The 57,671-nt window shown below is 42.7% G+C and carries 48 protein-coding genes and 4 pseudogenes (2 of these 52 cut by a window edge); 23 read left to right on the top strand and 29 right to left on the bottom strand.

The genetic code is table 11. The features are described from left to right. The 3 genes from QR40_RS13805 to QR40_RS13795 all read left to right on the top strand — a co-directional run. Positions 1-3,328 carry the 3' end of an NPCBM/NEW2 domain-containing protein gene (locus tag QR40_RS13805; protein WP_081998905.1) on the top strand. Its footprint begins 6,296 nt before the window's first position, so only the last 3,328 of its 9,624 coding nucleotides appear in the window; the start codon falls outside the window, past its left edge; it ends in the stop codon at positions 3,326-3,328. 336 nt (positions 3,329-3,664) lie between these two features. Beyond that, positions 3,665-4,324, top strand: coding sequence for a TetR/AcrR family transcriptional regulator (locus QR40_RS13800; protein ID WP_044288894.1), 660 nt, complete (start codon positions 3,665-3,667; stop codon positions 4,322-4,324). After that, positions 4,325-5,014, top strand: coding sequence for a M23 family metallopeptidase (locus tag QR40_RS13795; RefSeq protein ID WP_044295536.1), 690 nt, complete (start codon positions 4,325-4,327; stop codon positions 5,012-5,014). Positions 5,015-5,193: 179 nt separating this feature from the next. Here QR40_RS13795 and QR40_RS32595 read toward each other — a convergent pair whose 3' ends face one another. Further along, the gene (locus QR40_RS32595) at positions 5,194-5,322 is read right to left on the bottom strand and encodes a hypothetical protein (protein ID WP_276325437.1); all 129 of its coding nucleotides are present in this window, start codon (positions 5,320-5,322) and stop codon (positions 5,194-5,196) included. Positions 5,323-5,548: 226 nt separating this feature from the next. On the opposite strand from QR40_RS32595, the gene QR40_RS29860 reads away from it, so the two are divergent. From QR40_RS29860 to QR40_RS30900, 7 genes and pseudogenes are all read left to right on the top strand, one after another. Then, positions 5,549-6,097 carry a TetR/AcrR family transcriptional regulator gene (locus QR40_RS29860; protein WP_052377657.1) on the top strand — a complete coding sequence of 183 codons (549 nt, stop codon included), beginning with the start codon at positions 5,549-5,551 and terminating at the stop codon, positions 6,095-6,097. Positions 6,098-6,305: 208 nt separating this feature from the next. Next, complete coding sequence (locus tag QR40_RS13785; protein WP_044295532.1) at positions 6,306-8,585, top strand: bifunctional diguanylate cyclase/phosphodiesterase; 2,280 nt, start codon at positions 6,306-6,308, stop codon at positions 8,583-8,585. A gap of 12 nt (positions 8,586-8,597) precedes the next feature. Beyond that, positions 8,598-10,499, top strand: a complete 1,902-nt coding sequence (locus tag QR40_RS13780; RefSeq protein WP_044295531.1) for an extracellular solute-binding protein — start codon at positions 8,598-8,600, stop codon at positions 10,497-10,499. A gap of 145 nt (positions 10,500-10,644) precedes the next feature. After that, positions 10,645-11,913 (top strand): Y-family DNA polymerase, encoded by a 1,269-nt coding sequence (locus QR40_RS13775; protein ID WP_044295529.1) that lies wholly within the window; start codon positions 10,645-10,647, stop codon positions 11,911-11,913. A 1-nt stretch (position 11,914) separates the two neighbouring features. Continuing rightward, positions 11,915-12,235, top strand: coding sequence for a YolD-like family protein (locus tag QR40_RS13770; protein ID WP_027292553.1), 321 nt, complete (start codon positions 11,915-11,917; stop codon positions 12,233-12,235). A gap of 20 nt (positions 12,236-12,255) precedes the next feature. Continuing rightward, positions 12,256-12,471, top strand: a complete 216-nt coding sequence (locus QR40_RS33215; RefSeq protein ID WP_081998904.1) for a DUF6783 domain-containing protein — start codon at positions 12,256-12,258, stop codon at positions 12,469-12,471. A gap of 24 nt (positions 12,472-12,495) precedes the next feature. Then, a pseudogene (locus QR40_RS30900) lies at positions 12,496-13,259 on the top strand (IS5 family transposase). Between the two features lie 435 nt (positions 13,260-13,694). On the opposite strand, the gene QR40_RS32590 reads toward QR40_RS30900, so the two are convergent. From QR40_RS32590 to QR40_RS13730, 7 genes are all read right to left on the bottom strand, one after another. Next, positions 13,695-13,817, bottom strand: coding sequence for a hypothetical protein (locus tag QR40_RS32590; RefSeq protein ID WP_276325436.1), 123 nt, complete (start codon positions 13,815-13,817; stop codon positions 13,695-13,697). 63 nt (positions 13,818-13,880) lie between these two features. Continuing rightward, positions 13,881-16,037: a 1,3-beta-galactosyl-N-acetylhexosamine phosphorylase gene (gene gnpA / locus QR40_RS13755; RefSeq protein ID WP_044295527.1), complete on the bottom strand. Its 2,157-nt coding sequence runs from the start codon at positions 16,035-16,037 to the stop codon at positions 13,881-13,883. Between the two features lie 16 nt (positions 16,038-16,053). Next, positions 16,054-17,892 (bottom strand): rhamnogalacturonan acetylesterase, encoded by a 1,839-nt coding sequence (locus tag QR40_RS29855; RefSeq protein WP_052430850.1) that lies wholly within the window; start codon positions 17,890-17,892, stop codon positions 16,054-16,056. Next, positions 17,861-18,910, bottom strand: coding sequence for a glycoside hydrolase family 88/105 protein (locus tag QR40_RS13745; protein ID WP_044295811.1), 1,050 nt, complete (start codon positions 18,908-18,910; stop codon positions 17,861-17,863). Before QR40_RS13745 ends, QR40_RS29855 begins: the two co-directional genes overlap by 32 nt. Before the next feature lie 76 nt (positions 18,911-18,986). Next, positions 18,987-20,705: a type 2 periplasmic-binding domain-containing protein gene (locus QR40_RS13740; protein WP_044295526.1), complete on the bottom strand. Its 1,719-nt coding sequence runs from the start codon at positions 20,703-20,705 to the stop codon at positions 18,987-18,989. A 61-nt stretch (positions 20,706-20,766) separates the two neighbouring features. Then, positions 20,767-21,684 (bottom strand): carbohydrate ABC transporter permease, encoded by a 918-nt coding sequence (locus tag QR40_RS13735; protein ID WP_044289740.1) that lies wholly within the window; start codon positions 21,682-21,684, stop codon positions 20,767-20,769. Between the two features lie 14 nt (positions 21,685-21,698). After that, on the bottom strand, positions 21,699-22,661 hold the full coding sequence (locus QR40_RS13730; protein WP_044295525.1) for an ABC transporter permease: 963 nt from the start codon (positions 22,659-22,661) through the stop codon (positions 21,699-21,701). A 329-nt stretch (positions 22,662-22,990) separates the two neighbouring features. Between QR40_RS13730 and QR40_RS13725 the strand changes: the two genes are divergently transcribed. After that, positions 22,991-23,917, top strand: coding sequence for a helix-turn-helix domain-containing protein (locus QR40_RS13725; protein ID WP_027296580.1), 927 nt, complete (start codon positions 22,991-22,993; stop codon positions 23,915-23,917). 11 nt (positions 23,918-23,928) lie between these two features. Here QR40_RS13725 and QR40_RS29850 read toward each other — a convergent pair whose 3' ends face one another. Then, positions 23,929-29,718, bottom strand: coding sequence for a rhamnogalacturonan lyase family protein (locus QR40_RS29850; RefSeq protein WP_052430849.1), 5,790 nt, complete (start codon positions 29,716-29,718; stop codon positions 23,929-23,931). A gap of 294 nt (positions 29,719-30,012) precedes the next feature. Here QR40_RS29850 and QR40_RS13715 point away from each other — a divergent pair, with 294 nt between their 5' ends. Genes QR40_RS13715 through QR40_RS13700 form a run of 4 tightly spaced genes read left to right on the top strand, consistent with a single transcriptional unit; the run spans position 30,013 to position 32,578 of the window. Beyond that, entirely contained in the window at positions 30,013-30,387 is a 375-nt protein-coding gene (locus QR40_RS13715; RefSeq protein ID WP_027296579.1) for a GntR family transcriptional regulator, read from the top strand. Positions 30,388-30,403: 16 nt separating this feature from the next. After that, complete coding sequence (locus QR40_RS13710; RefSeq protein WP_027296578.1) at positions 30,404-31,267, top strand: ABC transporter ATP-binding protein; 864 nt, start codon at positions 30,404-30,406, stop codon at positions 31,265-31,267. Next, on the top strand, positions 31,264-31,899 hold the full coding sequence (locus QR40_RS13705) for an ABC-2 transporter permease (protein ID WP_027296577.1): 636 nt from the start codon (positions 31,264-31,266) through the stop codon (positions 31,897-31,899). The genes QR40_RS13710 and QR40_RS13705 overlap by 4 nt, the downstream gene beginning before the upstream one ends. A gap of 37 nt (positions 31,900-31,936) precedes the next feature. After that, positions 31,937-32,578 carry an ABC-2 transporter permease gene (locus QR40_RS13700; RefSeq protein WP_044295523.1) on the top strand — a complete coding sequence of 214 codons (642 nt, stop codon included), beginning with the start codon at positions 31,937-31,939 and terminating at the stop codon, positions 32,576-32,578. 108 nt (positions 32,579-32,686) lie between these two features. Here QR40_RS13700 and QR40_RS13695 read toward each other — a convergent pair whose 3' ends face one another. The 6 genes from QR40_RS13695 to QR40_RS13670 all read right to left on the bottom strand — a co-directional run bounded on the left by QR40_RS13695 (position 32,687) and on the right by QR40_RS13670 (position 39,108). Beyond that, positions 32,687-33,766 carry a branched-chain amino acid aminotransferase gene (locus QR40_RS13695; RefSeq protein ID WP_044295521.1) on the bottom strand — a complete coding sequence of 360 codons (1,080 nt, stop codon included), beginning with the start codon at positions 33,764-33,766 and terminating at the stop codon, positions 32,687-32,689. A 215-nt stretch (positions 33,767-33,981) separates the two neighbouring features. Continuing rightward, positions 33,982-34,476 (bottom strand): dihydrofolate reductase, encoded by a 495-nt coding sequence (locus QR40_RS13690; protein WP_027296574.1) that lies wholly within the window; start codon positions 34,474-34,476, stop codon positions 33,982-33,984. Positions 34,477-34,539: 63 nt separating this feature from the next. Continuing rightward, positions 34,540-35,388 carry a thymidylate synthase gene (thyA, locus tag QR40_RS13685; protein ID WP_027296573.1) on the bottom strand — a complete coding sequence of 283 codons (849 nt, stop codon included), beginning with the start codon at positions 35,386-35,388 and terminating at the stop codon, positions 34,540-34,542. A 12-nt stretch (positions 35,389-35,400) separates the two neighbouring features. Continuing rightward, positions 35,401-36,369: a Gfo/Idh/MocA family protein gene (locus QR40_RS13680; protein WP_027296572.1), complete on the bottom strand. Its 969-nt coding sequence runs from the start codon at positions 36,367-36,369 to the stop codon at positions 35,401-35,403. Between the two features lie 61 nt (positions 36,370-36,430). Continuing rightward, positions 36,431-37,570, bottom strand: coding sequence for a DHHW family protein (locus QR40_RS13675; RefSeq protein WP_027296571.1), 1,140 nt, complete (start codon positions 37,568-37,570; stop codon positions 36,431-36,433). 116 nt (positions 37,571-37,686) lie between these two features. Further along, positions 37,687-39,108 (bottom strand): MBOAT family O-acyltransferase, encoded by a 1,422-nt coding sequence (locus tag QR40_RS13670; protein WP_044295520.1) that lies wholly within the window; start codon positions 39,106-39,108, stop codon positions 37,687-37,689. 145 nt (positions 39,109-39,253) lie between these two features. Between QR40_RS13670 and QR40_RS13665 the strand changes: the two genes are divergently transcribed. From QR40_RS13665 to QR40_RS33705, 3 genes and pseudogenes are all read left to right on the top strand, one after another. Continuing rightward, positions 39,254-40,279 carry a GDSL-type esterase/lipase family protein gene (locus QR40_RS13665; protein WP_044295518.1) on the top strand — a complete coding sequence of 342 codons (1,026 nt, stop codon included), beginning with the start codon at positions 39,254-39,256 and terminating at the stop codon, positions 40,277-40,279. An 11-nt stretch (positions 40,280-40,290) separates the two neighbouring features. After that, the gene (locus tag QR40_RS13660) at positions 40,291-40,761 is read left to right on the top strand and encodes a DUF4358 domain-containing protein (RefSeq protein ID WP_027296568.1); all 471 of its coding nucleotides are present in this window, start codon (positions 40,291-40,293) and stop codon (positions 40,759-40,761) included. A gap of 123 nt (positions 40,762-40,884) precedes the next feature. Continuing rightward, positions 40,885-40,974 (top strand): annotated as a pseudogene (locus QR40_RS33705) (hypothetical protein); the annotation flags it as partial. Here the strand turns inward: QR40_RS33705 and QR40_RS33700 are convergent. Beyond that, positions 40,960-41,031: pseudogene (locus QR40_RS33700) on the bottom strand (DUF6783 domain-containing protein); the annotation flags it as partial. The pseudogenes QR40_RS33705 and QR40_RS33700 sit on opposite strands and share 15 nt — an antisense overlap. 15 nt (positions 41,032-41,046) lie before the next feature. Between QR40_RS33700 and QR40_RS33695 the strand changes: the two are divergent. Further along, on the top strand, positions 41,047-41,103 hold the full coding sequence (locus QR40_RS33695; protein ID WP_416389847.1) for a DUF6783 domain-containing protein: 57 nt from the start codon (positions 41,047-41,049) through the stop codon (positions 41,101-41,103). Positions 41,104-41,153: 50 nt separating this feature from the next. On the opposite strand, the pseudogene QR40_RS33690 reads toward QR40_RS33695, so the two are convergent. Beyond that, positions 41,154-41,216: pseudogene (locus QR40_RS33690) on the bottom strand (hypothetical protein); the annotation flags it as partial. Between QR40_RS33690 and QR40_RS33685 the strand changes: the two are divergent. After that, positions 41,196-41,270 carry a DUF6783 domain-containing protein gene (locus QR40_RS33685; RefSeq protein WP_416389846.1) on the top strand — a complete coding sequence of 25 codons (75 nt, stop codon included), beginning with the start codon at positions 41,196-41,198 and terminating at the stop codon, positions 41,268-41,270. The pseudogene QR40_RS33690 and the gene QR40_RS33685 overlap by 21 nt on opposite strands. An 83-nt stretch (positions 41,271-41,353) precedes the next feature. Here the strand turns inward: QR40_RS33685 and QR40_RS13655 are convergent, their stop codons facing one another. From QR40_RS13655 to QR40_RS13630, 6 genes are all read right to left on the bottom strand, one after another. Continuing rightward, positions 41,354-42,304 carry an Rpn family recombination-promoting nuclease/putative transposase gene (locus QR40_RS13655; RefSeq protein WP_052430847.1) on the bottom strand — a complete coding sequence of 317 codons (951 nt, stop codon included), beginning with the start codon at positions 42,302-42,304 and terminating at the stop codon, positions 41,354-41,356. A 469-nt stretch (positions 42,305-42,773) separates the two neighbouring features. Beyond that, on the bottom strand, positions 42,774-43,382 hold the full coding sequence (locus tag QR40_RS13650) for an ABC transporter ATP-binding protein (RefSeq protein ID WP_027296567.1): 609 nt from the start codon (positions 43,380-43,382) through the stop codon (positions 42,774-42,776). Positions 43,383-43,384: 2 nt separating this feature from the next. Continuing rightward, entirely contained in the window at positions 43,385-44,374 is a 990-nt protein-coding gene (locus QR40_RS13645) for an oligopeptide/dipeptide ABC transporter ATP-binding protein (protein WP_044290457.1), read from the bottom strand. 140 nt (positions 44,375-44,514) lie between these two features. Then, positions 44,515-45,366: an ABC transporter permease gene (locus QR40_RS13640; RefSeq protein ID WP_044295516.1), complete on the bottom strand. Its 852-nt coding sequence runs from the start codon at positions 45,364-45,366 to the stop codon at positions 44,515-44,517. Continuing rightward, a complete protein-coding gene (locus QR40_RS13635; protein WP_156043089.1) occupies positions 45,366-46,313 on the bottom strand; it encodes an ABC transporter permease in 948 nt (315 codons plus the stop codon). The genes QR40_RS13640 and QR40_RS13635 overlap by 1 nt, the downstream gene beginning before the upstream one ends. 145 nt (positions 46,314-46,458) lie before the next feature. Next, positions 46,459-48,180 (bottom strand): ABC transporter substrate-binding protein, encoded by a 1,722-nt coding sequence (locus QR40_RS13630; protein WP_044295515.1) that lies wholly within the window; start codon positions 48,178-48,180, stop codon positions 46,459-46,461. A gap of 273 nt (positions 48,181-48,453) precedes the next feature. On the opposite strand from QR40_RS13630, the gene QR40_RS13625 reads away from it, so the two are divergent. The 3 genes from QR40_RS13625 (at position 48,454) to QR40_RS31795 (ending at position 50,676) form a co-directional block, all read left to right on the top strand. Next, positions 48,454-49,827: an RHS repeat domain-containing protein gene (locus tag QR40_RS13625; RefSeq protein WP_465231369.1), complete on the top strand. Its 1,374-nt coding sequence runs from the start codon at positions 48,454-48,456 to the stop codon at positions 49,825-49,827. Between the two features lie 12 nt (positions 49,828-49,839). Then, complete coding sequence (locus QR40_RS13620) at positions 49,840-50,187, top strand: hypothetical protein (RefSeq protein ID WP_044295512.1); 348 nt, start codon at positions 49,840-49,842, stop codon at positions 50,185-50,187. A gap of 324 nt (positions 50,188-50,511) precedes the next feature. Beyond that, on the top strand, positions 50,512-50,676 hold the full coding sequence (locus QR40_RS31795) for a hypothetical protein (protein WP_160295811.1): 165 nt from the start codon (positions 50,512-50,514) through the stop codon (positions 50,674-50,676). Positions 50,677-51,156: 480 nt separating this feature from the next. Here QR40_RS31795 and QR40_RS13615 read toward each other — a convergent pair whose 3' ends face one another. The 6 genes from QR40_RS13615 to hydE form a co-directional block, all read right to left on the bottom strand. Then, on the bottom strand, positions 51,157-52,080 hold the full coding sequence (locus QR40_RS13615; protein WP_044295510.1) for an AEC family transporter: 924 nt from the start codon (positions 52,078-52,080) through the stop codon (positions 51,157-51,159). Between the two features lie 21 nt (positions 52,081-52,101). Further along, positions 52,102-53,508 carry a Sapep family Mn(2+)-dependent dipeptidase gene (locus QR40_RS13610; protein WP_044295509.1) on the bottom strand — a complete coding sequence of 469 codons (1,407 nt, stop codon included), beginning with the start codon at positions 53,506-53,508 and terminating at the stop codon, positions 52,102-52,104. 892 nt (positions 53,509-54,400) lie between these two features. Beyond that, positions 54,401-54,523, bottom strand: a complete 123-nt coding sequence (locus QR40_RS32585; protein ID WP_255348072.1) for a hypothetical protein — start codon at positions 54,521-54,523, stop codon at positions 54,401-54,403. 52 nt (positions 54,524-54,575) lie between these two features. Beyond that, the gene (gene hydF / locus QR40_RS13605) at positions 54,576-55,793 is read right to left on the bottom strand and encodes a [FeFe] hydrogenase H-cluster maturation GTPase HydF (RefSeq protein ID WP_044295508.1); all 1,218 of its coding nucleotides are present in this window, start codon (positions 55,791-55,793) and stop codon (positions 54,576-54,578) included. 64 nt (positions 55,794-55,857) lie between these two features. Then, a complete protein-coding gene (gene hydG, locus QR40_RS13600) occupies positions 55,858-57,276 on the bottom strand; it encodes a [FeFe] hydrogenase H-cluster radical SAM maturase HydG (RefSeq protein WP_044289739.1) in 1,419 nt (472 codons plus the stop codon). 51 nt (positions 57,277-57,327) lie between these two features. Beyond that, a protein-coding gene (gene hydE / locus QR40_RS13595; protein ID WP_044295506.1) for a [FeFe] hydrogenase H-cluster radical SAM maturase HydE crosses the window boundary here: on the bottom strand, positions 57,328-57,671 show its 3' end. It continues 718 nt past the right edge of the window; only the last 344 of its 1,062 coding nucleotides appear in the window; its start codon lies off the right edge, out of view; it ends in the stop codon at positions 57,328-57,330.

Here is a 57,671-nt window from a genome sequence, read left to right as displayed (position 1 = left end):
GGAGATTCGCAGAAATACATTTAAGCAGATCCCAACCAGAGGAATACTGGTTACAACACGCAAACCGGTGCTGATTGAGGAAAATGTGTTTGAGGGCACGTCCATGGCGGCAATCTATATTTCCTGTGATGCACAGAGCTGGTATGAGTCTGGAAGAGTGGAAGATGTAACGATACAGAATAATAAGTTTTACCGCTGCCAGGGAAATGGTGTGATCTTTATTGAACCCACAAATCCCAATGTCTCGGTAGACAGTACCGTTCATAAAAACATTCAGATTACAGGAAATGAATTTTACCAGTCGGGCAGCAAGGTAGTAGATGCCAAGAGTGTGGACGGAATAACGATAGAAGGCAACCGTATATTCCGATTTGAACCAAATGTGGATCTGGCGTTGACTTTAAACGGCGAAACGGCACAAGAATGTACGATAAGTGTTGGAGAAGGTCTGCAGGCAGAAGTGAAATCTTCAGCAAGCCAGCTGGATAATGATCTGTATTCCTTTAACGGATGCAAGAATGTCTCGATACAAAATAATGAATATGATGCAGGAATGAAAATGAATGTGTCCATAAATAATATGGACGTTAGTGATATTAATTTGTCAGATAAGGAAGGGATATCCATAGGAGAGGGGGAAAAAGCTGCTGCTCTGGGAGAAGTTTATTATGAAAGCAGCTCACCGGATATTGCAAAAGTTTCAGCAGATGGAAAGATATTGGGAATTTCCAAAGGAGAGGCATTGATCCGGGCATATAGTGTTATAAATGACCGAAAATATGCTTCCGCCCCGCTGCAGGTAAATGTGGGAGCCCAGACAGAAATAATCTACCCCCAGTCTGTAAAGCTAATTTCCGAAAGTGATGTGCTGGATGGGGCAGGAAGTACCCTGCAGATTACCGCTGCCCTATATCCGGAAAATGCGCAGATGAAAGATGTGGTTTATACGGTGGAGGATATCAGGACAGGAGCGGCTTCTGACGCAGCAGCTATCAGCCAGGACGGTCTTCTTACCGCCAAAAAAGCAGGTGCGGTACTTGTGAAGGGAACTGCTTCCAACGGTATATCAGCAGCAAAGCTGGTAGTGATCAGGGAGAATACCAAGGTTCTTTCCAATGCACTTACGATTCTAAATCCGGTAAAAGGAACCTGGGGACTGGATCAGGAGGATCTTTATATATGTCCATCGGGAGCGGGAGATTGGGAGTCAGGCAATGGCGCTACGAATATTGTACTTGCGGAACTGGCTGATTCCAGTCAGGCTGTCATAACTGTAGAAATGGAAGGAAAGACACATCAGGGATACGAAGAAACGGGGCTTGTCTTCTACCGTGATGCAGATAATTATACTGCGATTCAGAGAAAACATGCCAATGGAAATCCAAAGCTGAATGTAATTACAGAAAAAGAAGGAAACCCATCCGAATCAGGGATTGATGATATCTTTGGAGAAATCATATATCTGAAACTGGAAAAAACAGAGTCTGTTATCCGGGGCTATTACAGTACGGACGGCAGCACCTGGAATCTGGTACAGGAAGTGGAAAATACAGGGCTTGATGATTCCTTAAAGGCGGGCATTCTTTGTACCTGCGGTGACGGAACATCGGTTATCCGGTTCCGGGATTTTATGGTAAATGAAGAAGCGGTTCCGTTTGGAGAAGAAGCGGTGATTCAGGAAGTCAGCAGTGTGGAGGCGGCCTATGATGAAAATAGCCGGAGTCTGACTGCAGATTATCTGACAAGTGCAGAAAAAGTAAACGATGTAATCCGCTGGATGGTTTCGGATGCCCCCGATGGTAATTATGAGATTCTGGATGGATATCAGGGAACTGAAATCAGGGTGCCCTACAGTTTGAACGGATTTTACTTTAAACCGGTCGTGATACCAATGCTTTCCAATGGGGCGGCAGGTGTGCCGGTGGTGGCAGCAGAGCCTGTTCAGACAAATATGAAGATACCGGAAGCAGCTTCCAACAGCAATCTGGAGACTGTGTTATGTGAAGAGACGGATTTTAGAGAATTTGATAAAAATCATAAGTATTATATTGCAGCTGAATATGAGAATAAGGCAGTTCGTTTCCAGGTAGTTCCAACAGAGGGTGCGTCGGTGCAGGTACTTTTAAATGGTAATGAATTAGGCAATATTCAAACAGATACCATAACGGTTCCGCTGCTTAGAGGAATTAATGCGGTTGAGATGTTTGTCACTGCAGAGGACGGCATCACCCAGAGCGTATACCGATACGTAATACTTCACTATGTGGAGAAAGGAAGCGAGGCACCGGATGCAGATCTGACGAGCCTGAATCTGGCAATTTCCATGGCAGAGGCAATGGAAAAGGAACAGGAAGAAAACCAGTGTTATACGGAAGAAACCTGGGCAGCAGTGGCGAAAGCTTTAAATGCAGCAAGAGCGATTCTAAAAGACCCGTCTGTCACTCAGGAGCAGGCAGATGAAGCTTTTATAAATCTGATTACAGCATGCTTTCTTGTAGAAAACGGCCCACAGAAGACAGGCCTGAAGGCAGCCATAGAAGGGACAGAGGCAATTCTTGCAGATACAGCAGGCCTGTCTCAGTACACAGAGGAAAGCGTGGCAGAAGTCAGAAAAGCACTTTTGCAGGCACAGCAGGTATTTGACAGCAATCTTGCAGATCAGGGAACAATCAACGAAGCAACTACAAGACTGCTGACGGCAGTGACATCTATGATGGTAGAAAAAGCAGACACAAGGCTGGATATCCTGATTCAGAAGGCAGAAGAAATATTGAAAATGCAAGATCAGTATACAGCTATAAGCGTACAGAACCTGAAGGATATACTGGCTCAGGCAAAAGAAACAGCAGAAAACAGCCAGGCATCCCCGGAGGAGATGAATACGGCTTATGAAAAACTGGCAGATGCCATGGTATCACTTGTAAGAAAAGGCAACAAAGAAGAATTGAAAAACGCACTGGATAAAGCAAATGAAATCCTTAAAGATGCCAAAAAATATCTCGAAGCCAGTATGGAGGGGCTGTCGGAGATGACTGCAGAAGCGCAGACAGTTTATGATAACCAGAATGCAGATCAGGATATGACAGGAGAAGCCCTGAAGAAGCTGATTATAGAAATCCTGGAGGTACGGTTGTTGGGAGATGTTGATTTAAACGGTGTGGTAGATACGAAAGATGCTGCTAAGCTGTTGAAATATAATGCAGAGAAGGAAGAACTGTCAGAGGAACAGCTGCAGATCGCAGACATGAATGGAGATAATCTGGCAGATAGCAGGGATGCGGTTACTATACTTCGGTACGCAGCAGAATTAACAGTTTTTGAACCATAATAAAGCGGGAATCATTGTATTTACGAATGATTTTGCCTTATTGGTAATAAGGATATAACAGATTATAAACCGGGCTTTCTATGATCAACAATGAATCATAGAAAGCCCGGTTTCTGACTACGTTTGTAAATAAATGTATTATTTAATTATTACTATATACCAAAAAGTTCGTCTATGCATTATTTTTCTAATCTAATAGTCCATAAAGTTTGAATAGATGCCGAAAAATCCATTGACCTGTCAGGTAAAAAGATGTACAATGGCATTAACCTATAAGGTCAATATCATCGCATATATATGAACCTATATAAAAGCCAGCAGATGAGGAGGAAATACATGCCAGCCAAATTATCAGATTTAGATACAAGCCGCCGCAATGCTATTTTGAATGCCGCACTAAAAGAATTTGCACTACGGGGATTTGACAACGCTTCAACAAATGTGATTGCGAAGGAAGCCGGATTTTCCAAAGCCTTAATGTTTCATTATATAGGAAGTAAACAAGAACTTTTTCTATTTGTTTTTGACTACTTTTCGGAACTGCTTAATAAAGAATATTACCAGTTAATCAATTATGATGAATTGGATTTATTAAAGAGGCTGCATCAATCTTATTTACTGCAGATTAAATTATTAAAAGAATATCCCTGGATATTTGAATTTAATAAACTTTCTGCGGTTACCAATTCCAGTGAAATAAATAATGAATTAAAGGAGAGAAGCAGCAAGAAGGATGCAGATTGCTATCCAACAATATTTGATACCATAGACAAATCCAAATTCAGACCGGATTTAGAGATCGAAAAAAGTAAACATATAATTTTATGGTCGTGTACTGGATTTGCCAATCAGATGTTAGAAGACATCAGAAATTCCGAGTATTCGCATTTAGACTATACAGCTATGGAAAAAGCATTGGATGATTTATTTACAGAATTGAGGCATGTTTTTTATAAGCCGGAAGCTTATAATCCGGAAGCTCAAATGGAGGTGTAAATGGAAGAACTCATGAAACCAATTGTTGTTGATTTTCCTCTACGGGGTGAATGGTCCGTCCCGAATACGCCGGGGACACGTATTCCCAGCCACGGAACAAATATATTAGGAGCGCGATATGCCTACGACTTTCTTCAGGTGGATTGGATGCAAAAGGGGAATCCCTGTTATAGCGTCACTCCCTTACACTATCTTCTGTCCGGTGTACCTGTGAACAAGTGTTATTGTTATGGAAAGGATATCTATGCTCCATGTGAGGGTACCATTGTAGAAATAGAAGAGCATTGCCTCGAAAGAGAAAAGGCACGATTGTTTTCAGATTTCAAACGTGCCAGAGCTAACAGTAAATTTAATCCTGGGAGCGATGATATAAAAAATTTAACCGGTAATTACATCATTCTGAAACATGGTAATGGTGTCTATGCAGCATTCTGCCATCTGCAACCTGATTCTATCAGAGTGTCAGTCGGGCAAACGGTGAAAAGAGGAGATGTTCTGGGGAACATTGGCCATACTGGAAACTCCATGTTTCCCCATCTGCATTTTCAGCTTATGGACAGTTCTGATATCACCGCTGCAAATGGCCTGCCCTGTTCCTTTGCACAATATGAACTGTTCCATAATGGAAAGTGGGAAAAAATTTATGGGGGTATTCCAAAATCTACGCAGAGAATACGGTTTTCGGGATAAATCCAGATAAAAACAATTTAAGACAGGCTTTTATTTAACCGGACGCTTGCTGCAGCAGAGAACACTGTTCAGTCTTCGTTTCATACCTCCGGAAAATTTATCTGATCTTTTTTTCTTATGTTCTTCAAGCCCTACTAATTTCAATGCTTCATTTACATGTAGTTTCAGAACTTTCCCTTTTAGCCCATATAGAGAAGCAAAAAAGGACACGTTTTCTTCGGCCCTTTCCCTATCTGAAAGCTGATGTTATTAACAGCCAGCAGATCGTCATATTTTTTTGTCAGATGAATTGCATTTACGATGTTCATATAGTCCTCCTAATCAGTGCACGTTATTATAAAAAAGTTAGAAATGACTAACTGACGGGTAAAATAGTTGCCGCCTGGTTAAACAGGCAGCAAAATGAAACAACAAATAACGTGGCACACTTGTGCATTTATTTATGCACTAGTATAATACGATTATCAGGGCAATACAATATGATCCCACGAAGTGATACATATTTTTAATTTTGTGCCAATAAGGAGTAGATCGATGAATTTGAAGGAAGAAAACAAAACTAAAAAATGGATTATAGATGCACTATTTGATTTATTGAGGCGTAAAGATTATCAGGATATTACAATTTCCCAGATAGTCAATAAAGCCGGATTGGGAAGAAGAACCTTTTACCGCTATTTTAAAACAAAAAACGAAGTGATCGAATATACTACGAAGCTTCTCATGAATGAATTTGCAAATACAATTATAATTAATCATGCAGAAACACAGGAAAGTATTGCGAAATCATATTTTGAGTTCTGGGAAAATCATGTTGATATACTGATGTTAATGAACAAAGCACATCTGCTTTATTTTATAGAAGATCATCTGCTTTCACTTATATATGAGGTTGCCAAAAAAGTGGGACATGTGCCGGACCATCTGGATGAAGAAGAACTGGCGGAATATTACAAAAGATATAAATTTGCTTTTGCAGTGAAACTTGCAGGGTTCTGGAAAGCAACGGTTCTGTGGTCTGAGGAAGAACCACGCAGGTCGCCGGAAGAAATGAGCCGACTTATTAACGATATTTTAAAATAAAAATATGCTCCGGCATGCCTTTTGGGCTGAAAACAGTCTGTGCTTATGTTAATTGCGAATTTTACGACAATTAAGGTATATATAAAGAAATTTTTTTCAAAAAAATTGATTATATATTCACTATACACATATCGACAGATTTTAAAATTGTGTTATAATAATACTATAAAATCAACTGTTCTCATAAAAGAAAGTGGGAGGAAGCAAAATGATCCGGAAGGAAAAGAAAAATCCTTTTTTTAGTTTAAGGATGTATCACAGAGTATTTTTGATATTTTTTATTATATGTATCCTTATTACTATATTTAGCTTTCAATATTACAGTCGGTTATCTTCCACAATACGGGAGGAGAGTGAAGCATATCTCCAGGAGATCTCAAGACGTATAGGAGAAAATGTGGATCGTATTGTTAATGACAATTACGATGTCCTTCATACAATGGCGGCTTCCCTGGAATATGCAGACATCAGTCGAATGGATGAAGCTAAGAAAATGCTGCAGAAGCAAAAGGAAGGCTTGAGTTATGAGAGCATTTTTCTTATCGATACGGATGGCACGGCATATGATTTAAGCAATACACAGACCTTTCTCACACTTGATAAATCGGTTCGGAAGGATCTGCTCAGTGGAAAGGACTCGATGTCAACCACTCAGATAATCCAAAATAAGGAGTACATACTGTTTTCCGTTCCACTGGACAACATGAGCATTGACGGAAAAAACATAGTTGCACTGGCTGTGAGCTACGCTCCGTCTTCTTTTGACCAGGTGCTGTCAATGTCATCATTCAACGATCAGGCATATTCCCAGATTGTAACCATGAAGGGGGCTGTTGTGGTACGTTCATCTTCCACTTATGCCTTTAAGAGCGGATACAATATCTTTTCTACCCTGGAAGGATTAATCATCGGGGAAAAGGAACTGGACGATGTGATGCAGGAAATGTCTGTCAATGCATCCGGGCAGATCCGTTTTAAATTGGATGGTCAGGAGACTTATATGGTCTATACTCCGGTAGCTCCGGATGACTGGTACCTGCTTTCCTTTGTTCCGGTAGAGGTTGTAAACGAAAAGTCAAATTTACTGCTGCAATCTACGCTGATAATATGTGGATTGATCACCATTACTTTTGCCGGACTGGCGGCGGCACTGGTGTATATTTTTAACAATCATAAACGCAAGCTGGAACAGATTGCTTATGTGGATGATATAACCGGTGGACATACGATACAGCGTTTTTATGAGTTGGCAGAGGAGCTGCTTACTTCGGATCATAATATGCAATATGCACTGGTTTACACCAATATTGTCAAGTTCAAAGTGCTTAATGATGAAATTGGACGTATTAACTGTGATGCCATTTTGCGGTTTTTCAGCGAATTTATGAACAAAAAGATATCGGAAAGAGAGTGTATGGGAAGGCAGTCAGCAGATAATTTCTGTATACTAATGGAGTTTTCCAATGAATCGGAATTACTGGAGAAATTCGGCAGATGGCACACAGATGCGGAGCAGAATGTTCTGGATATGAATGTGGCATGGAGCCTGCCGATTATGGAATTTGGCATTTATGTGATTGAGAACAGTACTCTGACATTCCCGCAAATGATTGACAGGGCAAAGCTGGCTTTACGTGAAACACACCGTACAGTTGACAGTAAGTTGCGATGTGCTTTTTATGACGATGGGGTGCGCCGTCAGCTTCTCCGTGAAAAACAGCTGGAAGACAGAATGGAAACAGCGCTTAATAACGGAGAGTTTGTGGTATTTTTACAACCCAAGTACCGTTTGCCGGAGGAACGAATTGGCGGTGCGGAGGCTCTTGTCCGCTGGAAGAGTGTCACGGAGGGTATGATATATCCGGATGAGTTTATTCCACTCTTTGAAAAAAACGGTTTTATCATCCAACTGGATTTATTTGTGTTTGAAACGGTTTGCCGCACATTACGCAGATGGATTGATCAGGGAATGACACAGGTAAGAATATCAGTGAACTGTTCCCGTCTGCATTTCAGAGATAACAATTTCCTTTTTGAATACATCCGGATCGCCGATAAGTATAACATGGATAGGTCACTGATTGAAATTGAGGTAACAGAAAGTATGGTGCTGGAAAATAGCAGCCGTCTGATTCATATTATCCGGAATATTAAGGCAGCAGGATTTGAATGCTCAATGGACGACTTTGGCAGCGGATATTCTTCACTGAATCTGATACAGACGATTCCGGTTGATGTACTTAAACTGGATAAAATATTTTTCCATGGAGAAGGTGTTGATTTGAGCCGCACAGAGGCTGTGGTAACAAATATTATAAGCATGGCAAAAGCGTTGTCAATGGAAACAGTTGCCGAAGGCGTGGAAGAACGGGAGCAGGTAGACATGCTCAAACGCGCGGGCTGCGACTACATACAGGGGTACGTTTTTGCAAGGCCAATGGATATCCCAGCGTTTGAAAAATTAGTGACAGATAACGTTTCTTGTTAAGAGGGGGAACTGATGAGAGTGCTTAAACGATCTGAGAAGATTCAGAGGCGAGTGTTAATGATCATAATTATGATGACACTTCTGCTATGTTTGCCGGGCTGTGGGGCAAAGGTTTCGGACAATGAAGATATTTTAACCCAGAAGGCTATCGCTAAGGGTAAGACACCAATAACAGTTCTGGTTAAGTATGCATTTTCCATTAATGAGTTTGAAAAGGCGGTAGAGGAAAAGTTTCCTGAAATTGATATCGTACAGGTTGGAAATTTTACACGTAATATGGGAATAGAGGAATATGCTGCACGATTGGAACATGACGATCTTCCGGATATCGTCATGACCTGGCCTTTAGATGTGGGCAAGGAGTATTGGAGTGACCGGCTGCTGGATCTTTCCGGAATGGAATTCTCCAGCCGCTATAATACATCCATGTTAAATGATATTTCCACAGATGGAAAGCTCTATTATCTGCCCGGACCGGCTCAGGTAAGGGGGATTGTATATAATAAAACGCTGTTTCAGGAAAATGGCTGGGAAATACCCGAGGACTTTGAAGGCTTTCTGAAATTGTGTCAGACAATTGAAGCCAGTGGTATCCGTTCCATTCAATTGGGATTTGAGAATCCCGAAGTACTGGCTACTGCTTTTACGGGCTACAATTTTGGCAGTTACTTTAGCCGTCCACAGGATTTGGAATGGATGGATGATTACAATCAGGGAAAAGGCAGCTTCGGCAAGCACTTTGACGGGGCACTGGATGTGTTCCGGCAAATGATAGATGCCGGTGTATGGAAATCGTCTGATTTGGATATTAATTATTCGGAACGGGAGAAGATGCTTTTTACCCGTCAATGTGCAATGGTGGAGGATTCATCATTGATGGCAAAAATGGGATATGAACAAACCGGTACTACGGATGAATTTGCCCTTATGCCATTTTTTAATCCCGGTAGTAATAATGACTGGGCACGTCTCTATATGGTATGTTATATTGGGCTCAACAAGCATCTGGCAGAGTCGGACAACAAGGAGAAATATGAACTTGTTATGGAGCTGATGAATTATATATCTACAGTTGAAGGCCAGCAGACACTTGCGGCGGATACAGGCGCGATGTTCTCAAGCCTGATTGATGCAGCACCGCCGGATGTTCCTGAAATAGAAGAGCTGCTTCCGGCATTGAACCAGGGCCGCTATGCAGTATTTCCTACATTGGAGAATGCCCAGGATGCATTGCAGGAAGGTCTTGCCGGGATGTTGGAGGGGAAGCTTAGCAAGGCAGAGGTTATCAGCATGGTAGATGAACAGAATCTGTCACCGCCGGCGGCGGAGCCTTCAAAGGTACTGGGCAAAGCAAGCGAGAGTTTTACACTGACAGACACAGGCAGCTTTGTGGCTGATGCCATGCGTGCCTGGGGAGACTGTGAACTGGCACTTATTCTTGACAATGGCAAGGATGGATGCTACAACGGCAAGGGTATCAGCGGACGGATATATGCCGGGGATATTACTGCTGCAGATATAGACCGCATTATGCCGGATTTAAAAGCCAACGATAGTGGAGCATTATGGAAGGCATCCATAAGTGGTGAGGATTTACGGAAAGTACTTGAATATTCTGTGAGTGTGGAGAATAACCAGACCGGATGGTTTTATTATTTTTCCGGACTTAAAATAGAATTTGACCCTACGGCAGAGCCTGGCAGCAGAGTGAAAAAAATCACTGCGGCGGATGGGAAGGCAATTGATACTGCGCGCAGTTACACAATTGCTGTTACGGAAGGCTCCGTACCGGAAGAGTGTCTGCAAAATTGTTCAAAGACGGATATCTTATCATATGATATTGTAACTAAGGCGGTTACATCAGCAGGTACCATTACTCCGGCTAAAGATGGACGATTCATCGTGTATCAATAAAATGGAATTAAAAGATAAACAGGAATAGTGATTATGAAAATAGTTGCAGCAAGTAGTCCTGCCAGGTTAAATGGCAGGGCTTTTGCGTGCAGATGGATGAATATTCTGACACGGTCCGGATTAAAATAAGAGTGAGGTGAAATGGATGTCACAAAATAAAACCTATGTCTGTATTGATTTGAAATCATTCTACGCTTCGGTGGAGTGCGTAGAGCGCGGTCTTGATCCAATGACAACCAATCTTGTAGTAGCGGATCCGGAACGGACAGAGAAGACAATATGTCTGGCTGTTTCACCGTCCATGAAGGAGCAGGGGGTTCCGGGCAGATGCAGGGTATTCCAGATTCCGGCACATATAGATTATATAATGGCACCGCCCAGAATGCAGTTATATATGGAATATTCCGCAGAAATCTATGCCATCTATCTGAAATATATAGCAAAAGAAGATATCCATGTCTACTCGATTGATGAAGTATTTATGGACGTAACGGACTATTTAGCCATGTATCAGATGACGTCAAAAGAACTGAGTATGCAAATCATGAAGGATATCCTTGATACTACAGGAATTACGGCAACCTGTGGGATTGGAACAAACCTGTATCTTGCGAAGATTGCCCTTGATATAACGGCAAAACACGTGGAAGACCATATTGGTATTCTGGATGAAGAAGCTTACCGGAAGACGTTGAGCAGCCATAAGCCGCTCACAGATTTCTGGAGGGTAGGTGCAGGAATTGCAAAACGGCTGGAACGGATGGGCATATATACGATGAAGCAGGTTGCGGCAGCAGATGAGTCGATGCTGTACAAGCTGTTTGGTATTGATGCGGAATTACTGATTGATCATGCCTGGGGAAGAGAAACGACTACAATGGCAGATATCAAAGCATATAAGTCCAAGTCAAATTCCATATCCAGCGGTCAGGTATTGGGCTGCGATTATGACTATGAAAAAGGAAAGCTTATCGTAAAAGAAATGGCGGATTTACTCTGTCTGGAATTGGTGGATAAAGGTCTTGTTACGGATTCCATTACCCTCTATGTGGGCTATTCTAACCGCATTGAGAAGAAATCGTCACATGGGACAACATCCATGACCGTGACCACCAGCTCCGCAAAGCAGATCATCGCCTATACACAGAGGCTGTATGAAAAGATCGTGGACAGGCACACTCCTGTGCACAGAGTATATTTAACTTTTAATAACGTTGTGGATGAGATGTATCAGCAGTATGATTTATTTACGGATCCTGCAGAGCTGGAAAGGGAACATAAGATGCAGAAAGCAATGCTGGATATCAAAGAGAAGTTCGGAAAAAATGCAATTCTAAAGGGAATGAACCTGCAGGAAGGGGCAACTACAATGGAGCGGAACCGCCAGATAGGAGGGCATAAAAGTGGTGTCTAAAATGACCAGAGAAGAACGGGCAAAACAGTTTATGCCGTTCGCTGCATTAAAAGGGTATCCGGAAGTTTTACGGAAGAAAGAAAAAATTGTGGTCCCGAAGATTGAACTATTAGAAGAATATCAGGAAGAACTGAGCCGGAAACTTCGCCAGGTGCAGAAAAATGATATTGTAACAGTCGTATATTTCTGTAAAAATGAATACCTGAAGTTGACGGGTATGGTGTCCAGAATAGATGATACTGCAAGAATCCTGAAGATTGTGAATACTAAGATATCTTTTGAGGATTTGTATGATATTGTGGAGATGCGAAGGGAGAGATAGGGGCTGGTACTAGAGCGTGTTTGAAAATTCATTCCTGCCATCTGCACGCCCCACTTTGCGGCATATTTGCCCCGAATTCAGGTTACGTAGCCCGCTACGCGCCCTTCATCCGGGACAAATCTCCCACAAACTGTGACGCACAGCTGCCAGAAAGCAATTTTAAAACACGCTCTAGAGCGTGTTTTAAAATTAAAAGTTGCACAAAACAAATGTTTTGCATCCCCGTTTTATGGTAAAATAAAGAAAAAGGGGTGTTTTATATGTTGAGACGATATGAATTAACAGATGATGAATGGAATCATATAGTAACTTTACTTCCTCCTGAAAACACAGGAAAACCAGGTCGTCCCTCAAAAGAAAACCGTACCATGCTTAATGCAATGATTTGGCTGGCGCGAAGCGGAGCCCCATGGCGTGATCTTCCTGAGCGTTATGGGCCATGGGAAAGTGTATACAGCCGTTTTCGTAAGTGGATTGATGCTGGCGTACTGGATAATATTTTTCGCGTTCTAAGCCTTGAAGCCGCATTGGAAGAACTTTCGTTAGATGCATCTATCGTTCAGGCGCACCAACATAGTGCAGGTGCAAAAAAAGGGGGCCTTCTAGCGAAATAGGACACAGCCGGGGCGGAGCCAGTACAAAAATACACGCCATTGTGGATGCTTATGGAAATCCAGTGTATTTCATGATCAGTGAAGGACAACGCAACGATATTAATTTCGCGATTCCCTTATTGAAACATGTAAATTTAAAAGGAAGTAACATACTTGCTGATCGTGGATATGACAGTGATAAACTGATTGACTATATCTATGAGCAAGGTGGTGAACCAACAATTCCATCAAGAAAGGGAGCAAAGTTTGAACGTCATTGCGATTGGTGGCTATATAAAGAGCGGCATCTGATAGAAAAACTCTTTTTAAAGCTAAAGGCATTTCGTAGAATTGCCACCCGCTATGACAAACTTGCATTCACCTATCTGGGATTTTTGTGTATCGCTTCAATATTAATTTGGTTAAAATGACCAATGTGTAGCAATTTTCAAACACGCTCTAGAGCGCATAAAATCAGCTTAGATTTGGGTTTAGCTGAGGAAGGGGACGCTTTGTAGATATAGGTAGTGTTCGGAAAGAAAAGGGGACGGACCATGGCAGCTTGTTTCTTCATTCTACTACATATATTTTTGATTACAGCACTACAGCCAGTTAGGTCTATGAATAGGAAAGGCTGCATCTAAAAACGAACAGCCCGTCACAGCCCAAGGGTCTCCACCAGGCTGAGAAAACCAGCTTTGTGGCGACAACCTGGATCTCGGAAAGATGGGAGTGGGAAACTTGTATGGACGGAGGAAGCGTAGAGCAGAGCTGAGTATTTACTTACCTTTCCGGAGTGTTTTTTGGCGGATAGTATTCGACTGGCTCCCATCGGATACTAAGCGGGCACTGAACCGAGAAATGCATCAGGATTTCTCGGTGAATGCCCGCGTGCCGCCAAAAAGCGCTCCGGGAAGGTTAGAAAATACCAGTTCTGCGGCCAGCTGACGGAGTCCATACAAGTTTCCCACTCCCATCTTTCCGTACACACTCTCCAACTACAAAGCGTCCCTTACTCACCTACCCCCCAATTCAAGATGAAACTGTTCGCTCTAAAGCAGCACTTCCCTGGTCTCATACCCCTCCAGCTGCGCATTCACTACCCCAAACTCCGTGCTGATACTGGTAATCTGACTCTTCTCACTGTTATTGATGATTACCAGTACTTTGCTCTCCGGGTAATACGCACATTCTATATACGGATTGGCAGTGACATAATCCGGAAACAATTCCTGGTTTGTTCCATAAAGCAGAAGATTTAAGAACAGTCTCGTATTTTCCAGGCTGTAACGGAAGGATGACAGATAGATACCTTTTCCCTTGCCAAAATCACGTATGGTCAGCGCAGGTACTTTATTTTCTTCAGCCAGCACCCTGTTCTTGCCGTCGGTTAAATAAATCTGACTCTCGCCGGGGATATTAAAGCCAGCAGGAAGAAGACCTTCTATCTTTTCTATGTGATACTCACACTTTCCATGGCATACTCTTGCCCCCTTATCTTTATCCACTCCTAAGATTTCGGACATGCGGAAAAATGTATCGAAACCCTCCACTGCCGACGGTTCCCCGATTCCAATCAGGGTTCCGCCATGATAAACCCATTTTGTGATCTGTTCAACTACTCTTGCGTCTTTCCAGGCATCGCCGCCGCTCCATGCGCTCCCGGCTTTTCCGGCATTGATCAGAACCTGTACGTCGTCTAACGCTCCGTTTTTAATATCTTCAAAATCCAGGAAGGTTACTTCTACCGGCAAACCCGACAGTGCTTCAATCACATGTATGAGATCGTGTTGTTCTGTCTCATGGAAATGCCCGGAAAGTGTCCAGGACCGAAGCCTGCCCCAGCTATGAAGAACTGCCACTGTGCATTTTAAATGATATACCGGTCCTTCTTCATGTAGTTTTCGGATTCTGCGAAACTCTTTTGTTATCTGCTCTACATAGTCACAAAATTCCGGATAGCCTTCTGTTAAATGCAGATATCCGCCCAAACCGATTCTTTCAATTGGTACGCGAAGGAGGGCGCGCCGTATTTGATTCCAGTATTTTTTCGCTTCCAGGGCGGGATCCCCATCTCCGCTAAAAGTCGGAGCTCCCCCAAGCCCTACCGGAAACAGATATGGATGCAGCCGCAGTTCGTGGGTGACTGACTTTACCCCTGCACATAATCTGGCTTCATATCCAGAGAAGACACACTTAATCAATCCGTCAAATCCAAATTCATGAAATCTTTTCCCATAGGGCTCCAGGCCAACCCAGCTGTCATCGTAAAAAACATATGCCTGTTTGCCATGGCGGTGTACGATATCTACCAGTTCTTTTCCAAAGTGAATAACAAAATCATTGATGAAATTCATGTAATCCAGTTTTCTTGCATTTGGCGGCATATGGGTCACCTGATATGCACCTTTGTTCACAAAATCCTCTGCGCACAGTTGATAGCCGTACTTAGATGCAAACTGCTGCAATGCCAGAGGACTGACTGTAAAATCATAAGACCCCCAGTCTGTGAACAGCGAACGGTTTCTCTCACTGCTGCCCCAGATCCATGCAAAATTATAAAACAAAGAGGTAAACCGCACAACGGTAGTATCCGGATGAGCGGCACACCAGTCTTCCATCCATTGCAGCAGGTACTCCCGGGTTTCCACATACCGGGGATCTACAGGCATTAAATGTTCCTTATTCCAGCCATTGGTAACATGATTATACATGGATATTTCTTCCCAAATGCGGTATGCCAGAAAACTAACCGTATATTTATGATAGGGAACCGCATTTTGAATGGTGAGATTCCCGGCTTCTTTCTCGTAGGTCCACAGCCTTCTGGAGACTTCCATGTTGGAGGTACGGTCAAAGACCTGCCAAAACTGCATCGATTCCGGACTGTCATTCACCGAAAACTGTCCCTGGGAAAAATCACTCATGAGATGAAAGGTTACAAACGGTTCCACTGCCGTCTTGGGATTTGTGACTAAAAAGGACTGCTGCAGCTTATCCATATGATTTTTTGCCCACTCATTATGGTCACGAATGATACAAATAGTAGAATAGATTCCATAACCGGCATTTAAAATCGTATCCGACAAGGCGGTTCCGTCACTGTCCCTGATCACATCAGCCCCCCATTTCTTTGCCAGCTTCAATGTCAATTCTTCATACCCGGATTCTCCCGGTAAGGTGAAGCCCCCTGTTAATTCTGCTGTCATTATATGTCCTCCTATTCTAATTTCCATGATGATGCAATGACACGTAAAGCCTTTTACATATATCTGCAGCATTTTTTCTGGATATAAGATTATTAAAATCTGCTTCTTCTGCCGCAATTCCAATTTCACAGGCTGCCTGTATCTCTTCTTCTGCCCAGGATGCCACATTGATCCGGTACTTTTTCTGCACAACCGGCAGGTACTTCCTGCATTTATAACCGGTCATTGCGATGCACAGGAATTCCTGCAAGGTGATCTCTTTTGCGGGAAAAATTTTCTTCTCCATCACCATAGTGTTTGGAATCATTCCATTTTGGGCAGCACATTCCACCGTTCCCGCATACCACTCATGCCCCACTACATCCTCAAACATATCGTTATATACATTAATGGGAAAGAAATTCATTGTCTGAATGACCATATCCATTGCTTCAGCTCTTGTAAGCCACTCTTCCGGTCTTTTCAGATCCTGAAACATAATGGGACATGCGGTGGGATTATCCATTCCATCCATATTTGAGGGTGGAGCCGGCAGATTGGTTTTTCTTGATATCTTCCACTCATCCATATATTCCGGGATGGAATCATGAGCGCTTTGCTGCCCCGGAAGACAAAGCTGTTCCGATAATTCTGCTGCCACAAAACCAGCCATTTTATATGCCCCGTAATCATTGCTGTGGGTGAAATCACCGGGGAAATAATAAAATTTCGCTCCTTCCAGTCCCTGTCGGATTACAAACTCTTTACTTTTACCGTGTAAATCCAGAACCGGAACATTCAGCGTTTTTCCAATCTCTTTACAGACACACGCATAGGGAAGCAGCATATCATTATAAGTACCATCCGCACCTCTCCAGGAATTTCTTGCCAATGGAGTTACCAAAATGGGATATGCTTCTTTTTCTCTGATCTCTTTGATATACGTAATCAGATTTTCCCGGTATCCTTCCTCTGCCCTGAGGTGGTTCAGTTTCTGATCATTATGCCCAAACTGGAACAGGCAGTAATCCCCTTTTTGAATGTGATCTAAAATAATCTGATAATGGCCTTCGCTGCGAAAACTTTCTGTTGTCAGTCCGGAATGGGCATGATTGGAAACTGCTGCTTTACCATCTATAAAAGCCGGAAGCATCTGCCCCCATCCACAATAACTGGTACCCGGCGCATAGGGATACTCCGCGCTCTGGTCCGTTACAGTAGAATCCCCTGCTATATAAATAACCGGACTTTGTACCGGATATATAGCGACATTTGTCAGTCTTGGCTCTTTTCCTATAATGGTAATAGCTGCACTGTAATCCTGATAAGCCGCCACCTGGCCTCTTGGAATAATATCACTGATATTTAATAGAAATTCTGTTTCCAATACTTCACCCGCCGACAGTCTTACCCGATAAAAAAGCTTTCTTCTTCCGAGAAAAATAAGCAGTTCCTCTTCTTCCACTGCCGCTGTAAGTTTCAGCCGTACTTTGTAATTTCCGCTTAGGGGAACATCTGCTTTAAAGGAAAGCGGAATCCTTCTGCTGCCATCTGCACAAAGTTCATTTACGATGCATAACGAATCTGCATAACAGCCGGACACATCCTGCGTAATCCGGGTTATATCCTTATCCCGATACCAGGAAAATGTGTCAAATCCAGTATTTAATTCTGGAATCTGCAGCAAAGGATCCTCCCGCCTGTTTGCTTCTGTCAGAAATCCCCATGTTTTCTCCTTCGTATAGAGATCTTCCGGAGTTACCTGCTGTGCTCCCGCCCCGGCTGCTCCCGGTGCAAAGGTAAACTCATTGCACAAACAGTCTTTCTTATTATGATGTCCCGTCTTATAATGCCCCGTCGCTTCGACAATTTTCATAGTCTAACACCCCCGTCAGAAATGCCAGTGCAAGCCCCTGTCCCCAGCCTTGTATCCAGTCTCTGGATATATTGCAATAGCCGTCACGGTCTTTCATAACCGCAGTTCCTCCGGATACATTTAATACCCTTCCATCGGGACTGATATTATTTAATACGCCCTGCAGTGCTTTGTTAATATATTTCAGATGCAGTGGATTCCCCTTTTCCAGCATTGCCGATGCAATTCCGCAGGACGCTGAGATTTCTTCATAGGATTCTTCATCATCCAGTATCGTCCTCCACAGACCATTTTCGGTCTGCAAAAGCTTGATTGCTGCCAGCTGTTCATTCAATGAGCCCACAATATCCAGAAACTGCGGATACAGATAACATTCCGGCAGGTATTTTCCTACCTGGGACATGGTATATGCCGCCCATGCATTTGCTCTCCCCCAGTAAAAACCTGACATATGGTCTTTGGTAATATTGTTATATCCGTGATACCAGAGGCCTGTATCCATGTTCTGCAGATATTTAATATGCCAGTAATACTGGTTCAATGCATCTGCAATCGTCTCTTCTTCTTTTAATTTCACCCCTACCCGCAGCAGAAAAAATGCCGCCATAAACAGTGTATCTGCCCATGCCTGCTCCGGAAAATCATTATTTACAGAAACGGTATGCTGTAAAACCCGATCCGCAAACCGTCTGGCATCACTGCGCAGATATTCTGCTCCTCTCATCACCAGATCCCAGTATTTCTCTTCACCGGTTGCTTCATATAAAGTAATCAGGCAATGCCCCATTGCACAGGTATTGACCGTCCATTTAGGTACCCCAAGTTCTATGTATTCATCAATCCGTTCCTTTAATAAATCCAGATATTCTTCCTTTTTTGTGAATTCATATGCTTTGCTGATTCCATAATAAGCAACCCCGCACGGCCAGTCCCAGGGCATATCCATACGCATCGTACGTGCCACAATCTGATCAATAGCCTCTTCCACCTGTTTTTTATCATACACCAATCCTGCCATATCCATCCTTCTTTCTGCTTTAAAAGGCCGCTGCAGGCTTTTACCCTGCAACAGCCATCCATTTTTTCACGCTTTTTTATTTGTAAGACCCTTCATCTAACAGCTCCTGCTTCTCATCCAGAATTTCCTGATATCCTGCATCCAGATATTCTTCACAAGCAGCCTTATATTTCTCATCAAATTCTTCAGGACTTGAAGTAACCATATCTACATAAACTTCCTGCCACAGGGCGCTCAGATCGGATGCATACTCACTGGAGCTCTCTACCGGTTTTGTAAAAATCGTATTGATTAATCCATATTGTTCAATCTTCTTGGTGTAGTCATAAGACTGCTGGATCAGATCTTCATATCCTGCCGGTGCAAGAGTCTTCATATTTGCTTTTAAATTTTTGTGTTCATCGCCATAACTTGCAACTTCTGCAACCAGACACCAGTAATCTTTATTATTATTGTTAGAAAGTTTGGATTCTCCGTTATAATCAGCTGCCGGTACTGCGATACCATCTTCATCCAGCGTATAATTCTGTCCTTCCACACCATTTTGCAGGTAGAACAAATTATCATCCTGAATCATCCAGTCTAAGAACATCCAGATTGCCGCCCTCTGCTCTTCTGTGGTCTTGGAATTCATGCCCATAACCATTCCATAAGACGGATATTCATAATAATATGGTTTGCTGTCTTTAGGTGCAAAAGCTGCCGGATCTAAAACAGCTACTTTTGCATTTAGATCATTGGTTGTTAAACTGTTAATTACGTCTGTTGTATTGGTCATATAGAAGCCATAAGTTCCTGTTTTACCGGAAACAAAATCGCCAACCACGTCAGGCTCTTCTTTTTTCAGATAAAATTCTGCATCAATGAGCCCCGCATTATATTCTTTGTTCAAAGTTCTAAGATAATTTTCAGTTGGCTTCCAGGTTAGTGCAGGCACATTCAGATCGGAGTATAAGGCTAACTCTGTCTGATCAACCGTTTCCCCACGAAATGCATAATCATAAGTAAAGCTCTTATTTACAAGCCTGTCACCCAGGGTTCCAAGACCTGCATCCTTCCATGCCTGAGCAACTGCCTCCAGTTCTTCACGGTTTGTGGGCATCTCCATCTTTACCTGATCCAGCCAGTCCTGTCGGATGAGGGTTACCCAGTTATAATAGATCGCGTCCCTGTCTGCGAAGAAAAATATATTTTCTCCATTCATTTCTCCGTAGTCCCGGATGGTGTCCCCTAATTTTTCGGAATAGGTGGGCGCATAATAAGCAATTTCGTCCAGATCCAGCGGCTGCATGGCACCTTCATTATAATAGCTGACTGCCTGAGGCATATCGTAGTGGAAAATAATATCCGGTGCGCTGCCGGCTGCTATCATCTGCATATAGTCCGTTACTTCCGTTGTCCGTCCGATTGCCACATATTGCACATCCACATTATATTTGTCCCCAAATTCAGACTGAATCCACTTAGTATAATAGTTATTCGTTGGATCCCAGCCCTCGAATCCCCTGTCATAAACCGGAATCTTAATCGTTACTTTCTCCGGAAATCCTTTGGAATAATCGGTATATTCACCTTTCGCAGCCTCTGAACCCGCATCTGATCCGTTTTCTGATCCTTTTGCCGAATCCTTTTCTGATTCTTTATTTGTATCTGCCTCATTGGAACCGGCTTCGGTCTTCTGATCTGTCTTTGCATCGGTAGCCGCTGTTTTTTCACCGCCGCATCCGGTGATGGTTCCTAATATCATAGTTCCTGCCAATGTTAGCGCTGCCGCTTTTTGCATTTTTCTTTTCATACTCATTCCTCCTGGTTTTTCTTAATTAAATGTTTATATAGTATCGAGTTTCCTCAATGACCTATCCTTTTACGGCTCCGATCATGGTTCCCTGTACGAAATACTTCTGTACGAAGGGATAAATGCAGATAATCGGAATGGTTGCAAACATAATGCAGGCTGCCTGTAATACTTCCGGATTGGTCATTAATCCGGTAGACCCGCCTTCTGATTTGAAGGATTCAGATGCAGATACAATAAGATAATATAATTTTAACTGCAATGGTCTTAAATCCGTTCTCTGTTTAATATAGAATAATGCATCCTGATAAGCATTCCATCTTCCCACTGCATAAAACAGCGCAATGGTTGCATTAATAGGTTTTGACAAGGGTACAACAATGCTCCAAAGTATCCTGACATGCCCGGCACCATCCAGTACCGCCGATTCCACCAGGCTGTCCGGTATGGAGGACTGGAAGAAATTCTTCATAATCAAAAGATTATATGCCGAAAAGGACAGCGGCAAAATCATACACCACCAGGTATCCAGCATATGAAGATTATTCATAAGCAGATATTCCGGAATAGTACCTCCTGCAAAATACATGGTGAACATGCACAGGAAACTCATAACCTTTCTTCCCTTCAGTTCCTTTCTGGTCAATGCATACGCGGCGCAGATGGTCAAAAACATTCCGATGACGGTAAATGTGACCGTTACTACCACGGATACGAACAGTGAACGGATAATGGAAGAATCTGCAAACACCTTCGCATATGCATTTAGATTTATTCCTTTAGGAAGAAGAAATATTTTGTTTGCCGATACGTATGCTTCCGCGCTGATGGATTTAGCAAAAATATGTATAAAGGGTAACACACACGTTAATGAAGATATGGCTAAAATAATATAAAATATGGTATTCCAGGTTACATTCGAAACCCTCGTTTTAAGTCCTTCCCTTTTGCGGGGCAAGGCTGCTGCTGTCTGACTCATATAACTTTCCTCCTTTAAATTAATCCGTCTTCACCCAGCCGTTTTGCAATAAAATCTGCCCCGAGAACCAGCAGAAGTCCAATCACCGACTGGAATAAGCCAAGTGCCGTAGCTTCACTGAATTTATTATTCTCGATACCCCATCGGTAAACCAGTACCGGAATTGTAGTTGTGTATTCCGTTACTTTGGCATTGGACATTGCGAAAATACGTTCAAATGATCCTCCCATTACCTTACCCAGATTCATAATCAAAAGTGTTACGATAGTGCCCCGGATACAGGGCAGGGTAACGTGAAGGCATTGTTTAAACCGCCCCGCGCCATCTACTTTTGCTGCCTCATATAATTCCGGACTGACACTGGTAATCGATGCCAGGTAAATAATCGTTCCCCATCCCATGGACTGCCATACCCCGATCGCAATGTAAGTAATGAGCCACTGGGTGTCTTCCTGTAAGAAGGGAATTCTGTGAGCACCCACATTTTCTAAAATCGTATTAATGACACCGCTGTTCAGGCTGAATAACTGGTATCCCACCGCTCCAATGATAATCCAGGATAAAAAATGCGGCAGATATAATAAAGTCTGTGTTACTTTTTTGAAATATTTATTTCGGATTTCATTTAAAATCAAAGCAAGTATGATCGGCATTGGAAAGCCAAAAATCAAATCCAGAATATTCAGATACAGCGTATTAAACACTGCTTTTCCAAAATCCCTTTTCGCAAAAATCTTCTGAAAAACTTCCATTCCAACCCATTCACTGCCGGAAAATCCTTTGGCAACTTTGTAATCTTTAAATGCGATAAACAGCCCAAAATAGGAACCAAATTTAAAGATTAGTATGAAAAGCATTGGTAATAACATTAACAAATATAACTGCCAGTCTTTCTTAAAATAGTACAGCATTCCGTTTTTCCTGCCGGGCACCACAAGTGCCGTTTTCTGATTCTTCTGCTTTGCCAACACACTCATTTGACTCACTCTCCTATTCACAAATTTGTTCTTCTCTACATGGTTATAATTATACAAAAGAACAAAACCATCTTCTCAGCATACAAAAGCCAAATCTATGCATTTTCAACCATTTATTTAAAAATTATGTCTACTTTTGTCTAAACTTATTTAGAATAAATTTCTTTATCATTCTTTTTCCTATAACCAACTATAGATTTTCCATTTAAAATCTAACTTTTTTGTGCATTTATACATTTAAGAAGATTTTTCTTTTTAAATTATGGTTGAAATATTAACTGTTTATAATGTATAATAGTTTTAATTTATCAAGAATAGGAGTGTGCATAATGTCTAAGCAAGCAAAAACAATTATTGAATACCGCAATTATGAACTGCCGGAAAACTTTCCAATTCTGCTGCTGACGGGTGACCGCTGGCATATCTCAGACATCAAGTCAGGAAGGCTTCATTTCCATAATTGCCTGGAGATCGGGCTCTGCCACTCCGAAAGTGGATTTATGGAATTCGAAGATACGCCATTTTCTTTCCAGGCAGATGATGTTACCATTGTGGCATGCGATATTCCCCACACTACATACAGCTCCCCCGGAACTGCCAGCAGATGGTCCTATCTCTTTGTAGATGTGGAAGAATTCCTCCATCCCTTTTTTCCTATCGATGCCCTTCCCCATGCACAGATCTTAACTGACCTGATTCATAATTTCCGCAGAATCATGCACAAAGATGATTATCCCCATATTTTCTATCTCGTCAACAGCATGATTTCTGAAATGCAGGAGAAGAAAATGAATTACCAGGTCAGTGTCCGGGGATTATTTGTTGCTCTTATAACTGAATTAATGCGGCTGCGTTCGGATTCTGCTTCCAGTCAGGAATTTCAGGCACCGGAAAACATGCTGGTGATCGCCCCTGCACTGGACTACATTAAGACAAATTATATGAATTCCTTTTCCATTGACTATCTCGCAGACCTATGCCACCTAAGCCCTACACACTTTCGCCGGCTGTTTCATGCTATTATGGATACCAGCCCGCTTGAATTTATCAATACCACACGAATACTAAAAGCCAGTTCCATGCTGCGTACCACGGAATATTCGATACTGACCATTTCCGAGCGGGTAGGTTTCCACTCTATTTCCAGCTTTAACAGGCATTTTTCCGCACTTTTAGGTATTTCTCCGAAAGAATGGCGCAAGAAGATGTCTGTTCTTAAAAATCAGTCGGTTCTGGAATATACGGGATGGATGTAAGATCCTGCAGTCTATATCCTGGTAATAATCATGGCATCCAACCTTGATATTGATTTTGGAGCACAGTTAAAATTCAGCTGTCCATCCGTGACTTCTACTTCATAAGTCCCAACGGTATAGCTGTTTGCACCATTTTCCACCTTTACTGCCACAGTTCCTTCCAGGTCGCCTTTTACCGTACTTTTATATGCCGAACCTCCTACAATATCTACCTGATAGGTTCCATTTGGCACGTCAACACAAAAAGTATTCCCATCAGGCAATGCAAAATCCTGATAGACATCTGCCGGAATTTCCCCCGAATCACAGATATAGTCTTCTGAGCGCCCTGTAATTATATTTGCGCCATCAGCAAATCCAAACTTTTTCTCTTTCGAATAAGTAATCCCCAATTCATCATTGGTCTTGCTGCCTCCTTTGCCATTTACGGTGATTCCAATCCAGCCTTCTGCTGCCTTGTCATTTGAAATCCCAAAATCAAACCGGTAGAGCACTTCAGCAGCTTTTCTTTTTGTTTTCATTTCCCGCGGCTTTGACATATAAGAGGTTTTTCCATCCACGACTGCTGCTGTCTTATAAAAATACATTGTATCCGTTTCTAAATTTTTATCGGTATACGAATAAACTTCCTGATTCCGGTCTGCCGATACAGTGTCGATCAGCTTATATGTTTTGCCATCTTCTGATCTGTAAATTTCATAACCCGCAATTTCATGTCCACGGACACCATCACTTGCAGGCGTAAAGGTAAAGGTAAGGGAATCAGATGCTGTCTTATCTTCCTGTGCCGTTAACTGAGCTGTGATCAGGCCTTCCGATAAGAGATAGCTTAAATTAGCCGGCTGGTTGTATGCCACATTCTGCCATGCTACCCCCTGTCTGTATGCCCTGTTTTCCAGGAGGCACGGGACTACATAATCTGTTTGAATTGTGGATGCATAGATGCGGATCCTGTTCTGGTCGCTGCTGCAGCGGGAAATTATTTCTTCCCTCCAGTCGCCTAAGATATCCGCGGTCAAACCGGTATTTCCTTTGGTTCCGTTGTTTGACAAAATTTGCGTTGAATCAAATAGCGTAACTTCCTGATTGTTTTCGTAGTCCCATTTTGTCAGGTTTACGGCAATCGGTTTGTAAGCACCACTGTCAAACCTGTGGTCCTGAATTTCGCTTAACAGATCTCCATCCCAGAAAATGCTTGCATTGGATGCAGGAGACTTCTCAGCCAGTGTAATTAAATTTTCCAAAGTTGACATTGTAGAATATACACCACCATCCCTGGAATCCCAGGAAGGCTCTTCCTCTGCTGACGAATTGGGAGATGCAATAGACCAGAATTCCGCCCCGGATGCGGTTGGATCAATATCAGCAGCTACACCTCTTCCGGTATCCCGTCCAACATGATATCCCATTAAGATTTTGCCGGTCTCAGCATCATGTATTTCTACATGATAAGAAGCATCATCATGTTCATGGACCGCCATAACTTCCAGCCCCTCATTCCAGTTCACCCAGTCGGATACATGCATGGCATCGCCATGTCCCTGGCCGGTTGAATACTTTACGGTTCCATTGTGATCTATGACCAGCGCACCGTAAATAATCTCATCTTTTCCGTCGTTATCGATATCATTCACACTTAAGCCATGATTTCCCTGAGCTTCATACTGGCTTCCTGCTTCATTGGTGTCAAACTTCCAAAAGGTCTTGATTTTATCCCCAACACCGTCGCCATCCGTATCTGCCAGATTATATGCCGTAAGACAGGTTCTCGTATAATAACCCCGACAGAACACTGCACTTGGTGTAGTTCCATTTAAATATGCCACTGCCGACAGGAACCGGTCTACACGGTTGCCATATCCGTCCCCCCAGGCATTTACATTTCCTCTGCCTGGTTCATAGTCAACAGTATCGATCAGAGATGCATCATCGCAGTTAAACATGGAAAAATATTCAGGTCCCTCCAGAATATATCCCGTTCCGTTCCGATAATCATGAACCTTGCTTATTTGATCCGTTGGAAGGGAAGCTGCATTGCAGGCACCTACATATGCCTTTTCCACAAGTCCGGCATCCGTACCGTCTGTGCTCTGATAAGAAGTCGTTCCATCTGCTGTCTTAACTGCAATCTCTGCTTTTCCATCCCCGTCAAAATCCCACACCTGGAACTGGGTATAATGAGCACCGGAACGGATATTGACACCCATATCAATCCTCCACAGCAGAGACACTTCCCCGGTTGCAAAATTCACATCATATCCATCCAGGAATGTGGTTCCCGTATATCCTTTTGCAGAATTATCCTGGGCATTGGAAGGATACCATTTTACAACTAATTCCAGCTGTCCATCCCCGTCCAGATCCCCTACGGACATATCATTTGCCGAATAAGTACAGGCAGTTCCATCCGGCATTGTCTGATCTGCCGGGCTGTAAAGCTTTAATTCCAGATATTTATCCTGCCACACAGCAGTGTCCAATACCTTTAATCCAAGCTCCTCATCGGAAGATCCTTCTACCCGGTAGATGTCAGAAGCGGTACCTCCCTCATCCACCAGATTGGTAACGGAGAGATTTTCTGCAATTTTCGTTTCATTTCTGTAAATATTAAACGTAGTTCCTTTCGGGTCTTTTTCAAATGACCGCCAGCTTAAATAGACACCGCTGGTATATTCCTTTCCTGCTGCATCAGAAGCAGTTACAACGGTTTCCCCTCCGTCAGCTCCCGCCAGATTTATGGCAATTGCACCTCGGTCCGTCAATGTTTCCGCAGGCGAAGCAATTAATTCCCCCGTCACTTCTGTCTTGCAGACCTTTGAAAATTCCCCCGCTCCCCCGGCATTTACTGCCTTTATTTTATAATAATACGGTATATTCGCGGTCAAATCGTCTCCCGTATCTGTAAAACCGGGAACCTGGGTTTCTCCAACTTTTATAAACTCTTTAAACCCTTTTTCATCCTCAGACTTATCAGAACGGTAAACCATATATTTAAAAGCGGTATCCGTACTGTCCCAGGAGAGTTTTATCTCTCCATTTTTAGCACTGTCACATTTTATATTTGCGGGAGGTGCCGGTTTTTTAACCCCAGGATCCAGCATATCTATTTCAATGGTATTGCTTGGTGCTGATTCTGTTCCATCCGTTCCCAGTGCAGTAATATAGTACTGGTAAGTTTCTCCCAGCGAGGCCTTCATGGACCGGCAGGACAATTCATCCGCCTGATACTCCTCTGCCGTAAAAGATTTCACCATGGTAAAATTTTCATCTGCCTGTCCCTTCTGGTAAATCCGGTACGCCGCAGCTTCTCCCACTCCGGTAAAACCTATCAGAAAAGAAGCAGAATTTCCTTCAATGCTCATCTCAGAATAATTTAAACCGGATGGCGCTAATAAAACCGGGGTAATTTCAAGCCCATTAATATAGGGATTTGATCCTCCTACGGTAAGGTTGAGCTGCCCATCCATAACACGCACAGAAGCTGCGATGCTCGCCAGTGCCTGTTTGGTGGAAATACCTCCCGCTGCTTTTCCCTCAGCCGTATAAGACGCCTTAATCGTTGAAGTTCCGGGAAGCAGATCGCCTGCATATACTTTAATCTCATAATCACCATTTGGAAGATCTACGGCAAATTCTCCTTCTCCCAGATTGAAATCATCTGCCATAGCCGAAGAATCGGCATTTCCGTTACCTGCGCGGTTACGGCCATTATTGGGTGCTTTAATCCATCCATAACCCGCTTCTTTTGTATACCCCTGGTTCTGGTTTACGCCGGTCCATCCCTCCATGGTAGGTGAATTATTATAATTAAAATCATATTTATACTGGGCGGATTTTGTTGTGACCGTCAAGTTTTCCGACATTTCACCCAGACCTTTATCATTATAACCGCATACGGCATATACATAATTCCTGCCGCCCTCGCATCCATTATCCGTATATCTGGTGCCTGCAGTAACGGAATACTTTTCCGCATTTGTAAAGTCAATCGTATCCGCGGCTGCCCCCTCTGTCAGTTCCTCCCTGAAAATATAGTACATTTCAGCCCCCTGGGATGCATCCCATTGCATCGAAACACTGGAAGCCCCTATGGTAATTGGCATTAACCCCGTAACAGCCTGGGGAACACTGGCTGACTCCTTCAGATTAATTAAAGACTGCAGGCGGCTGATCGTCGGATCTTCCGGCTGGGATATTTCTGAAATCTCTTTTGCTACACACTGAGCGAACTTATAAGCTCCATAATACTGCAAATGGGTACTGTCTGTTGCTCCCCCTGCATAGGCGCCGGTATATTCTCCCGGTTCCACCCAAAGGAACAGAGATTTTGCCCCTTCAATGCCAAAGCTTTCACACAACGCAATGGATGCTGCACTTAAGTCTGCTAACGGTATATTTTCCTGTGCTGCAATGCTCCTCATGACATCCCCATATGCTTTAAAATTTTCATTAAAAGTACCGTCTGCATTGTAACTGTACCTTGCTGCCGGAGTTACCAGAATACAAGACGCTCCTCTTTGGCTGGCTCCATCAATATAATATTGAATCCACTTACCAAAATCCTCCGGAGATACATAGCGGTTTGGTCTGGAGGATGTTGCATCATTGTGCCCCCACTGTACCAGCAGATAATCTCCGGGCTTTACATCCTCTAAAAGGTCGTCCAGCTTCCCTTCTTCAATAAAGGATCTGGAACTCCTTCCACCAATTGCCCTGTTCTCTATGATCACCTGATCTGTTTCATAGCTTCTGGACTGACTGTAATTACAGTCATCGCAAGGACCCTCGCCTATATAATTTCCGAAGAAATTGTGCAGTGCCTCTCCCCATCCTGTCTGTGGATCATAGTAATCCTCATAAGTCTGCACCGTAGAATCCGATGCCAGGAATATGGTGGGCTTATCTCCTGCCGCTTTTTCTGCAGATGCCTCAATCTTCATACTTTCCACATAGACAGCCTGCTCTGCTGCCTCTTCTGCAGAAACGGCTTTGCTGTCAGCTAAGAATTTCAGATTCAGCACACCATCAATGAGACAGGTATGAAATGTTACGGTTTTTCTGCTGCCTGCCGGCACTGCTACATCCGAAGCTTTCGTAATATCCTCAGCTTCCAGACTGGCGGAATAATCCATATCCGTAGGATTTACCAGTTCCACCGTAACATCATAATCCTTAGCTTCCAGTTTTACATCCAATGTAGAAGTATTTTCATATGTATAAACACCATATCCGGTATTCTCCGTCTCTGTCCACACCTGGCTTGCAATCCGCAGATACGATTGCTCATCTGTAACGTAAGCAGCACTCCCGGTGGTTATAGATGCATTTCTTGGATAATACACATTTCCCTGCCAGCCTGCCGCTTCTTCCGGATATGTAAGGTCTGAAAATCCAAAGCCAGTCTCTTCCGAATAAAGATTTTTACTGGTTACTCCATTGACTGGCTTTGTACCAAACAGAAACGTCCCGGTATTCCCATCTTCCGCTGTACGTATGCCTTGCGTTTCCTGTTCCGGTTCCGGTATGGATGCAGGTATTTCACTCAGTTTCTCCTTTGACTCTCCTTTTTCTTCATTCGTTTCTACCGCGGAACGTTCCCCGACCATCTCTGTCTCCGGCATTTTTTCAAGATTTACTTCTGTCTGTTCCATAATCAATTGTTCTTCTGACGCAGCGGTCCCACCACTATTTTCCGCTGCAAAAGCCACTGCCGTCTGCATATTCGTTACTACCATAGATGCAGCCAGACAGAATGCTGCTGCCGAGGATACCCGGCGCCTTTTTTTACGACTTTCTTTCATCTCTCTTTACCTCCTTTTTGTGCAACTTGATTCTTTTTTAGATCTTGTTTCTGATTTATTATAATATTTTAGCATTTTCTATATATTATTTCTGGTTATCTTTTGTTGGATTCTTTGCATTTTTAACCATTTTGATTCTGTATTTGAGCATATTTGTTTATACAAAAGGATACCCGCCATTTCAGCATAAAAACATGATGCAATCTCATGCAAACCCTCTTGACAAAACCGTGTTATAAGTATATAGTGTGTATTACAAGTATACACACCGTATGCAGAAAGTGATTAGTCCAAATGAAAATATTAATCTCCAACACTACAGACAAACCTCTGTACCAGCAAATTGAAGAACAAATCAAAGACGCCATTTTCAAAGGCGAATTAAAAGAGGGGGATGCCCTGCCCTCTATCCGGGGCTTTGCCAACGACTTAAAGGTAAGCGTCCTTACCATACGCCGTGTTTACGATGAATTGGAAGCCGAAGGCTTTGTTACCAGCCAGGTTGGGATCGGAACATTTATCTCTGCCGGTAATCTGGAACTGCTGCGGGACTCCAAGCGGCGTCTGGTAGAACAGAAAATGCAGGATATGATCATGTCGGCAAAAACCCTGGAAATTTCCAAACAGGAACTGATGGATATGATGGATATCCTATATGACGAAGAGTAAGCAGGAGGATTTATACATGGAAAATGTATTAGAAGTAACCGGATTAAATAAGAATTATAAGAACTTTGCATTAGAAGATGTAACTTTCACACTTCCCTGCGACTGCATTACAGGATTTATCGGAATCAACGGCTCCGGCAAAACAACTACCATCCGATCAATCTTAGGCCTTGCCAATAAAGATGCAGGACACATCAAGGTATTTGGGCTTGATATGGCTGAACACAGCCGGGAAATCAAAAACCGATTAGGCATAGTCCTGGACAGCGGATGTTTCTACGAAGATCTCACCATGTCAGAGATGAAAAGCATCCTGGCACCCGCCTACTCAAAGTGGAACGAAAAGACATACCGGGATTATATGGACCGTTTTTCCCTGAATCCGAAGCAGAAAATAGCGACTCTTTCCAAAGGCATGCATATGAAGTTTGCTCTTACGCTGGCACTTTCCCATGAAGCGGAGCTTCTGATCATGGATGAACCAACCAGTGGACTCGACCCTCTGATCCGCAGTCAGTTTATGAATATTTTAACAGACTTTATGAAGGAAGGCGGAAAGAGTGTATTTTTTTCTACCCATATCACTTCCGACCTGGACCGGATCGCAGATATGCTGATTTTGATTGATGAGGGGCGCATTCTATTTGAAGAAGAGAAAGATATGCTTTTAGAGCAATACCGACTGGTAAAAGGCGATGGCACGCATCTGTCTCCATCGGTAAAAGAGCTGTTTTTGAATTTGGAAGAAACGCGTTTTGGTTTCACCGGAATTACAAAACAAATAGCAGAAATACGCCGGAGCATACCGGATATTCTGGTGGAAAAACCGGGAATAGAGGACATTATGCTGGGATGCATAAAAGGAGGAAAATCAAAATGATTCTGAATCTGCTAAAAAAGGATTGTATAATTATTAAAACCAATCTGCTGCTGATGATGGGTTTTACCATCTTTTTTTCAGTCTTTCTGGTATTACGGACACCCGGACTGGCAGGCGCTCCCCTGTTTATCACGCTGAGTATCTTCTTTCCTATGCTCACAACCAGCTTTGTTTCACAGGCAGACTATAAAGCATATAAAGTGATTCCCCTGCTTTGTGCCTCTCCTTACAGCAGAACCGCTATGGTAGTTGCCCGCTATGTATTTTTATACATGATGTTTTTTTACTGCTGTATTGTTTATATCACCGTCATGTCCATTCTGCAAATGGAGCAGATTCATTTCATGTCGGTATTGACATCCTTTTTGATTTTATCCATCCTTTATGGTATCTGTGAGCCGTTGGAGTATAAGATAGGATTCGAGAAAGTACAATATCTATTCATAATGCTTATTATGGTGATTCCTTTTGGAATTGCTTTTATCATAAAACTCGATCTGCTGTCCAACATTCAAATCACAAAAATGCCGCCAAATTCTGTACTCTATATCCTGATGGCAGCCGCCATTATCATAGTCAATGCCGTATCCATAGTGATTTCTTCCCATATCTTCTCCCGCCGGGAACTATGATAACTATGAAGAGATATATGGAAAAGGAGGACCTGAAATGATATTACACCTGATTAAAAAAGATTATTATATGATCCGATTATATTTTATTGTGAGCCTGGCAATTGCTGCTCTTATCCAGGTGCTCATCCACACTGTGTTTCCTGACCTGCCCGGAACAATTGTATTGCTATACATCGTGATTATGGTTTATCTGCTCGTATGCCAGAATCTCTCCCTTAAGGAGTTCAAATTTGAAAAGGCAGAGTCCCTTTTGTGTTCCGCTCCCTATATGAGATGTGATCTGGTTGTCGCCCGTTACCTTTTCCTGATGCTGCCTTTAATATGCTGTATCATCCTGTACCAGTCCATAGCCCTGATACTTCCGGGAACTGCACCGGTCAGTTTGTTTCATTGCTTTCTGGTAACGGCAATTGCACTGGTACCACTATCCATTTACATTCCCGTCCAATATAAGTTTGGATATGCGAAGACAAAGTTTATTCTCACCGGCATGATACTCGTCATCGCACTGATTCCCAAGGAAATTGCCGGGCTGATCCAGTCTTTCAACCCGGAAAAACTGTCCGCTATGCCGGTTTTTCCAAAATATCTTCTGGTTACTGTATTGATATCAGCCGCAATGGGTATATCCATATTTTTTTCTCTCCAAATCTATAATTCCAGGGAACTGGAATAAAGGTAACACAAAAAGCGTACTGACACAGAAACCCGGCAGTGAAGCCGCTGTCTCCTTTGTCTGTACGCTTAATTATTGTAATGTCTACTTTGAAATTAATTTTTACACTTACCTGGCATTCCCAACTTCCATTGTCCAGCCATGTGTATCTTCTATTTTTCCTAACTGGATTCCGGTTACGGTATCATACAGCCTCTGGCTGATCGCACCAATTCCACCATCTCCAATCTGGAATACGTCATTCACATAACGCAGATGACCTACCGGAGAAATAACCGCTGCGGTTCCGGTTCCCCATACTTCTTCCAATGCACCTGTCCTGGCTGCTTCTTCCAGTTCATCCACACTAATTCTTCTTTCTTCAACCGGTAGTCCCCACTCTTTGCACAGTTCTATACAGGTATTTCTGGTTACACCCGGAAGAATACTGCCGTTTAATACCGGTGTCACAACCGTTCCGTTTATCTTAAAGAAGATATTCATTGCGCCCACTTCTTCAATATATTTTCTTTCAATTCCATCCAGCCAGAGTACCTGGGAATATCCCTCTTCATGTGCCTTTACCTGTGCCGCCATGGAAGCTACGTAATTGCCGCCTGCTTTGGCTTCACCGATACCGCCCCGAACCGCTCTTACATACTCATCTTCAATCCAGATCTTAACCGGATTCAGTCCTTCCGGATAATAAGCACCTACCGGTGATAAAATGATGATGAATTTGTATGTATTAGATGGACGTACTCCCAGGAAAGGATCTGTTGCGATTACAAATGGCCTTACATAAAGGGATGTACCTTCTTTTGTAGGAATCCACGCCTGGTCTATTTCGACAAGTGTTTTGACACCGTTAATAAAGTCCTCCACCGGAATTTCCGGAATCATCAGTCTTTTGTTGGAGTTAACGGCTCTTTCTGCATTTTTGTCCGGGCGGAATAACAGGATTCTTCCATCTTCTGTTTTATAAGCTTTTAAGCCCTCAAACATCTCCTGTCCATAATGAAATACCATAGCGGATGGATCCAATGTAATAGGCTGATAAGGCATAATCGCAGGATCATGCCATCCCTTTTCCGTACTATATTCCATTACATACATATGATCTGTAAAAATGGTACCAAATACCAACGGATTTTCCGGTCCTGGAATTGGTTTCGGATTCATAGTTTTTTCAATTTTGATATCTAACATTTTTCTCATCCTTCCCTGAAAGCTTTTATCATATTTTTACCCCTGCAGTATACAGGTTCCTCCAGCGATACTGCATTAATAAGTAGTTTGAAAGAAACTTTCAAACTTTTTTCTTCCCATTATTCTACTTTTCTTACAGATTGTCAAGACAAAGCCGGAAATTTCTTAATTTAATGCATGAAATTATGAAAGTGACATTATTTCAATGAATCTGTTTAGTTTTTCTTTCGTTCATACCTGATAAAGGTGTACTCCAGGTCAAAATATGTCTGTTCCTCACTTTCACCTGTCACCTCCCACTCTTCCATTTTATCTAAATCCGGAAAACGGGAATCTGCTACATATTCATGGTCAATCTTCGTTACATGGCCTAAACTGCAGTAAGGAAGCATCTGATGATAAATGCTGTCTCCGCCGATGACGTAGATATCGTCACTGTCGTATTTTTTCAATTCTTCCTGAAGTTCCTCCATACTGTGTACAATTACTGCATCCTTAACTTTATAATCCTTATTGCCGGTTAGTACTATATTTGTTCTGTTTTTTAACGGGAGACCGTTTGGAAAACTCTCCAGTGTCTTTCTTCCCATAACAACTACTTTTCCTGAAGTCGTTTCACGGAAAAATTTCATATCCGCCGGAATGCTCACCAAAAGCTTATTCTCATTTCCAATGCCCCAGTTTTTATCTACTGCTACTATAAAATTCATTTTAAACCTCCTGTGCCCGGTACCGCAGCACCCGCTTTTATCTGAGTGCCGCTGTACTGAGAATTAAATTGCAATGGGAATATTCTTAATCTGCGGTCCGGTTACATAGTCTTCCACATGAAGATCATCTACCGTAAATGCATAGAAATCCTTTACGTCCGGATTCAGCCATACTTTCGGAGCTTCAAAAGTTTCCCGCTGTATCAGCTCTTTAATGATTGGAATATGCCTGTCATAAATATGGGCATCTGCAATTACGTGGACAAACTCTCCTGCATTCATATCACATACCTGCGCCAGCATGTGAACCAGCAGTGCATACTGGCATACATTCCAGTTGTTTGCAGCAAGTACATCCTGAGAGCGCTGGTTTAAAATCGCATTCAGGGTCAGCCTGTCTTCATTTTTTTCTTTTGTCACATTAAAAGTCATGCTGTAAGCACAAGGATAGAGGTTCATCTCATGCAGGTCTGCATGTACATAGATATTAGTCATTATCCTGCGGCTGTAGGGATTATTTTTCAGATCATAAATGACACGGTCCACCTGATCCATCATACCTTCCCTGTATTGGTGTTTAACGCTCATCTGATAGCCGTAAGCTTTCCCGATAGATCCATCTTCATCCGCCCAGCTATCCCAGATATGGCTGTTCAGGTTCTGAATATTATTGGACTTTTTCTGCCAGATCCAAAGCAGTTCATCAAATGCACTTTTCAGTCCAGTTCTTCTCAGGGTAAGTGCCGGAAATTCCTTTCTCAGATCATAGCGGTTCACAACGCCAAATCTTTTGATGGTATATGCAGATGTCCCATCCTCCCAGTGAGGGCGGACTTTTTCCCCTTCTGTGCTGACTCCGTTCTCAATAATATCCTGACACATATCTATAAAAATTTTATCTGCGTAACTCATATTCTAACCTCCTTATTCGTTTGGATATTTCACGCCCCACTGTGCACGCAGGCTATCCATTAATTCCATAATACGTATGGTTTCCTTATGCGGCATCTGCGGGCATTCCAGCTCACCTTTCCCCATGGCATCCATACATGCTTCCACTTCATATTCGTATCCGGTAATCTGCTTTGGGGTTTCGTATTCAGCAATCAGTTTGTGACTGGTGTCGAATACGCGGATTCCCTCACAGTTATTAATATTCTGTACTTCAATATACCCCTTATCACCGTAAATCATACCCCGTCTGTCGGTGGCAACCATCATATTGCTGTGAAGCTGGGCCATTTTTCCATCTTCATAGATCAGTGTAATACTGTTAACCGCATCTACTTTTGATTCTGTTAACACTGCAGTAGAGGACACTTCTTTGATTTTATCCCCAAATACCATTGAAGCAAAATTAATCGGATAGACACCCAGATCCAACAGCGCTCCTCCTGCAAGTGCAGGCTCCTGCATTCTGGGCAGATGCCCTACCACATATCCCAGATTTGCCGTAAGTGATGTTATTTCCCCGATTACCTTACTTTCAATGACCTCATCCAGCGTTTTGCGCATTGGCATATAACGTGTCCAGATCGCCTCCGTTAAAAGCAGATTTTTGCTCTTTGCCATCTCACATAATTCCACTGCCTGTTTTGCATTTACCGTGAATGCTTTTTCACACAATACATGTTTTCCATGCTCCAGGCAGAGCTTTACATGTTCGTAATGGTGGGAATGCGGTGTTGCCACATATACCAGTTCCAGCTCCGGATCCGAAAGCATTTCTTCATATGACCCGAATGCTTTTGTAAAATGATACTGTCCGGCAAATGCTTCTGCTCTCGCATAATCTCTTGCTCCCACGGCGTAAGCTTCTACTTTGTCCATCCCAGCTATTGTTCTGGCCATGGCACCACCAATATTTCCTGCTCCTAAAATCCCCATTTTCATAGTCATTACCTCCTGTTTTTATTTTTCTTGTCCCGTCAGGCTCCTTGCCCGCGGGAATGAGTCAATTGCCTAATTTTATTACACTTGGATCTTCCGCAAATCCGGAAGCATTGTATAAGAATAAGATATCCGTGTAATTTCTTGCATTCATATAGTCCTTAAGGCTTTCATTAAAATACCTCAGGTCTATCATATCCACCTCTGAAAAATCATGAAAAGCAAACGGTACAAAACAATGTGCATATGAATCCTTAATCACCAGCAGCTTCCTGCTGCTTCCCGACTCCGTATTGGCTTCAATAACCGGCTGGTTCCCCCCGAAGAATACAGCATACTTATCCTTTTTTTCCAGAAAGGAACGGTCATACAGATCTCTGCGTATTTCCTGGGAATGATTATAATTCAACACATAGGGAACTTCTTTTTTCGGTATAAATGCCTCTATGGAATCACTCTGTACCCTGCAATTCACCTTAGATTCTATGGTACCCAGAAAATCATTTGAAAGAGTTTCGATACGGTAATCATCCTTAGTCAGAGGCGTAATCCCAATTTCCTTTGCCCATGCCTCATACATGTAAAATGCCGCCAGCGTTTTCCAGTGATGGTCCGTGCGGTAATAGATTTCCTCGTCCTTATGTTCCCTTAATACACTTTCACAGTCAAAGTAGGTATCCCCGGGCAATGCCGCCTTTACTTTTTTAAGATACCCTTTTTCCTCTGCCGGACTAGCAAAAGGCGGAAGCTTTTCTCTCAGGATATCCACGGCATTAGGTACAATCATTGCTTTCACATGACCCGAACCATATTTTTGTTCTGCTGTTTCCATAAATCCTTTTAAAGCCTGGATATTCCTGAGAGCAGTATCCGTAGTGAAACTTCCCGTGTGCTTTTCAATTAGATACCCGTCTTTTGCAAAATAAATATCATTGATTTCCTGTTTAAACGTACCGCGTTCCACCTGCGTCTTTAAACCAATCCAGGCATCCCGCAGCACAAACTGGTCTGTGAGATATTTTTCATAGTCTTTTGTATAGCTTCCATTAAAAATGCGTTCCGGAGATATGTCCGGCTTCTGTGCCAGTTCCCTGTTCTCTTTTTCAGAAAATCCGGTGTCTGACTTCAGAAGTGTCGCAATTGTGAATCCGAATATTAGAATTAAGAATAATATAATGATTATCCAATTTTGTTTTTTGCTCATATTTATACCTATTGCAGGCAGACCTGCAATACTGCCGCAATAAAACAGGTTGAAAGAATCGCATCGTGGCTTCCTTTCTACATCATAATTTTCTTTCAACCTCACTTCTGCCATATCTAAAACCTGAAATATAAGAATGGGTTATAGGTTGCATCCACCAGATATGCCACGGATATGATAAATATCCCCACATAAAACACGCTCTTCAGCAACACGCATACCCACTGCGTGTTTTTCAGGCATGCAAGCCATTTCTCCGCTGTCAGTTTGGGTAACATCGTAGCTCCCAGAATCAGAAGCACCAGCAAAACCCCGTTATTATATAGCAGATAAATGCTTTCCTGGTTGAACAATGCCTGTCCGTGACCGCCAAACAAAGCTCCTATGTAGGAAAAACCTTTTGCCAGATCATCAAACGCAAAGATTACCCAGCCAATCATTACAAAGAACATGGAATATAAAATTCGTATCACTCCAGGCAGCTTTTCTAAAAATCTTCCTAACACGAATTTCTCAAGCAGCAGCAGCAAACCGTAATATACGCCCCACATCACAAAGTTCCAGCTGGCTCCATGCCAGATTCCGGTGAGCAGCCATACAACCAGGATATTGCGCACCTGCTTTAAAGCACCCTTGCGGTTGCCGCCAAGGGGAATATAGACGTATTCCCGAAACCAGGAGCTAAGGGAAATATGCCATCTTCTCCAGAATTCCGTAATACTCTTAGATACATACGGATAGTTAAAGTTCTCCAGAAAATGAAACCCAAACATTTTGCCAAGGCCGATTGCCATATCCGAATAGCCGGAAAAATCATAATAGATCTGGAAAGTATATGCCAGAATTCCAAGCCAGGCTGTTGCAACCGGAATGTCCCCTGCCGGCATCGCTGAAATCGTATCCCAAAGCTTTCCTATATTATTAGCTAACAAAACCTTCTTTCCCACACCAATCATGAAGCGGTGTATTCCAACCACAAAATCATCACTGTTCTCTCTGCGGTCCCGCATCTGCTTTGCAATTGTTTTATACTGCACAATCGGACCGGCAATCAGCTGAGGAAACATAGAAACATAAGTACCATAGTTGATCCAGTTTTTCTGTACCCTGGTAACTCCGCGATATACATCAATAGTATAAGACATAGTCTGGAATGTAAAAAATGAAATCCCAATGGGAAGGGGGATTCCCAGAAGCGGTATGCCGGTTCCAAAAACTCCGTTTACAGAATTTATGATAAAATCTGCATATTTAAAAAATCCTAAAATTCCCAGATTGGCAAAAACTGATATTAACAGAAATTGCTTTGCCTTTTTCAGATTGCCTCTTTCCCTGTATTTACCTATCAGCTGGCCGAAGGTAAAATCCATGGTAATGGAAAAAAGCATTAAGAACACGTATTTAGGCTCACCCCAGGCATAAAAAAAGAGACTGAATAAAAATAATATGGTATTTCGTATCTTCCTGGGCGCTATATAATACAGAATAAGCACCGCCGGCAAGAAACGAAACATGAATAATATACTGCTGAAAACCATCTGCTACTCCTTAATTACCTTATTTTCAAATATTATGGACTTATTAACATTTTTTAATTTTCTAAAAAGGTATTTACAATTATCGCATTTATTATATAATAGAGTAGGGCAAAAGACAAACAATTTTTTAATAAGGTGGTTATATATGGGAGAACAGAAGAAAAGACCGGGGATGCGGCGTAAAAAACCGAATAACGGTCTTGTTATTAATGTACTGACGCTAATCGTGATCGTACTTGTCGTCTTTGAGGGCAAGAGTCTGATTAGCCTTTTTTCGAAAGACAGTCTGGCACAGCGTATTAAGACTGAAGTAGATGAAGTATTAGCCCAGGAAGAACTGGCGCAAAACAAGGGAGCATCAGAAGCACAATCTGAATCGCAGAAAAAAACGCCGGTTACTGAAAAAGCACCTGCACAGACCGAAACACAGGCGCAGACAGACAGCACGGTACCTGCAGCATATCGTGATGTTGTGGTTCCCAAAGCGGCAACGCCTGCAGATGATTCTTATTTCGCTGATGCTGTATTTATCGGCGATTCCCGTATGGAAGGATTTAAAAACCAATCCGGCATTACCAAGGGTTCCTTTCTGACCGCTGTAGGCATGGAATTGGAAGATATTTATGACACGCCTTATATTGCTACTGCCTCCGGTAATATTACCGTATTTGACGCGCTGAAGAAGGCTCCTTACAAGAAGGTCTATATGATGATCGGTACAAACGAACTGGGTACCTATGATTTCAACACCTTCAAAGAAACCTATACCAAGGTTCTTGGAGACATCCAGACGATTCAGCCGGATGCAATTATCTATGTCTATTCCGTTGTATACGTAGAAGAAGACCTGACCGAATTTGACTATGTAAATAATAAGAATGTTGACGCGGCAAATGAGAAAATCCTGGAAATCTGTAAGGAAAAAGGATACCATTACCTCAATTTAAACGAGGTGCTGTCCGATGGCAACGGTTCCCTGATAAAGGGTGCTACTTCTGATGGAGTACATATGTATGAAGAATATCTGAAAATGTGGCTTGACTATACAAAATCCCATTATATCAGTGATACAGGCAGCTCCGGTACAACCGGGAACAGCCCGTCCACAGAAGGTACAGAAACAACACCTGCAACAGAAGCAACAGAAGCACAAGATCTAAATCAAGTTTAAAGGAGAATACTATGAAATACTTACGTTTAGTTTTAATTACAATTTTTATGATGCTCACACTCACAGCCTGCTCAGGAGGCAAAGATAAAAATATTGATGTAGATATTAACAAACTGGCAGAAGAAATCCAGAGCCAGGCAATCACCTCTGGCGAGCTTAAACAGGCAACTACAGATATCTTTGCTTCCACCTATTTTGTGGACATGGATAAAATCGAAGAAAGCACTGCCTATTTAAGCGCTGCCACCACAGCATGTGAAGTTGCCATTGTAAAATGTAAAGACAGTGCTTATGTTTCTGAGGTAGAAACCCTGTTTAAAAACCGTGCAACAAACCAGTCCAAACTGTTTGCTACTTACAATACCACGGAAGCCGCAAAACTGGATTCCGCAATTGTAAAATCTGCCGGTAACTATGTTGTTTTATGTGTAGTAGATGATACAAAAAAAGCAGAATCTGTATTGTCTGAGTATGGATTCTAGAGCCTCCCGGCGTAAATACGTCGATATATAGTGCCTGATATCTGCGTCAGGTGTGCGTCTGTGAATCGACAGCGTAGCGGGCTACGACTAAATTCACAGACGTGCAGCTGGCGCGGATAGCGGGTGCTATATAGTGGTGTATTTACGCCGGGATGCACTAGAGCGTGTTTTAAAATTGCTTTCTGGCAGCTGTGCGTCACAGTTTGTGGGAGATTTGTCCCGGATGAAGGGCGCGTAGCGGGCTACGTAACCTGAATTCGGGGCAAATATGCCGCAAAGTGGGGCGTGCAGATGGCAGGAATGAATTTTCAAACACGCTCTAGAGCTCCATACAGACAGTAACGATAGTGACAACGCAGCAGTTGGCAAAATAGGCAGTGCTGTTACTATTGTTATTGTCCGAATGGAGTACGAGTACTGGAGCGTATTTTAAAATTTCTTTCTGGCAGCTGTGCGTCACACTTTGTGGGAGATTTGTCCCGGATGAAGGCGCGCAGCGGGCTACGTAACCTGAATTGAGGTAAATATGCCGCAGAGTGGGGCGTGCAGATGCAGGGAATGAATTTTCAAACACACCCTAAAATAAGGATAGCTACTTATATTTCTCATAGAATTTTTCAGCCAAATTATAATCCAGATTAAATCGTTTCTGCAGTTTTTCAACAATTCGTTCCTGACTAATTCCCTCTTCAAGATTATCCTGAATAAAAACTTCTATACCTGTTTCGCGCCCTTTTTCCATACCGCGTTCTATCCCTTTTTCTATCCCTTTTTCTATCCCCTCTTCCATACCTTCCTTTTTTGCCATATATATGAGATGGTTATAGTCCCTGATCGCTTTTTCTCTTGATTCATATTCAATTCTCTTCCTGTCGTCTGCACTGATGTTCTTTAATATTTGATACGCTTCGTTTATATATTCGTTTTTCTCTGCCATTGCTTTGAAATCCTCCTCACGTTTTCCGTTCAAGAATTTCGCCCATTGTAACAGTTCATTTTCCGGTTCGGATCTATCTCCTAATTTGGGTAATTCCAGTACGTGGAATTCCAGTTTTTCTGAATACAGACTCCCTCGCTTATCTTCTCGCAGATGAAAGCAAGAATACCACTCATCTGAATCCTTTAAAAATTTAAAGTCCAATATACTGATATGGATACATTTCACCAAAACATCATAATTATCTCCACTTATGATCTGGTCCGTGTACATTTTGCAAGTATAAAACAGGGTACGTTCTTCCCAGCATCGGAAAGGCAGCACCTGCATTTCCAGGTCAATCTGGGTCCCGTCATGCATTAATACCCTTACGTCCAGAATTCCAAGCTTCTCCTCCTCGCTTTCCTTACGTAAGTTTGTATTCAACAATACCGTTTCCTGTATCTCTTTTGGATTGAGGTTTAAAAATGCCGCTATTAAACCTTTCCTTGCTTTCTCACTACACATCAATTCCTTAAAACAAAAGTCAACGGTAGGATACATAATAAATGGTTCCATTTTTTTATTTTCTGTCTGATTATTACTTATTTTGGGCGAATTTATCATAGTAAGTCTCCTTTTACTTAAGGCATATATCCTTTGCAGCGCAAGAAGACTTAAGTATATTATAACGACTTACAGCACGCATGGCAACGCCTTATATTAAATTTAGTGTAGTTTGGAAATGACCTGGCAGAACAGCCAGTAATTAGATATTTTCAATATAAATATATTATCACACTTCATTTTTATTTGCAACATATTTATTTCACAAGTTACATTTTAGTATTTTTTTAAAAGATTTCTAAAAAGGGTTTTTAACAAATCTCTGCAGATTACCTAAAATATACTATACTAATTTTCAAAAAGCACAGCATTCACAATTTCAGGTCGTGATATGCTGCGCTTTTATTGGAAAGCCGCTGAGTTTATTAAAATGAGGTTTATCTGATTATGGGACGCTTTGTATCCGGACGTAGTGTTCACTATGCTGAGAAAGCCAGCTTTAAGCGTTTCTTAATCAGCTAACCAAATTTTAAACAGACTCCAGCACAACCTGCCTTGTACAGACTGCATCCAGCAAAGCCTCACTATGGCTTACTGCAATGAGTCCTATTTTTCTTCGCCTTGTTTCTTCTAACAGAAAGTTCCAAATCTGGCTTTGGGTGATTAGATCCAGCATCGTACTGATCTCGTCTGCCAGCAGAAAACGGGTGCTCTTACCAAGAGCCCTGGCGATACAGAAGCGCTGAAGCTCTCCTCCGGATAATTCCGCCGGAAACCGGTTCATCCAATCTTCTTCTATCCCCAACCCCCGGATGATTGCAGCATCTACCTGGTCACCTTCTTTTATCACTTCACCCATCCTCAGCCTTGGATTAACTGCCTGCTCTGGGTGCTGCCATATCATCTGTACAGGGCAGCATCCGCGCATATCAAAAAGAGGCTTATCGTCCAGATAAACTGCACCCGTATCGGGCTTCATGTATCCTGCCAATATTTTGCAGAGCGTTGTTTTTCCAAATCCGCTTGGTGCAACCAGGCCTACCACTTCCTCTTCATGCACCTCCAGATTAAAATCCCGGAAGATCTCCCGACCGTTTTTATCATATCGGAAAGAGATATTTTCTGCCTTGAGTACCAAATTTATGCCCCCTCTCCCACTGCTTTTTCATATTTATCTTCTGTCTTTTTATATTGGATCCGTTCTTTTCTTACGCAGCGAACATACCCGTTCCCGGATTTCTGGTAGGGAATTTCGCCCTTGCACTTTTCACTGAAATATTCACATCGCGGACCGAATGGACAGCCTTTTGGCATATCCTTCACGTAAGGCTGAACTCCTTTTATAAACTGAAATCCATTTGCCGGAATGGCACGCCAGAGTGCTTTTGAATATGGATGCCGTAAAGTGTCTTCCCCGCGAAAGTCTGATGCCGGTGCATCTTCAATTGTAGTACCTGCATAAAAAACAACGATACGGTCGGCAACTTCCAATGCAAGCTCCAGATCATGGGTGATGAGCAATACTCCTGCTCCCTGATCAGCCAGTTCCCGAAAATGCTCCATTGCCCGTTTTGCTACAGACAAGTGCAGCCCGGGTGTGGGTTCATCTGCTATTACAAGCTTTGGAGTCCCCATCAGGGCAGTGGAAATCAGCGTCCGCCTTGTCATCCCACCCGATAATTCAAATGGATACAGACTGTCTATGGCAGGATCCAGAGAATAACGTTTAAATATATCTGCCGTTTTCTTTTTTAACACTTTGTCTTTCTTTCCTTTTCTAATCTGAGGTCCAATCTTCATAAGGGGATCCAGATAGGAAGTACTCTGGGGTACCAGAACAATTTCATCCCCCCTGAGCTTTTTCGTTCTCTCGGGGGTTAACGCTTCCCCCTGATACAGCATCTGGCCTTCCATATGGGCATTGTATGGTAGAATGCCCAATACGCCATGGGCAAGCAGACTTTTACCGGATCCGCTGGATCCTACCACTGCTACCATCTCCCCTTCCCGTATCCGTACATTCAAATCCTTTATTACCGGAAGGTCTATCTGATGAAACCCTCTGTCATATTGTGTAAATGAAATAGAGAGGTTTCTAATCTCCAATATTGTTTTCTTCGTTTCTTCCATGGTTTCCACCCCTTTTATTACAGACAGACCTGTAATACTGCCGCAGGTAAAGCAGGTTGAAAGAAGCACAGTGCGGCTTCCTTTCATCATAAAAATTTCTCTCAACCATTTACTTTGTGCATCCACAGCATTTATTTCTGCTATTCCTGTGCACTTGCCGGATCTATTATTTTTCTAAGGCTCTCTCCCGCCACATCAAACAGTACTACTGTTAAGACCAGCATAACTCCGGGAAACAGAGCAAGCCACCATTTTCCCGTAACCAGATACTTCATACTTTCTGATAAAATAATTCCGATTGCCGGCTGTTCGTTTGACAGTCCAAATCCAAGAAAGGTAATGCTGGATTCATGCAGTATTGCATGTGGAAATAAAAGAATTAATCCTACCAGAAACTGTGGTACCAGGTGCGGCAGCATATGTTTCACTGCGATTTTAAATTTACTGTGTCCCAGTTTTTCAGCTATTTTAATATACTGGCTTTCTTTTAGCTGCATAACCTCCGCACGTATTACCCGGGCTAGGGAAGTCCAGTGGGTCAGGGCCACCCCTACAATTACGCCGGTTAATCCTTTCCCCAGGGCAACGCAGATCAGGATAAGAAGCAGCATATGTGGAATTCCCATGATTAAGTCAATAAACCAGGTGATTACCGCATCTACTTTTCTTCCAAGGGTGGCCGCCGCTATGCCAAGTACCAATGCCACAAAAGCACTTACCGAAGCCGCACAGACACCAATCAGGATACTCATAGACAACCCCTTTATTGTACGGACAAACATATCCCTGCCAAGCCAGTCTGTGCCAAACAGATACTGAAATCCGGGCATCATATTTTTTCTGGAAAAGTCTGTTTCCTGCGCAGCCTCCCCGCAGAAAATTCCTCCCACAGCCACTGCCACCAGAAAAGTTACCGCTGCCACAAAAATAATCAGCGTCATCTTTCTCTGGTTGATTCTCCTCTTACTTCCATAAGTCATTACAGTCTCCATTATTTTCGACCCCCTTTCCTAATTCTGGGGTCAATCACCGTGTATAGTACATTTGCAATAAAGTTTCCTCCAAACACAAAGAGAGCACTAATCACGGCAATCCCCATCAGAAGGGGAACATCACTTCCAAGTCCCGCCGTAACGGCCGCCTGTCCAAGTCCCGGATAGGAAAATACCTGTTCTACCAGAACAGAACCTCCGAAAATTTCACTGATGGCTGCAAACTGAAGCGTAATTGCCGGCAGTATAACATTGCGGAATCCGTGATATCTGAAGATACTGAAATTGCTTTCTCCTCTGGCTCTTGCAAATAACACATAATCACTTTCACAAACATCGATCATTTTTTCCCTGGTATGCAGGGCTATATTGGAAATACCGGTAATACTTAAAGTAACTGCCGGCAAAATTGCATGCTGTATTCTGTCCAGGAAGGTAACCCCGCTTGCTTCTACTCCAATGGGAACACTTAATCCAATGGGCAGTACTTTCAGCCAGACGCCGAATATCATCAGCAATACCAATGCCAGCCAAAAAGCAGGTGTACTGGCGACAATCAGTGAATATCCTTTGATTATTTTATCCACTGCCTTTCCTCTGTTCATTCCTGCCACAACCCCTAAAAAGAAACCAAGAACACCTGAAATAACCCATGCCATAATCATTAGAAATAAAGAATTTCCCAGCTTCACCCCAATAACATCCGCTACGCTCTGCCGGTATAAAAGAGAGGTTCCCATATCACCTCTGACAAAATCTTTTGCCCAGGAAAGGTACCGTTCTACCGGAGGCTGGCCTACACCCCAGTACTCCTGTAGTTTTGCAATCTGTTCCTGGCTCATGCTTCCAAGTGCCGCCTGCCCTACATTTGCCTGGAGAGGATCAATAGGCGAGGCGCTGATTAACGCAAATGCAACGATGCTTACCGCAACCAGAAGCAAGATCATCCGTATCAAATTTTTACCTATAAATAAACAATTCCCCTTCAAATCTTTAGTCCTTTCAAAATGCACCAAAGGTTGTCCTGTAAATCCGGAAATATTTTCCGGATTGGCAGGCCAACCTTTTAACTGCTTATTTTATTTTTTTGAGTTATTGCCAGTTCCACTGGTCAACATTATTTACGATGGACCATCCATGTCCATGAGGATGAATTTTCTGATCTGCTACCTTTAATCCATCTCTTACAAAGTAAAGGTGATCTACGTTGCATAACCAGATCCACGGTATATCACCTTCCTGGGTAATTCCATCCGTTCCATCCCACTGAGCTTTCTGCCACAGTTCGTAGGAATCTTCCAGACTGGATGCTTCTAAAGCTTCATCCATATACTTGTCTACCTTTTCATTTGCATATGGTGAATACTGTGCAAGTCCGGTATCCGGCATAGAATGGTAGATATTGTAAAGTTCCATCGGCGTATGTGCGCCCCATCCCCATACAAGAGGCTCTGACTGTGCTCTGTCATAAGCGACATCCCAGCCTACTCCTTCGGTAGTTATATCCATGCCCAATTCTTTCAGCTGATTCTTAGTATCCTCTGCTAGTGCCTGACGCACGGAATCTCCGGTACTGTACATTAACGTAAATGCAGCACGGACACCATCCTTTTCACGGATTCCGTCACTGCCTTCTTTCCAGCCGGCGTCATCCAGAATTTTCTTTGCACCTTCCAGATCGTACTGCACCTGGGCATCCGCATTATACCATGGCATTTTATCACATACGCTGTATGCCGGTGTACCGTAACCATTTAATACATTCTGAATCATCTCATCCCGGTCAATACCGATATTTATCGCTTTTCTAATTGCAATATCAGATGTCACATCACTTCCGTAAGTTACACCGTCTTTTTCTTCCGGTTTCGTCGTTGGCAGATTAAAACCTCTGTTATCCACGCTTGCCACCGACAACAGATTATATCCGCTGATCTGCTGGTCTGCATAGGAAGCTGCCGTATGAGCCACATCTACCTGTCCCGCCTGAGCTGCTGCAAGTGCTGCTTCTTCTTCCATAAATAAAACCGTTACCTTCTTAATCTTCGGTGCCTCTCCATAGTAATCCGGATTAGCCTCAAAGATCACCTGCTGACCTTTGTCCCACTGCTTCATAATATAGCGTCCGGATCCGATTGGATTCTGTCCGTAATTTTCATTATAAGCATGTTCCGGAACAATTCCCACGATCGCCATGGTGTAAGGCCAGATTGAAAATGGCTTTTCCATATGGAATTCTACCGTTGTATCATCTACCGCAACCGCCTCTTTTAACATGGTAAAATCGTTAACGGAACTTTTTTCTTTAACATTATTATATGTAAATGCAACATCCTTCGCTGTAAGCTTCTCGCCATCTGTAAACTTTACATCATCACGTATTTTTACGGTCCAGGTCAATCCATCTTCACTGGCTGAGTAATCCGTAGCAAGATCTTTGTCTATTTTCAAATCCGTAGTTGTAACCGTCAATGTGCTCTGAATCAATGGCTCATGTACATGTTCGCCTGCTCCCCAGCCATATGCCGGATCAAAACCAGACTCTGGTTCCGATGTTGTGGGCATGGTCACTACAACTGAATCCTTGCTGTCTGCCGCAGTTTCCGCGGCTTCTGATCCCTTTGCTGACTCTGACAGCGCCTTTGTTTCATTTTCAGGCTTTGTTTCATTCTCTGTTTTTGCTTCACTTGAACTTTCTGTTTTGGCACTTGTCTGGGCATTGGTTTCATTTCCGTTACCAGATGCACCGCATCCGGCTGTAAGCCCGATTACCATGCAGCATGCACATACGATACTGACAATTCTTTTCTTCATTTTTTCATTTCCTTCCGTTGTTATGTATAATGACTCATCTATCCTCCAGAACATATCTGAAAAACAAATTACAAAAACTGATACTTTTTTACATTATGTATTGAGAGTATATCAGTAAAAAACTCCCTTCACAAGCCCATGAGGGGGATATTTTTTTAAACATTCACTATGCAATACACCATCTATATATACTTTAACTTTTCGTGACTGAAATCATGTTGTTCAATACATAACGCCGCAGTACAGCACTACCTTAAGCTATAATATTAATACATCGAGGGGATTGCTTACGACGAGCTAATCAACCGCATTTCAAAAACAGAGAATGGTGTAACAACTACCTACACTTATAATAACCTGAACCAGCTTCTTACCGAAAATGATATCACTTACACATATGATGGAAATGGAAACCAGATAAGCCGATCAGAAGGTACTGATCAGGCAGTATACACTTATGACCCCAGTGGAGCACTTACCAGGGCAGTTGTCAAAAATGGAACGGGGACTGCCACGGAAACCTACGCTTATGACTGGCAGGGCAACCGGATACTCAAGAAAACAGGCAGTGAAGAAATTCACTACGTACTGGATACCAACAACTGGATCGCCCACGTTATTGCAGAAACGGATGCCTCCGGGCAGCTGAAGGCACACTATACACGAGGGGATGATATGCTGATCTCCCAGGAGCGGGACGGTACAGATGCTTATTATATCTATGACGGGCATGGTTCTGTAAGGATGCTTGCAGATGAAAACAGTGAGGTCATAGACCGGTATGATTACGATGCGTATGGCGTATTGACTGGGACGACAGGAACAACGGTAAACCCATACCTGTACGCTGGAGAACAGTACGACCAGACAACCCGCCTTTATTATTTAAGGGCAAGGTATATGGATCCTTCGGGTGGAAGATTTGTCAGTATGGACCGGTATGCGGGAAGTATTTTTGATCCGGTGAGCCTGCATAAGTATTTGTATGGGAATGCGAATCCGGTTATGTACCGGGATCCTACGGGGTACTTTTCCATGTCGGATATGATGGGGTCATTAGGGATTCTGGGTGTGCTGAATGGTATCCCCACTTCCAACTTACTGGCAGGTTTAGGCATACTCTTCAGTGGTGTCCTGCTGACACAGGTAGTAATTACACCCCGGGATATGATGGAAGGATACTTTGTTAACCCATTCCCGGGAAATGTTGGACAGGATATACTGAATGGGAACACTGCAATATGGGAAGTATTTGAAAACAGTTCTTTGAATACGGCAGGACAGATACTTGGACGGGTCCTGGAAGTGTTCGGGAGTGATACGGATTCGCAGGCGGTGTTTGAAGTTCGGGGTGAGGGAGTTAGTGGACCTGATGATTCTATAAAAACAGGCGACAAAACTCCCGATGGTAGATCTTTTTCTAAACATGGGGCTGAAAGAGCTAATGAAAGAGGATTTTCAAAAGAAGTTGTTGACACCATAATTAATAATAACAAGAAAAAAAGAAAATCTAAAGTCGATGGTCAAGGTCGTAAAACTTGGGAATATACAGATGCACGTGGAAATAAAGTTGTAACTAATGAATCAGGTGGAATTGTATCAGTTCATTCACCAGCTCCTGGTGGAAAATATATTCCTAAAAAATAGAAAGATGAGATTATGAATAGAGAACTATTACTAGAATTAGCTAAATCAATAAATACCGAATATGAAAGTGGAATATGGTTTGAATTAAATTCCTATCTGGAATATGAAGAATCGAAAATAATTACCTATGATTTAAAGTTTGAAGAAGAAAGGAAGTGTTTTATTCTAGAAATTAAATTAAAAGAATGTAATAAAATAGACATAGATGATTTTTTTAAAGGTTTGGTCAGGTTTATTGAATATAAAGATTCTACTTTTTATGTAAGGTGTGTAGAACAAAATAGTATAGATTACTTTTTATTATCAACTATGGATAGTGAAAAAGGTGTTTTTTTAGAGTTGATATTCAATTCAAAGTAAATATAATAATGGTTAGCCGAAGCGTTTTTGAGATTTTTCCTTAATCCTCTTGACCGCCACAAACAGTAGAAAAGAACCGGCAGTCAAAGGGCTTGCCACGAAAGCGGTGGAACATCCTTGACGGACTGTTTTTTCTGCTGTATCTTTCGGAAGAGGATAAGTAAAATCGGTTTAATTAACTACATGGCGGAAGTGTCATTGTTACGTTGTTGGATATTCAATTGTAATTCAGTTTATTTTAGAAACAGAAGAACAGGAGACGGAACCGGCATTGGAAAATTCACAAGCCTGGAATAAAATTCCATCGGTGATATTGCCCCATCCGTGGATGCCAATGAAAGAAGGACTTCCTATGCGCACGATGTCTTTGGCAAGCTGACAAAAATCATTTATTTTGACCATACCTTTGAGCTGTTTGCATATGATCCGGAGCACCGCAATACCAAGGCAACCAACTGCTTAGGGCAGACCGTATTAATTGTTATTTAAAAAACGACATTTCTATGGTAATAGGAACCCAAATTGCATTATTAAATTGAAATATGGGCGCTAAGACTAAAGCATATGGAGCCGAATTCTAAATTTTGCTTGATTATGTGCAGTGACAAAGAACATGTGGAAATTAGATTTCACAAGGTCCGCGAGAATGAAATTAGATGGTTAGCAGAGGCACTAGAAGGTTACGAAGACGGAGCAGTGGGGTATGTTGTGGTTTAGGTTCTTGATATTGGATTTGGAATTTATTAAGCAATAGATTAATATTCGCCCGGCTTTGCGGGGAATGTCCCCAGAGGTTATGCCGTATTATGGCATAACCTCTTTAACCTTGCGCCCGGTAGCAGGAAGGATATAGCCGAGACAAGGGTTCCCATCATAAGTGTGGAATCTAAAGGAAGCCTGATATTGGAAACATACTAATCGGTGGGCAAATATATGCTTATTACTACACGAAAATATTACAGAGTAAATTTAATTTAAAAAGAAAATATAAATGAGTGGAATCGTAACCAGTGAACAAACCGTAGTCAAAATCACACCGGACGACGCTGTTTTTACATCTTTTTGATATTGCTCTGAGAACATTACAACCATGGATGCTGTAGGCATACCTATGGACAATATAATACTTGCTGCAATTACCGGGTCCGGAAACAAAAAGCGGGCAATGGGCAGGCACAATAGAGGGTAAACCAGCAGTTTTATCAGTACAATTCCGTACAGTTTCTTTTCCGAAAAAATTTCCCTCATAGAATAACCCGCCAGCAGACTGCCCAGAATCATCATCGAGAGTGGTGTGGTAATGGATCCGATGGTGCCTAATGTCTCTCCAATAACCCCCGGTACGGGGATATCCAGAAGAAAAATAACCAATGCCAGGAAACTTGCCACAACACCGGGATTCAAAATCTTTTTTATATGGAAACCGCCTTTTTTCATCCGTTCTCCGGTAATCAGGCGAATCCCATAGGTATAGATAAGAATATTAAAAAACATATGTACTACGGTGCAGTAAAAAATTGCGCTTTTACCATACAGCGCATCTAAAATGGGAAATGCCATAAAAGATGTATTGGAAAAAATCAAAAGTGTCCTGAAAATACCTTCTTTTTCCTTCTGCACCCGAAGCAGCTTCACTGCAAAATAAGAAAAAACCGGCAATAGGGCGTATAAGCACGCCCCTGACAGGAATATTTTAATAACAACCCCTTTATCACCGATCTGTCCGGTACTTACCGAACTAATAATAAGAGCAGGACATGCAAAACGAAGAATCAGTGTTGTCAGCTTCGAGGTTGTCCTCTCGTCCAGAATGTCTTTTTTTTTCAGATAATACCCTAATGCAATTAAAATAAATAACTTTACCAGCGCTGTCACAATTCCTGTGTAATCCATAATGTCCTGCCTGTTCCTATTTTATTTTTTACAGAGCTTTACAATGACATCTGCAAAAATTTTCGTACTCATGACCAGCATGTCGATATCCATAAACTCATCATCCCCATGCATATGGTTATCCACTTCCGGTACCATGCAGCCAAATGCAACACCACGCTCGAGCCCGTGAACGTAAGTACCTCCGCCGATTGCCAATGGTTTTCCTTTTATTCCGGTATAAGTCTCATAGCTCTCAAGCAGCGTCTGAACAAATACGGAATCACCTGGAACATGATGAGGCGGGGTCATCGGTCCCTCTTCCATTGTAAGCCCTGCTTCTTCCATATTCTTTTTCCCAACCTTTGTAACATTTTCTTCTGTACCGCAAATTGGTACACGACTGTCAAACTGTCCGCTTAAGTTTGTTGGAGAATATTGAAATACACCCAGGTTCATGGTGAGCTTTCCGGATATTTCATCTTCCATATCAACTCCCATGCCCTTTCCATAATAGTCATTATGAGGAAAGAGCTCTGCCAAAGCCCTGATTCTGTCAAATCCCTGGCTGGGTGCTGCTTCAAGTCCCGCCAGCAGCTGCAGCAGCGCAGTCAATGCACTGTTTCCAACCTCCGGCGTGGAGGCATGTCCTGCTACACCCTTAGCAGTTATCACAATCTCTTCTTGGTTTTTCGTAACGGTAAACTTAACCTTTGTCTCATTTTCTGCCTTTTTCGCTGCATCTAACGCCGCCTGTTCCTCTAATCCCAATATAACCGCTTTTGCATTTGCAGGAACTACATTTACCTTATCTCCGCCCTGGATTTTCACAATCTTGGGCAAAGCTTCACAGTCTTCAAAGGCAGCATGAAATTTTTTCGAAAAATGCCCTTTCTCAATATTAATTACCGGATAATCTGCATCCGGGGTAAAACTCATGGGTGCCTCTTTTTCAATTCCATAATAGTACACCAGATCAGAAGAACCACACTCCTCATCCGATCCCAGAATCAACCGTACATTATAATCCAGTTCAATCCCAAGATCTTTGATAGCCTTCATGGCATATAAGGCTGCCATTGCCGGTCCCTTATCATCTGCCGTACCTCTTCCGTATATTTTTCCATCTCTGATCACCGGCTTAAACGGTTCTGTAACAGTCCAGTCTTTTGTCACCGGTACCACATCCAAATGTGCCAGAATATCAAGCTGTTTCTCTTTTTCATTAAAATCCCCGGTCACAACACGATTTTCATAATTCCTGACTGCAAATCCATAAGAATCCATCAGTTCTTTTGCAGCTTCCAGTACTTCTGCCGGTCCTTCCCCATATGGTTTTCCCGGTTCCTCCTGTGTTCTCTGGCTGTCAATTCTGACAAGCTTCATCACATCGTCAATCAGTTGTTCCTTATGTGCATCAATATATGCGTCAATTTGTTCTCTGTACATGATGTACCTCCTTGATAATTTGCATTGCTTTTATTGTACTGCTAAGTTGGGGAAACATCAAGGTGCAACTTGGAACGTACATGATAAATTTGGGTTTAGCTGAGGAAGGGGACGCTTTGTAGATTGAAGTAGTGTGCGGAAAGAGAAGGGGGCGGACCATGGCAGGCGTTTGGAAGGCTTACCGCAGAACTGGCATTTTCTAACCTTCCCAGAGCGCTTTTTGGCGGCACGCGGGCATTCGCTCCGAAATCCTGATGCATTTCGCAGCTCACTGCCCGCTTAGTATCCGATGGGAGCCAGTCGAATACTATCCGCCAAAAAACACTCCGGCAAGGTAAGTAAATGCTCAAATCTGCTATACGCCTTCCAAACGCTTGCCATGGTCCGCCCCCTTCTCTTTCCGGGATGCAGTTTATTGATACAAAGCTGGTTTTCTCAGCATGGTTGGGCCCTGGGGTTGTGGCATGCTGTACGCTATTGGCATAGAACACAAAAAACCAATAAACCAGCTGGATGTTATCACTCTGAACTGTCTCTAAATTTTACTACAGTATATTTGTGGTTATAGTACCTACATCCAGTTAAGTCTGTGATCAGGAAAGCAGGTAAAATTTCGTCTTATCATCCCCCTTTCACACTGAACTGCCGTAACACACTCTGCTGCTTCCAAAAACGAACAGACCGTTACAACCCAAGGGTCTCCAACCTGCTGAGAAAACCAGCTTTGTATCAACGAATGCTATCTCGGAAAGATGGGTGTGGGAAACTGGTATGGGCGGAGGAAGCGTAGAGCAGAGCTGAGTATTTACTTAGCTTTCCGAAGTGTTTTTTGGCGGATAGTATTCGACTGGCTCCCATCGGATACTAAGCGGGTACTGAACCGAGAAATGCATCAGGATTTCTCGGTGAATGCCCGCGTGCCGCCAAAAAGCGCTTCGGAAAGGTTAGAAAATACCAGTTCTGCGGCCAGCTGACGGAGCCCATGCCAGTTTCCCACACCCATCTTTCCGTACACTACCTACATCTACAAAGCGTCTTTAATCGGCAAAACCCAAATTTTAGCTTCATCAGTTTATCTTCTCATAAATAAAAGGGAATATCTCCAGGCTCCTCTTCAAGATCCCCTGCACCTGGGCAATAAACATCCCATAGTTTGTAATCGGTACATTGGCATCTTTGGCACATTGTATCCGGTACTTCATCTCCCGTTCATTCAGAGTACAGCCGCCGCAGTGAATAATCAATTTGTATTTCGATAAATCAGAAGGAAATTCCACTCCGCTTGTAAACTCCAGATTAATTGCTGCTTTCGTGTATTCTTTCAGCCAGGCGGGAATCTTAACTGTTCCGATGTCATTGCACTGTCGATGGTGGGTACATCCCTCCGAAATTAATATGGTGTCTCCATCTTTTAGATTCTCTAACGCTGCCACCCCTTCCACCAAAGTCTTCAGATTTCCTTTATGCCTTGCAAAAAGAATGGAAAATGAAGTGAGCAGAATATCCCGGGGTGTTTCTTTGTCAGCCTGTTTGAAAGCCTGGCTATCAGTTATTACAAGTTTTGGGGGCTGTGCCAGTTTCTTAAGGGTTTTGGCCAGATCCACATCCTGTACCACTAACGCAGATGCCCTTGCCTCCAGGATATCCCGAATTGTCTGCTGCTGCGGCAGAATCAGCCGGCCCTTTGGAGCCGCTTTATCTACAGGCACTACCAGCACTACCATGTCAAGAGGATCCAGCAAATCCTGCACAATAGGAATTTCCGGCTTATCATACGGTGCCTGGCTTGCGATCAGTTCTTTTAGCTTATAAATATTTTGTCCGGTAACTGCACTGACTGCTATATAATTGGGACGCCCCAGGCATAATTTATTTATCTCGTCTTCCGATAGACTCTCTGACTTATTAAAAACTACTACATAAGCAATCTGTTTCTCTTCGATCTTTTTCACCAGCGCATAATCCTGGCTGGTCATTCCAAGGGATGCATCCACCACCAAAACGGCAATATCTGTTTTGTACAGGACCTGATAACTTTTTTGTACACGCAAAGCGCCAAGCTCCCCTTCATCATCGATCCCAGGTGTATCAATCATTACTACCGGTCCCAGGGGAAGCAGTTCCATTGCCTTTGACACCGGATCCGTCGTCGTTCCTTTTACATCCGATACTATTGCCAGGCTCTGGCCGGTGATCCCATTAATGACACTGGATTTTCCTGCATTTCTTCTCCCAAAAATCCCAATATGCACCCGGTCAGCCGAAGGTGTACTGTTTAATCCCATAGGTGTCCTCCTAACCTTATCTAAATATCTTAATCCTAATCTTTATCTAACGAACTTAATCTCATCAAAACCTGAAGTCTCGTTTTCCTTCTTCTATTTCCTCCAGATTCCGGCATAAGATTTCCCGGATCTTTTCCTTTGGAACATTTCCAATTTCATTTTTGATCAGCTCATAACCAATCCTCCTTGTGTCTTCCGATGCATAATCCAGCAGATACTCTTTCAGAGTCATAAGTGCGTTTGGATGACAGCAGTTCAGGATCTGACCACTCTTACACAGGCTCATAAACCTGTCGCCGGTTCTTCCCTCTCTATAACAGGCTGTACAGAAGCTCGGTATGTACCCTAACCTCATAAGCCAGTTTACGACCTCATCCAATGTACGATTATCACTCACATCAAACTGGGATGAATTATCGTCTTCTTCTTCCGGGTGGTCATAACCTCCTACACTTGTTCTGGATCCGCCGCTGACCTGAGAAATTCCCAGATGCAATACTTTTTCCCTGCATTTCTGGCTCTCTCTGGTGGAGACAATCATGCCGGTATAGGGCACGCTGATCCTGATACAGGCAACTAGTTTGGCAAAGGTTTCGTCATCAATACCATTATCAAATGCATTCGGGTCAATATCATCTGCATGACGGATTCTGGGCACACTGATGGTATGCGGTCCAACCCCATGCACAGCTTCCAGATGTTCCGCATGCATTAACAATCCTACAAACTCATAGCGAAACAGTTCGAGCCCAAAGAGCACACCGATCCCAACGTCATCAATACCGCCCTCCATTGCACGATCCATAGCCTCCGTATGATAAGTATAATTATGTTTCGGACCTGTGGGATGCAGTTTTTCGTAACTTTCTTTATGATAAGTCTCCTGAAATAATATATAAGTTCCAATTCCCGCATCTTTTAATTTCCGGTAATTTTCCACGGTCGTAGCAGCAATGTTAACATTCACACGGCGGATTTCTCCGTTTTTATGTTTGATACTGTAAATTGTTTTAATGCTTTCCAGCACATATTCTATGGGACAGTTTACCGGATCTTCCCCCGTTTCCAATGCCAGACGCTTATGTCCCATATCCTGCAGTGCCACAACTTCTTTCACAATTTCTTCCTGTGACAGCTGTTTTCTAGCAATATGTTTATTCTTCGCATGGTATGGACAGTAAACACAACCATTCACACAATAATTTGACAGATACAGCGGCGCAAACATAACAATACGGTTGCCATAAAAATCTTTTTTAATCTGTTCCGCCAACGCATAAATTTCCTGATTCTTTTCTTCTATATCACAGTCCAGAAGAAGAATGGCTTCCCGATGGGTAAGGCCTTTTCTCAGTTTCGCTTTTTCAATCACTTCGCTTATCAGTTTTTCATTATGCTTATTTGCCTCTGCGTAAGCCAGCGTGTCTAAAATTTCCTGATGGCTGATAAATTCTTCTGCTTTTAAAGATTTTATATCATACATAATTTTACCTTCTCTCGTATTTTCTATGATTTTATTCCATGAAACGTCAAGTTACCTGAAATCCACATTGTCCCCTCTGGACACAACTACTTCATACCCGATAGAACGCATCCTGCGCTCCATGCACTGTCTGCATTCAGCCGCTTCATCTCCGGTACAGATCTTATTGTCATAAAGGAGGTATTTATCCCGAACGCCCTGTGGTGACAGATTCGGCATCACCACATTGGCACCTGCCAGAATGCCCAGTTCCCTGCCTTTTGGATGAATCGTCCCAAGCGCTGTGGTTGAGGGCAGTAATGCCTTTGGCAGCATCAGCCGCAAAAGTCCCAGCATAAAAAGAGTTAATTCCAGCGTTCCGCTTTTTTCTTTGGCAAAAGGTGTATCGTGATGGG

Origin of the sequence: Robinsoniella peoriensis, assembly GCF_000797495.1 — a bacterium.
Taxonomy (GTDB): Bacteria; Bacillota; Clostridia; order Lachnospirales; family Lachnospiraceae; genus Robinsoniella; species Robinsoniella peoriensis.
This window is presented reverse-complemented; position numbering and strand designations above follow the sequence as displayed.

Coding starts and splice junctions, on each gene's coding strand:
- QR40_RS13700 (WP_044295523.1), top strand. CDS start 31,937: ATGATATTACACCTGATTAAAAAAGATTATTATATGATCCGATTATAT.
- QR40_RS13695 (WP_044295521.1), bottom strand. CDS start 33,766: ATGTTAGATATCAAAATTGAAAAAACTATGAATCCGAAACCAATTCCA.
- QR40_RS13670 (WP_044295520.1), bottom strand. CDS start 39,108: ATGGTTTTCAGCAGTATATTATTCATGTTTCGTTTCTTGCCGGCGGTG.
- QR40_RS13800 (WP_044288894.1), top strand. CDS start 3,665: ATGCCAGCCAAATTATCAGATTTAGATACAAGCCGCCGCAATGCTATT.
- QR40_RS13660 (WP_027296568.1), top strand. CDS start 40,291: ATGAAATACTTACGTTTAGTTTTAATTACAATTTTTATGATGCTCACA.
- QR40_RS13705 (WP_027296577.1), top strand. CDS start 31,264: ATGATTCTGAATCTGCTAAAAAAGGATTGTATAATTATTAAAACCAAT.
- QR40_RS13635 (WP_156043089.1), bottom strand. CDS start 46,313: ATGATCTTGCTTCTGGTTGCGGTAAGCATCGTTGCATTTGCGTTAATC.
- QR40_RS29855 (WP_052430850.1), bottom strand. CDS start 17,892: ATGAAAATTGTCGAAGCGACGGGGCATTATAAGACGGGACATCATAAT.
- QR40_RS13655 (WP_052430847.1), bottom strand. CDS start 42,304: ATGATAAATTCGCCCAAAATAAGTAATAATCAGACAGAAAATAAAAAA.
- QR40_RS13615 (WP_044295510.1), bottom strand. CDS start 52,080: ATGGATTACACAGGAATTGTGACAGCGCTGGTAAAGTTATTTATTTTA.
- QR40_RS13745 (WP_044295811.1), bottom strand. CDS start 18,910: ATGGCAGGATTGGTGTATGATAAAAAACAGGTGGAAGAGGCTATTGAT.
- QR40_RS13610 (WP_044295509.1), bottom strand. CDS start 53,508: ATGTACAGAGAACAAATTGACGCATATATTGATGCACATAAGGAACAA.
- QR40_RS13645 (WP_044290457.1), bottom strand. CDS start 44,374: ATGGAAGAAACGAAGAAAACAATATTGGAGATTAGAAACCTCTCTATT.
- QR40_RS13735 (WP_044289740.1), bottom strand. CDS start 21,684: ATGAGTCAGACAGCAGCAGCCTTGCCCCGCAAAAGGGAAGGACTTAAA.
- QR40_RS13785 (WP_044295532.1), top strand. CDS start 6,306: ATGATCCGGAAGGAAAAGAAAAATCCTTTTTTTAGTTTAAGGATGTAT.
- QR40_RS13665 (WP_044295518.1), top strand. CDS start 39,254: ATGGGAGAACAGAAGAAAAGACCGGGGATGCGGCGTAAAAAACCGAAT.
- QR40_RS13620 (WP_044295512.1), top strand. CDS start 49,840: ATGAATAGAGAACTATTACTAGAATTAGCTAAATCAATAAATACCGAA.
- QR40_RS29850 (WP_052430849.1), bottom strand. CDS start 29,718: ATGAAAGAAAGTCGTAAAAAAAGGCGCCGGGTATCCTCGGCAGCAGCA.
- thyA (WP_027296573.1), bottom strand. CDS start 35,388: ATGAGTTACGCAGATAAAATTTTTATAGATATGTGTCAGGATATTATT.
- hydG (WP_044289739.1), bottom strand. CDS start 57,276: ATGTATGATATAAAATCTTTAAAAGCAGAAGAATTTATCAGCCATCAG.
- QR40_RS13780 (WP_044295531.1), top strand. CDS start 8,598: ATGAGAGTGCTTAAACGATCTGAGAAGATTCAGAGGCGAGTGTTAATG.
- QR40_RS13725 (WP_027296580.1), top strand. CDS start 22,991: ATGTCTAAGCAAGCAAAAACAATTATTGAATACCGCAATTATGAACTG.
- QR40_RS32595 (WP_276325437.1), bottom strand. CDS start 5,322: ATGAACATCGTAAATGCAATTCATCTGACAAAAAAATATGACGATCTG.
- QR40_RS13675 (WP_027296571.1), bottom strand. CDS start 37,570: ATGAGCAAAAAACAAAATTGGATAATCATTATATTATTCTTAATTCTA.
- QR40_RS13730 (WP_044295525.1), bottom strand. CDS start 22,661: ATGAGTGTGTTGGCAAAGCAGAAGAATCAGAAAACGGCACTTGTGGTG.
- QR40_RS13795 (WP_044295536.1), top strand. CDS start 4,325: ATGGAAGAACTCATGAAACCAATTGTTGTTGATTTTCCTCTACGGGGT.
- QR40_RS13630 (WP_044295515.1), bottom strand. CDS start 48,180: ATGAAGAAAAGAATTGTCAGTATCGTATGTGCATGCTGCATGGTAATC.
- QR40_RS13740 (WP_044295526.1), bottom strand. CDS start 20,705: ATGAAAAGAAAAATGCAAAAAGCGGCAGCGCTAACATTGGCAGGAACT.
- QR40_RS13640 (WP_044295516.1), bottom strand. CDS start 45,366: ATGGAGACTGTAATGACTTATGGAAGTAAGAGGAGAATCAACCAGAGA.
- QR40_RS29860 (WP_052377657.1), top strand. CDS start 5,549: ATGAATTTGAAGGAAGAAAACAAAACTAAAAAATGGATTATAGATGCA.
- gnpA (WP_044295527.1), bottom strand. CDS start 16,037: ATGACAGCAGAATTAACAGGGGGCTTCACCTTACCGGGAGAATCCGGG.
- QR40_RS13690 (WP_027296574.1), bottom strand. CDS start 34,476: ATGAATTTTATAGTAGCAGTAGATAAAAACTGGGGCATTGGAAATGAG.
- QR40_RS13680 (WP_027296572.1), bottom strand. CDS start 36,369: ATGAAAATGGGGATTTTAGGAGCAGGAAATATTGGTGGTGCCATGGCC.
- QR40_RS13710 (WP_027296578.1), top strand. CDS start 30,404: ATGGAAAATGTATTAGAAGTAACCGGATTAAATAAGAATTATAAGAAC.
- QR40_RS13775 (WP_044295529.1), top strand. CDS start 10,645: ATGTCACAAAATAAAACCTATGTCTGTATTGATTTGAAATCATTCTAC.
- hydF (WP_044295508.1), bottom strand. CDS start 55,793: ATGGGATTAAACAGTACACCTTCGGCTGACCGGGTGCATATTGGGATT.
- QR40_RS13715 (WP_027296579.1), top strand. CDS start 30,013: ATGAAAATATTAATCTCCAACACTACAGACAAACCTCTGTACCAGCAA.
- QR40_RS13770 (WP_027292553.1), top strand. CDS start 11,915: ATGACCAGAGAAGAACGGGCAAAACAGTTTATGCCGTTCGCTGCATTA.